Source organism: Rathayibacter sp. VKM Ac-2754 (genome assembly GCF_009807095.1).
Classification (GTDB): Bacteria; Actinomycetota; Actinomycetes; order Actinomycetales; family Microbacteriaceae; genus Rathayibacter.
In genome coordinates this window covers 222,703-279,172 of the sequence record NZ_WUCC01000004.1, presented here as the reverse complement: position 1 = coordinate 279,172, position 56,470 = coordinate 222,703, and the positions used below count along the sequence as shown (strand labels likewise).

Here is a 56,470-nt window from a genome sequence, read left to right as displayed (position 1 = left end):
CGACCCGGCCACCGGCAAGAGCTACCTCTTCTGGGGCAACGGCTCACCGGTCTACGCCGAGCTGTCCGACGACATGCTCTCGATCAAGGCTGGCACGATCAAGCGGATCAGCGGCCTCACCGACTTCCGCGAGGGCGCCTTCGTCAACTTCCGCAAGGGCCTCTACCACCTGACCTACTCGATCGACGACACCGGCAGCGAGAACTACAAGGTCGGCTACGCCACCTCGACGAGCATCGACGGCCCGTGGACCTACCGCGGCGTGATCCTCGAGAAGGACCCCTCGCTCGGTATCCTCGCGACCGGCCACAACTCGATCATCACCGTCCCCGGCACCGACGACTGGTACATCGCCTACCACCGCTTCGCCATCCCCGGTGGCAACGGGACCAACCGCGAGACCACGATCGACAGGGTCACCTTCGACCCCGCGACGGGTCTGATGCAGAAGGTCGTGCCGACCCTCGAGAGCGTCGCTCCGCAGAAGGTCCCGGTGGCCGCTCCCGCGATCGCCGTGACCGCCTCGGCGAGCACCCGCTGCATCTCGGGCAAGGTCGTCCTCTCGGTGCTCGTGACGAACCCGAACGCCTTCCCCGTGAAGGTGGTCATCGGATCGACCTACGGCTCGAAGACGATCGCCGAGGTGGCCGCGGGCAAGTCGGCGACTCACTCCTTCACCACGCGTGAGGCGAGCATCCCCGCCGGCCAGGCGACCGCGACGGCGACCGCGTTCGTCGCGGGGAAGCCGGCCACGGCCTCCGCCACCGCCCCCTACTCCGCTGCCAGCTGCGGCTGACGACGGCCCGCACCCGGAACACCCCACCATCGAGTCGGCGACGCAGCCGACCGGAGAACGGAGAACACCCGCAATGAACACTCGCTCCCTACAGCACCGACCTCTGCCGGTCCGACCCCTTCTGGTCCGCGGAGCCGCAGGCCTCGCCGGAGGACTCCTCCTGCTCGGCGTCGCCGGGACCGCCATGGCCGCCGAGATCGAGGTCGGCAACGATGACGTCGACGTCAATGTCGACATCGCGCCGCTGACCACCCCCGGCTCCCTCTCGATGTCGGTCGCCGGCACCTCCACCGCCCTGACCGAGGAGGGCTCCACCAGCGTCATCCGCCAGTTCACCGGCACCCTGCCCACGGTGACGGTCACCGACACCCGCGACCCCGCCGACATCCCCGCCGGCGCCGGCTGGTACGTGCTCGGCACCGCCAGCGACTTCACCTCCACCGACGGCGGCGTCATCGGCGCCGAGAACTTCGGCTGGGCCCCGAACCTGATCGACGGCGGCGACAGCGGCCTCGTCGCCGAGGGCGATGTCGTCGACACCGCCGTCGACCCCGGGCCGGACAACGTCGGCCTCGTCGACCAGGAGCTCCTCGCGATCACCAACGACTCCGCGGCGATCGCCGAGGAGGGCTCCTGGACCGCGGACGCCGAGCTGTTCCTCCGCACCGAGCCCACCGTCGACGCCGGCCAGTACAGCTCGACGCTCACCCTGTCGCTCTTCGAGTGACCCCCCGGGCGGGAACGCCCCCCTCCGCGCACGATGCGGCCGAGCCCTCCGCCCGGCCGCATCGTGCGTCCTCCGTGAGATCCTGAGGGTGCCATGACCGATCAGCGTCGATCCCCCGTCCGTCCCGTCAGCGCCCTGCTCGCGCTCCTCGTCGGCGTGCTGGCGCTCAGTGCCGCTCCCCCGGCCGCCGCAGCCGACCGGATCTCGTGGGCGGTGAGCCCCGCCACCGACGGCGCTCCCGACAACCGCTCCTGGATCGAGCTCGACCTCGATCCCGGCGCCGTGGCCTCGGAGGAGGCCGCCGTCACCAACCTCAGCGACCAGACCGTCACCTTCCGGATCGACGCCGCCGACGGCTACTTCACCGACAAGGGCCGCTTCAACATGCTCCCCTCGGACCAGGAGTCGGTCGACGCCGGCACCTGGATCCAGGCCCCCGAGACCGTGACCGTCGAGCCGGGAGCGGTCGCCGTCGTCCCGTTCACGGTGACCGTCCCCGACAACGCCGAGCCCGGCGACCACGCGGCCGGTCTCGCCGCCTCCCTCGTCTCGGTCGGCGCCGATGCCGGCGGCTCGTCGGTCGGGGTCGAGAGCCGCATCGGCTTCCGCGTGATGACCCGCGTGACCGGCGACGTCGCCCCCTCCCTCGCCGTCGAGAGCATCGACACCGACTACCGCCTCTCGTGGAACCCCTTCGCGCCGGGATCGCTCTCGGTCGACGCCGAGATCGTCAACACCGGCAACGTGCGCCTGCTGCTCGACGGGGCGGTCACCGCGCAGGGCGCCGACACTCCCCTGGTGGCCGAGGACGCCGCGGCCCAGGAGCTGCTGCCCGGCGACCGCCGCACGATCTCGGTCGCCCTCGACGGCGTCTGGCCGCTGTTCGCGATCGGCACCGACGTGACCGTCTCGCCGACCGTGGTGACGCCCGACGGAGTCGACCCCGCGTCGATCGCGCCGGTGACCGCCTCCGCCACCGTGCTCGCGGTGCCGCTCCCCCAGCTGCTCGTGCTGCTCGGAGTCGCGCTGATCCTGGCCGCCCTGCTCGCCGGCCGCTCGCGCTCGCGCCGCCGCATCGCGCAGCTGGTCGCCCAGGCCCGCGAGGAGGGCCTGCGCGAGGGCGCGGACGCCCGCTGACGGGCGCGGCTCCGCGATCCTGATGTCGAGCGGGACCTCCTGGAGCCGTGACTCGGCGCCGGCTGGTCTCCGTCGCCGACGCCGAGCGGGTCACGATCCTCCAGGCGCGCTACCACTACTGAGCCTCGGCGCACCGCACGGACGGCGCCGGACGAGTTCGCGAATATCACCGGAACTGGGACGCGGGCGCGAGCGGCCGAGGTCTAGTGTCGGCCTCGCTGCCGCTGACCATCGCGCGCTGAACCGGGGATCCACACACATGCAGCTCCTGTGTCCGGGCGAATCCTTCACCGATCCTCCCCTTCTGTGCGCGCGACGTCTGGAGCGACCATGTCAGCTGTCCGAGCGGCTCTCGCCCTCGTCCTCGTCCCCCTCCTGACGGCGGGCACCGTCTCCGCGACCGACTCCGCGGCACCCTCGGCGCTGCCGTCGTCCTCGGCGATCCTGTCGAAGACGTCCCTGGCGGCCGACTACTACCGGCCGATGATCCCGCTCGCACCGCAGCCGTCGCTCAACGGCTGGTCCTGGGCGACCTTCGCCCAGGGCGAGAACGCGCTCTTCGCCGAATCGGGCGACCCCGCCTACCTCGCCGACGGGATGACATGGGGAGGCCTGACCTCGTGGAAGGTCTCGACGTCAGGCCTCGACCCCGACGACCTCAAGGCCGGGCAGGTCTACCACTCGCTGAACGAGTCCGACCCGCGAGCCTCCCTGACATCGATGGACGCCCGGATGGCGCAGGGACTGGCGACCCTCCCGCTCGACCAGTACGACTGGTCGGACGCGCTCTTCATGGGGCTTCCCAACTGGGCCTCGTGGTCGGAGCGCACCGGCGACACCGCCTACCTCGCAAAGATGGACGCCCTGTACGAGTGGTCCCGCGACGAGGGTGCCCTGAGCGACCGGTGCGCGGGAGCGGCGAAGCCCCAGTCCGGTCTCTTCGACGCCGCCGAGGGGCTGTGGTACCGCGACTGCCGCTACGTCGGGACGACGGACGCCGGCGGGAACAAGATCTTCTGGGGGCGCGGCAACGGCTGGGCGATCGCGGCGATGGCCGATGTCGTCACCGCGCTGCCGGCCGGAGACGCGCGCGCCGTCCCTTACCGGGACATGCTGCGGACGATGGCCGCCCGACTGGTCGAGCTGCAGGGCTCCGACGGATTCTGGCGCTCGAGCCTCCTGAACAGCAGCCTCTTCCCCGCGCCCGAGACGAGCGCCACCGCCCTGATCGCGTACGCACTCGCCTCCGGGATCTCGTCGGGCACTCTCGACCGCGCGACCTACCTGCCCTCGGTCAGCCGAGCGTGGGACGGGCTCGCCTCCGTGTCGCTCCAGCCGAGCGGTTTCGTGACCGGATGCCAGGCGGTCGGCTTCCAGCCCGCCAAGAGCTACACCGCCGCGGCTCCCCGGACGGCGCCGACGGCGTCGTCGGCCGGCACGCTGATCGCCGATTCGCCGCCGTTCTGCGTCGGCGCGTTCCTGCTCGCGGGGAGCGCGATCGCGGCGCTGAGCTCGCCCGGGACACCGACGCCGACGCCCACCGCGACACCGACGCCCACGCGCACGCCGACCGCGACTCCCACCGCCACTCCGACACGCACCCCGACGGCCTCCGCCACCCCGACCGTCACCCCGACGCCCACCGTGCCGGACACCGTCAAGCCGAAGGTCGTCCTGCTCACCCCGACCGCGAACGCGAGGGTCTCGGGAACCATCACCTTCGTCGCGACGGCCGCGGACGCCTCGGGCATCTACAGCATGAACTTCTACCTGGGATCCTCGGTGCTGGGACGCGGCGTCCCTGGGCCGGACGACACCTACACGTACGCCTTCGACTCGTCGGCGTACGCCGACGGCGCCTACCAGGTGACCGCGAAGGCGAAGGACCCCGCCCGCAACACCGGAGTCAGCCGGACCTACAGCATCACCATCGACAACTCGGGTCCGGTGACGACCCCGACCGCGACCCCGCGACCCACCGCGACGCCGACGCCGACCCGGACCCCGACTCCCACCGCGACCCCGACTCCCACCAGGACCCCGACCCCCACCGCGACCCCGCGGCCCAGCACCTCGCCGACGCCCGCCGCTGTCGGAGCCGGTCGGTACCAGGACGGCTCCCCCGCCGTCACGCTCTCCGGCACCTGGACCTCCGTGGCGGCCAAGTCCGACGACGGAGGCGGTTCGACCTACAGCTCGAACGCCACCGCCTCCGCGACGCTGACGTTCACCGGCACCTCGGTGGAGTGGATCAGCCGGCTCTCGCCGTCCGGCGGCATCAACGAGGTGTACCTCGACGGCGTCCGGGTCGCCCGGATCGACCGGTACAGCAGCAGCACCCGGTACGCCCAGACGGTGTGGAGCAGCGGCGTGCTGCCCGCCGGAGTGCACACCGTCTCACTCCGGGGCACCGCCGACCGCAACCCCGCGGCGAGAGGGAAGACCCTCCTCCTCGACGCCCTGGTCGTCCGGGGCTGACGACCGCTACTGGTAGGTGATCAGATCCGGCAGCGGTGCGACCTCGGCCATCGTCTCGGCCGGGGTCAGCATCGGCAGGTCCTCGTCGTAGAAGTTCTTCCATCCCCAGGCGATGCCCTCCGGAGCCCCCTCGTGCAGCGCCTCCCACGTCGCCTGCTTGTCGGGCTGCCCGCCCTGCCCGTCGACGTGGATCAGGAACTCGAGCTCCGGCCGGTCGCGGCGGATGCTCGCGCGGTCCTGCAGCATCGACGAGCGGAACTGGTGCAGCACGAACATCTTCGGCGGCAGCCCCTCGGCCTGCACGAGGTCGGCGAGCCACTCCGACACGCTGTCGACCTCGGCGGCCTCGACCCGGCCGATCTGCGCGAGCGGCACCTGGTCGGGCAGCAGTCGCCACTCGGGATCGAGCGCGAGCCCGACGTTCGGCAGCCGCAGCAGCTCCTCGTAGGCCTTCGCCTGGGTCAGGAAGTCGGAGCGACCCGGCTGCAGATCGAGCACCACGTACATCCCGGCCTCGGCCGCGGCGTCGATGTAGGGGCGGATCCCGTCCGCGGACAGCTCGTTGGAGTAGTCGCCGTCGTCGCCCGCGCTGCCCGCCGCCACCGTGGTGATGATCTCGAGGCTCGGCACCACCTGCAGCTCGGTGAGCGACCGGTACGGCTCGGCGACGGCGGCGGCGCGCTCGATCGTCGCGGCGAGTCCCTGCTCACCGAGGACCCCGAGCACCGGAGCGCCCGGGGTGCCGTAGATCGCGACGAACAGGTGGCCGCCGAAGAGGCGCTGACCGCCGCCCGGCAGCTGCCAGCCGGTCGCGGCGGCGCGCACCGACCACTCGGGCGCGGGCTGCGTCGCGAGCCCCGGGCCGAGCAGCAGGGTGCAGGAGGCGCGCGCGCCGGCGATCGCGGTCACCGCGGCTCCCGAGGCGAGCAGGTCGGCGGCCTCGACGAGCGTCACGAGCACGCCCGCGGCCCGCGCAGTGGCGAGAGCGGCGACATCCGAGTCGACGGGCTGCGCGAGAGCCGCCACTCCCACGAGCGCGTCGGCCCGGCCGGGCAGCTCGCCGAACGGCGGCTCGCCGGGCGTTCCCGGCGAGAAGGAGGCGAGGGCGTCGAGGTCGAGATCGGCGACGACGATGCCGGTCGCCTCCTCGAGGGCCGCGGGATCGGCGGCCGAGCGCACGACCTCGACGCCCTCGCCCGGGTCGGCGACGGCCCCGACCGCGACGATGCGGCGCGTTCCGAGCCGCGCGAGCTCATCGGCGAGGGTCGGGCCCGCGGTCTCGACGAGCAGCGGCACGCCCCACGCGATCCCGAGCTGCGCGGCGAGGAGCACCGACGCGGGCACGTCCTCGACGACCACGACGAGCGGCGCCTCGGTGAAGAGCAGTGCGCTCGCGGCGACGGAATCGGCGGCGAGCGCCACGGGCCCGCCCGGCGCGGCGGTGCGGGTGCGCGGCGCGTCCGACGACGCCGCAGGCTCGGGCGCGTCGAAAGTGCAGCCGCTCAGCAGCGGCAGGACCGACAGCCCCACGACGACACTGCGTCGGGACAGGGCCGGGCGTGATGGTGCGCGTCGTGGCGCGGTGGAGCGGGATTCTGAAGCCATGGAGCAGACCTCTCCTCTCGGAGCCGGCGGGCTCGCGGTGTGCGGTGGTCTCCCTCCACTATCGCAGCCGCCTCCGACAGCACCCGGTCACATCGAGAGGTCGGGCGCCCCTGGTCTGGTGATCGCAGCACGCGGTCTCCGGAGGAGCTGGTCGACGAGATCCGACGTCCGCTCCGAGAGATCATCGCCCGGATAGTGGGCCGCGTACAGCTCCTCAGCCTCACTGACGGACGTGACGTCGCAGACGGCGAGCAGCGCGGAGAGATCCTCCGCCTCTCGGTTGCCTCGGTGCTGCGCGGCATGGAGCTTCATCGCGAGGAGGGTCTCGGGCGAGGCGACCTCGACCACCACGTCACCCTCGTCGTGAAGGATCGTCCAGACCGCGGATCGGGTGCCGAGGCCGGAGGGGAGGAAGATCGCCGCGGCATCGTTGATCCAGTCGTCGCGCCATCCGCGGCGTCGTGCGACATCTCGGGCGGCAGCCCGGATGTGCTCGGCGGGGACCATCGGTCCGTCGACGTCCACCGTCGCTCGCCGCTCGGCCGTGATCGTGAGTGCGATGGCTGCGCCCCCGACGATGCTGATGCGCGCCGGGGCGTCGCGCCTGCGAAGCTCCCGAACCAGCTCACGGAGGCCGTCGACGATCGCGTCCCGGTCGAGAAGAACCTGCCTCGCGGTCACACCGACACCAGCTCATCGGCCTCGAGGAGGACGCCGCGACGCAGAAGCGGCGCGGGAACCCGGTCGGTCCGCACGGGGAGGGGGCCGGAGGAGGGCACCCACCGCCATCCGACGTCGCCCGCCGTCTCGACGACCCAGGCGGGAGAGGGCAGCCCGACGGCGGCGAGCCGCCACTCGACGATCCCCGCCACTGCCGCGTCCCACCGAGGCGACACCGCAGCGGGGCGCTCGGCGGCGAGAAGCGCGCGCACGAAGGGCTCGACCGCCGAGAGATCGTCGGCGACCTGGATCAGGACGCGGTAGGCCGTGCTGTCGTCCTGCCCCCTGATCGACTCGACCGCGTCGGCGACAGTGGCGCGTCCTCCGGACTGCACGGGCACGAACACGAGGCCGAGCGATTCGGCGACGCGCTCGAGTGTGCCGACGGTCGCGCCGCGCCGCCCCGTCTCGATCGCCGAGAGGTTGGGGGCGGCCAGCCCGCTCTTCGCGGCGGCCTTCCGTAGACTCCAGCCGTTCTGCACGCGGGCGTTCCTCATGGCGCGGATCAGTGTCATCAGTACCTCCGTGGCCAGAGTACCGAGCTGTTATGCATTCGCATACCGGTGGCGCGACACAGAGAAGGGGCGGCGCCTCCCGGCACCGCCCCCTCCTCGTCGTGCGTCAGACCGTGCGCGGAGCCTTCGCGAGGTTCGCGACGAGCTCGTCGTGGTTCTGGCGCACCCCGTAGGCCGGGCGGTCGCGCTCGACGCGCCACGACTCGTTCAGCGGAGTGATCGCGACGGTGTCGAAGCCGAGGCGGTCGTAGAGGTCGGTCACGAAGTGGATCGCCTCGGGGTAGTCGCTGGAGGTCGCCAGCGCGCGGCGGTCGGGGGTGCGCGCCGGCGTCCCGGTGGTCGTGATGTCGGCCGCCGTGATGTGGTTGAAGGCCTTCACCACCTTCGACTCGGGGAGCCGCTCCTGCAGCATCTCGTTGACGGTGGTCTCGCCCTTGTCGAGCGCCTCGATCCGCCCGTCCCGCTCGAAGTAGTAGTTGTTCGTGTCGAGCACGATCTTGCCGGCGAGCGGCTCGACCGGGATCGCGTCGAGCGCCTTCAGCGGCACCGTCACGACCGCGATCTCGGCGGCCTCCGCCGCCTCCTGCGCCGTCGCCGCGCGCGCCTTCGGGCCGAGCTCCGCGATGAGGTCGGCGAGCGTCTCGGGACCGCGCGAGTTGGCGATCACGACCTCGTCCCCGAGGCCGATGACCGCGCGCGCGATCTGGCTGCCGATGTGTCCTGCTCCGATGATTCCGTACGTCGTCATACCGAGGCCAACGCGTGTGCCGGCGAGGCATTCCGGCTCCCCGCCTTCTCCCACGGCGCGTCCAGGCTCGCCCGCTGCGGCGATCCGGGATAGCGCTTTCTGCGGTAGTTTCGAGCGTTCGACGTCGACAGAGGGCGCGCACCGTCGCCGCCCCGCCAGAAGGAGACCTGATGCCGCAGTTCGACCTCCCGCTCGAGCTCCTCGAGCAGTACGTCCCGGACCTGCCCGTGCCCGAGGGCTTCGCCGAGTTCTGGCGGTCGACGGTCGCCGAGGCGCGCGCGAGCGCGACCGAGCCGCGCTTCGAAGCGGTCGACGCGGGCTACGCACTGCTCGACACCTACGACGTGACCTACTCCGGGTTCGGCGGCCACCCGATCCGCGGCTGGCTGATCCTCCCGCGCGGCATCGAGGGCCCCCTCCCCGCCGTGGTCACCTACATCGGCTACGGCGGCGGGCGCGGCCTCCTCGACGAGTGGACGGCCCTGAGCGCCGCGGGCTACGCGCACCTCGTGATGGACACCCGCGGTCAGGGCTCCGGCCACCGCACCGGAGTCACGCCCGACCCCGTCGGCAGCGGTCCGCGGGCGACCGGGTTCATGACGCAGGGCATCGAGTCGCCCGACGACTACTACTACCGCCGCGTCTTCACCGACGCGGTCCGCGCGCTCGACGTGCTGCGCGCGCACCCGGCCGTCGATCCCTCGCGCGTCGCGATCTCGGGCGGCAGCCAGGGCGGCGGGATCTGCCTCGCCGTCGCCGGCATCCTCGGGCTGCTGGGCGAGTCGTCGTCGGCGCGGGCGGCGATCATCGATGTGCCGTTCCTCAGCCACATGAGCCACGCGGTGCGGATCATCGACACGATGCCCTACGGCGAGGTCGGGCGCTACCTGCGCACCCACCGCGGCTCCGAGTCGTTCGTGTTCGACACCCTCGCCTACTTCGACGGGACCTCGTTCGCCCCGCACGCCGAGGTGCCGGCGATGTTCTCGGTCGGACTGCTCGACGACATCTGCCCGCCGTCGACGGTCTACGCGTCCTACAACCGCTACTCCGGGCCGCGCGAGATCCGCGTCTATCCCTTCAACGGGCACGAGAACGGCGAGGCGTTCCAGTCGGCCGAGCACGTGCGCTTCCTGGCGCGCGCGCTGGCGTAGCCCGCGCCCGGCCGACCTCCGGCTCGCAGAATCGCGTTCGGCTCGCAGGATCGGACGACTTCGACGAGCCGAAGGTGATCCGACGAGCCGGAGGTGCCGGCGTCGGTCTCGGTCAGGCGTCCGATGCCGCGAGCATCGCGGTGCCGATGCGGTCCTCCAGATCGGCCAGCTCGTCCAGAATGTCGGCGGCGACCCAGACCTGGTCCCTCCTCCGCTCGGTCAGAGGAGCGAGCACCTGCGCATCGACCAGCTGGCGCAGAGCCGCACCGACGCTCGAGGGCACGCGTCCGGTGATCTCGAGCGCCCGGGCGGTCGTGAGGATCGGATGGTCGAGGAGGCCCCGGAGCAGGAGGTCCGCGGCACTGCCCGCACGGGGCCGGACCGCAGCCGCCCAGGCGGCCGGGAGCTCCTCGAGCGAGGCGGCCGTCCGCATGGCCTCCGGCGCCGCCACGACGCAGGCGCGGGCGAGCTCGTCGACGAACGGCGCGAGCGCCCCCTCCCGATAGCCGTTCACGAGAGAGAAGTAGCGTTCGCGATCGGCGACCAGCGCCGACGCCACCGGCACCACCGTCGTCGTCGTCAGACCCCGGCGCCGGAGGATCGCATTGATCAGCGCTCGACCGATCCTGCCGTTGCCATCGGTGAAGGGATGGATGGACTCGAACTGCGCGTGCGCGATCGCCGCCTGCACTATCGGGTCGAGGTCGCTCCGGTTCGAGAATGCGATCAGATCGGCCATGAGCGCCGGGACGATCTCTGCTGGGGGCGGGACGTGCACTGCATCGCGTGGCGAGTGGTCGCTTCCCCCGATCCAGTTCTGCATCGACCGGTAGGCCCCGGCATACCGGTCGTCCACCGGGTCGTCGGCCATCAGGACTCGATGGGCAGCGAAGATCGAGACCTCGTCGATCAGGCCCGTGCTGCCGGCTGCGTCGACCATGCCGGTCAGCGCCTCGGCTGCCGCGACCATCGACGTGGCACTCGCATTCGCCCTGATGCCGACCGTGGCGCGGGCGTAGTCGTCGAGGCTCGCGTTCTCGTCCTCGATCTTCGAGGAGGAGACGGCCTCGGTCCGGATGAGGAGCCGGCCGAGTGCTCCGAGCCGGCTTCCGGATCCGGCATCCAGAGTGATGATCGCCCGCGCGGCGGCGTCGAGGGCCGGCCGGGAGGACGGGGGCGCCACCCATGAGGACGCCGCGATCAGGGGAGGCAGCGAGACGACGACCTCGCTGAGCATTCGGTCGGCCCGGGAGCCGGCACGGGACACCTGCCTCCACGGGCGCGTCTCGTACTCGTGCGCCGTCCACTCGAAGGTCATGCGGCTCCTTTCGAGAACCCGAATCAGCGGCATCGTCAATTCGGGTTATGGGCTCAACCCGAATTATCGCACGTCGTGATTCGGGTTGTGCGGTCAGCACGACGGCCGTCGCTTTGTGACGCCGCGAGTCGCGCGTCATCGCCGGCTCGCAGGTGCACTCGCCACCATCGACGCATGACCCGCCAGATCCGCTTCAACGCCTTCGACATGAACTGCGTCGCCCATCAGTCCTCCGGCATGTGGCGCCACCCCCAGGACCAGTCCTGGCGCTACAAGGACCTCTCGTACTGGACCGACCTCGCGAAGCTGCTCGAACGAGGCACCTTCGACGGCGTCTTCATCGCCGACGTGCTGGGCACCTACGACGTCTACGGAGGCTCCAACGAGGCCGCGATCCGCCACGGCGCGCAGGTCCCCGTCAACGACCCGATCCTCCTCGTCTCGGCGATGGCCGCCGCGACCGAGAACCTCGGCTTCGGCATCACCGCCGGCACCGCCTACGAGCACCCGTACCCCTTCGCCCGCCGGATGTCGACGCTCGACCACCTGACGAAGGGGCGCGTCGGCTGGAACGTGGTCACCGGCTACCTGCCGAGCGCCGCCCGCAACATGGGCCACGAGGACCAGCTCGAGCACGACGACCGCTACGACGTCGCCGACGAGTACCTCGAGGTGCTCTACAAGCTGTGGGAGGGGTCGTGGGAGGACGACGCCGTGATCCGCGACCGCGACTCCGGCGTCTTCACCGACCCGGCGAAGGTGCACGAGATCGGCCACAGCGGCAAGAACTTCACGGTGCCCGGCATCCACCTCTCGGAGCCGTCGGTGCAGCGCACGCCCGTGATCTACCAGGCCGGCGCGTCGCCCCGCGGCATCCGCTTCGCGGCGGGCAACGCCGAAGCGATCTTCGTCGCCTCCTCGACGAAGGCGGGCCTCGCGGCCACCGTCTCGCGCATCCGCGACGCCCTGGAGGCCGCGGGCCGCGACCGGCACTCGGCGAAGATCTACACGCTGCTCACGATCATCACCGACGAGACCAGCGAGAAGGCGCACGCCAAGCACCGCGACTACCTCTCGTACGCGAGCGAGGAGGGCGCGCTGGTCTTCATGTCGGGCTGGATGGGCATCGACCTCTCGCAGTACGACCTCGACGAGCCGATCGGCAACGTGAAGAGCAACGCGATCCAGTCGACGGTCGCGAACTTCCAGGAGGCGAACGAGGACGGCTCGGAGTGGAAGGTGCGCGACATCGCCAAGCTCGGCGCCATCGGCGGGCTCGGGCCGTTCATCGTCGGCTCACCGTCGGAGGTGGCCGACCACCTGCAGGAGTGGGTCGAGGACACCGACGTCGACGGCTTCAACCTCGCCTACGCGATCACTCCGGGCACCTTCGAGGACGTGGTCGAGTACATCGTCCCCGAGCTGCGCCGCCGCGGCGCGTACCCCGAGGAGTACGTCGAGGGCAGCCTCCGCCACAAGCTGCACGGCCGCGGCGACAGGCTCCCGGAGGAGCACCTGGGCGCCGGGTTCCGCTACCGCGCGCAGGACTGACCCCGAACACAGAGGCACCCCGCCGCAGTGCGCGACGGGGTGCCTCTGTATGTCCGAGAACCGCAGGGTCAGCTCTCGAAAGTCGCGTCGAGGGTGATCTCGACTCCGGTCAGCGCCTTGCTGACGGGGCAGGTGGCCTTGGCCTCTTCGGCCGCCTTCAGGAAGGCCGCCTCGTCGATGCCGCTGACCTCGCCGCTGACGACGAGCTTGATGCCGGTCAGCTTGAAGCCTCCGGCCGAGTCCGGGCCGAGCGAGACGTCGGCGCGCACGTCGAGCGCCTCGACGGTGCCGCCGGCCTGGCCGAGGACGGCCGAGAACTGCATGGCGTAGCAGGCGGAGTGGGCGGCGCCGAGGAGCTCCTCGGGGCTGGTGGCCCCGTTGGCGTCGTCAGCGGCGCGCTTGGGGAACGAGACGTCGTAGGTGCCGAGCTTCGAGCTCGAGAGCTCGACCTGGCCCTCGCCGGTCTCGAGCGAGCCGTTCCAGGCGGTGCGTGCAGAACGAGTGGGCATGGTTCCTCCTTCGGGACGGAGGACGCGCGTCGTAGAACGAGCGTTCTCTCCGGATGATCCGAGCCTAGGGGAACGAGCGTTCTCTCGCAATGCCGCTCGCGCGGTCAGTGCAGGATCTTCAGCCCGATCACGCAGGCGACGATGCCGAGCACGAGCAGCGTCCGCACCACCGAGAAGCCCTCGCCGCCGAAGAACATGCCGTAGAGCACGGTGAGGGAGGCGCCGATCCCGACCCAGACCGCGTAGGCGGTGCCGGTGGGCAGCTCGCGCATCGAGAAGGCGAGTCCCGCCATGCTCGCGACCACCGCGACGCCGAAGACGATCGAGGGGCCGAGGCGGGTGAAGCCCTCCGACTTGCCGAGGGCGGTGGCCCAGACGGCCTCGAGGACTCCGGACACGACGAGAACGATCCAGGACATGACGATCCACTCCAGCGAGTCAGTCTTGTCGTGTGGCCGGGTACTGCTCCCTCGTCCGGCTCGCCGTCATCGGCTCCCGCCATCGTGCCACGGGGCTCTGTGCACGGCCTGGGCGGACCTGCGGTCAGGAGGCGCGCGAGGCCCGCCGGGTCACGAGGTGCACCACGACGCCGACCGCGAGCAGGATCGCCGCGTACAGCCACACCTCGGGGTCCTGCTGCGTGAGCAGGAGCACGCATGACGCGACTCCGAGCACCGGGATCGCCGTCCAGACGCGGAAGTGGTCGTGCTCGACGCGGTCGCGGCGCAGCACCAGCACCGCGACGTTCGTGCTGATGAAGACGAGCAGGAGGAGCAGCACCACGGTCTCGGCGAGCGTCGCCAGGTCGCCGACCAGCGTCAGCAGCGCCGCGGCGAGCGTCGTCACGGCGATCGCGACCCACGGCGTCCGGCGCTTCGGCAGCACGCGGCCGAGCACGGCGGGCAGGAGCCCCTCCTTCGCCATGCCGTAGGTGACCCGGCTGGCCATGATCATCGTGAGCAGGGCGCCGTTCGCGACGGCGACCAGCGCGATCAGGCTGAACAGCCACGCGGGTACGCCGACTCCGGACGCGGTCACGACGTCGAGCAGCGGCGCGGAGGAGTCGGCCAGCTCGTCGGACGGCAGAGCGATCGAGCTCGCGAGACCGACCAGGAGGTAGACGCCGCCGGCGGTCAGCAGCGCACCGAAGAGCGCGCGCGGGTAGACGCGGCTCGGGTCGCGCACCTCCTCGGCGACGTTGGCCGAGGTCTCGAACCCGACGAACGAGTAGTACGCGATGATCGCCGCGCCGAGGACCGCGAGCGCCGGCGCCTGCTCGGAGCTGAGCTCGACGGTCCGGCCGAGGTCGCCGCCGCCGCCCGCCACGAGCAGCGCGACGCAGGCGATCACGATCAGGAGGCCGCCGACCTCGATGATCGTCATCACCGTGTTGCTGAGCAGCGACTCCGCCACCCCGCGGGCGTTGAGCAGCGCGACCAGCACGAGGAAGACGATCGCGGTCGGCACCGGCGGCACGTCGAGGAAGGTGCCGAGGTAGTCGCCGGCGAAGGCGAGCGAGAGGCCGGCGGCGCTGGTGACTCCCGCCGCGAGCATCGCGAAGCCCACGAGGAACGAGACCAGCGGACGGCGGAAGGCTCGCTGCGCGAAGACGGCCGCGCCTCCCGCATTCGGGTACTTGGTGACCAGCTCGGCGTACGAGCCGGCGGTCAGCAGCGCGAGGCCGAGCGAGAGGAGCAACGGCATCCACACGGCGCCGCCCACCTCGGCCGAGAGCGTGCCCATGAGGGCGTAGATCCCCGCGCCGAGCACGTCGCCGAGGATGAAGAAGTAGAGGAGCGGCCCGGTGATGCGTCGCTTGAGCGAGGGCTGCTCGCCGCTCGCCGCGGGGGTCGTCGTCGTCGCGCGGTCCATGGGCGTCCTCTCCTCGTCGCGCAGGAGTCACGCGACCGGCAACGATAGGCAGCGGCTCCGCTCACCGGGCAGACGGTTGACCGGGCGGCGGCGGGAGCGCTACGGAGCGCTCAGTCGAAGACGATGTGGCCGCCTCCGCGCTGCCACGCCATCTCGGCGCCGAGCTCCTCGGCCTCCTCGCGGGAGTCGCCGTGGTGGGTCAGCGGGACGGCGGCCTCGGCGACGCGGTTGTGCCAGCCGTGCTCGTCCGAGTAGGTCTCGATCGGTGCGATGTGCGGGGTGGTCATCGGGGTGGGGCTTCTCTCGGTAGGGGAGCTTCCAGAGAACGCCGGACGGCGCCGGGCCTCCAGAGGGTTGACGATCGGCGCGCGGCCTGCGCTCGCCGCCCTCCCGATCAGCGGCGCCGCAGCGTCGCGAGAGCCAGCACACCCAGCACAGCCAGCCCCAGGCACACCGCGAACACCGTGCGCACTCCCTCCGAGTACCCCTCCGCCCCCGGCGACACCGCGGACGCCTGCGCGACGAGCAGCCCGAACACCGAGAGGCAGATCACCGTGGCGAGGCTGCGGCCGAAGAGCAGGACCGAGGAGCCGACCTCGAGGTCGCCGGGCGCGAGGAGTCCCTGACCGGTGGCGATGATCTGCTGCGTCACCGCCCCCACTCCGGCGCCGGCGAGGAGGCTGCCGAGCACGACGACCACGAGCGGCGTCTCGAGTCCGATCGTCGCCAGCAGCAGGTAGCCCGCGGCGATCGCGAGCATCCCGGCGACCAGGAGCGGCTTGTCGCGCCCGGTGCGCGAGACGAAGCGCCCCGCCCCGAGCGATGCCGCGAAGGTCGCTGCCGAGATGGGGAGCAGGAGCAGTCCGGCCGCTCCCGCGCTCATCCCCCGCACGTCCTGCAGGTACACCGCCAGGTAGACCGAGGTGCCGAACGCCCCGACCCCCGCGACGACGGAGCCGAGGAGCACCCGCGCGTAGGCGGCGTCGCGGAAGAGGCGCAGCGGCAGCAGCGGGGCCTCGGCCGTGCGCTCGACCACGACCACCGCGGCGGCGAGCGCCACGACGGCCGAGGCCGCGACGATCGACGGCACCGACAGCAGGCCTCCGGGCAGGAGCATCGTCACCCAGATCATCGTCAGCAGCGCCGTGGCGGCGATCAGCAGGGTGCCCGCCAGGTCGTAGGCCCCGCGCACCGTCGCCGGGGGCGGGCTGCGCGGCACGAAGCGCCGGACCATCGCGAGAGCGATCAGCGCGAGCGGCGCGGTCGAGAAGAACGTCCACCGCCAGCCGCCGAGGTCGACGATCACGCCGCCGAGAGCGGGCGCGATGACCGCCGCGACCGACATCACCGCTCCTATCGCCCCGAAGAACCGCGGGCGCTCGGCGGGAGTGGTGATCTGCGTGACGATGAGCTGGACCAGAGTCACGATGCCGCCGGCGCCGGCGCCGATCAGGACGCGGCAGCCGATGATGAGCCACGGCTCCGAGGCGAGGCCTGCGCCGACCGACCCGGCGAAGTAGAGCACCAGCGACAGCGAGAGCAGGCTCTTCGAGTCGAAGCGGTCGCGGAGGCGACCCCAGACCGGCGTCGTCACCGCGAGGGCGAGGAGCGAGGTCATCACGATCCAGGTGTGGTCGGTCGGCGTCCCGTCGAGATCGCGGATGATCTGCGGGAGACCGGTCAGCACCATGGTGTTCGAGGCCATCGCGAAGAACAGGGACAGCAGCAGGGCCGCCATCGAGGTCCTGCGGGCGGAGGGCGGGATCACGTCGGCGAGCGCCGGCGCGCTCATCGCCCCTTCACGTTCTCGCGCATGGTCGCGCCCGTGTACTCGGACTTGTAGAGTCCGCGACGCTGAAGCACCGGCACCACTTCGTCGACGAAGCGCTCGATGCCCCCGGGCACGCCCGAGCGCGGTGCGATCATGAAGCCGCCGTTGCGCCCGCTGGCGTTCCACTGCTCCTCGAACATGTCGGCGAGCCGCTCCGGGGTGCCCACGTACTCGGCCCCTTCGACCAGCCACTGCAGCGCGTACTCGCGGATGGTGGTCGTCGGGGTCGTCGCCTCCATCGCCATGTCCAGGTAGCCCCAGTTGGGCGCGGCGCCGGCCGCACGCACGGCGGCGATGGTCTCGTGCACGTACGCGTCCGGCTCCATCGGCCAGCCGTCGAGGCCCCACCACTGGCTCAGGAACACGTGCGGCATGCCGGGCGGGAACGACTCGCGGTAGAGCCGGGCGTTCTCGTTCGCCTCCGCCGCACCGGAGACGACGTCGAAGGACCCCGCCCAGACGACGCCCAGATCGCGGGGCGACCGGCCCGCCTCCGCCAGCTTCGCGTCGAGGCGTGCCCGGTGCGCGGCCTTGCCCGCGACTCCGCGGCCGCCCGCGAACTGCAGCTCGGCGAACTGCGCAGCGAGGCGCATCCCCGACTCCGACTGACCCGCCATGACCTGCATCGGCCGGCCCTGGGGAGACGGAGCGGTGGGCAGCGGGCCCATCACCTTGAAGAACTCGCCCTCGTGGTCGATGCGGTGCACCTTCGACGGGTCGGCGACCTGACCGGTCTCGCGGTTCCAGACCATCGCATCGGACTCGACCGAGGCGAACAGCTTCGCCAGCACCTGCTGGAACTCGGTGGCCCGCTGATACCGCCACTCGTGGTCGGGTGTGGTGTCGTAACCGTAGTTCTGCGCCTCCTGCGGGAACCCGCTGACGACGGCGTTGAAGGCGACCCGCCCGCGCGTGACGTGGTCGAGGCTCGCCATCATCCGCGCCGTGTGGAAGGGGTGGTTGTACGTCATCGACATCGTCGTGACGAAGCCGAGGTCGGTGGTGACGGCCGACATCGCCGAGACCATCGGGATCGGGTCGTGCCGGGGCCACGCGACTCCGAGCTCGATCGTCGGGTCCATCGACCCGTTGACCATCGGGGTGCCTGCGACGTCGGCGAAGAACGCGCCGTCGAACCGTCCGCGCTCGAGGATCTTCGCGATGTCGAAGTAGATGCCCGGATCGCCGTACATCCCGTAGCCCTGCCACGAGTCGGGGTAGCGCCACTTGGCGTTGGTGTGGATGAGCGAGATGTCGCAGATGAGGTGGATCTGGTCGGCAGCGTCGGGGGTCTGGTCAGCGGTGTCCACTGGTCCTCCAGGAGTCGTCGATGAGGCGCCTGACGGCGCGGGGAAGGGAGGAGGAGCTCAGGGCCGCCGGCCCCGCAGGACCAGTCGCGACGCGAGCTTCACGGCGAGGTCGAAGACCACTCCGAAGAGGGCGAGCAGCGTGATCACTCCGAACAGCCCCGCCATGTCGAACCGCGAGGTATACATCTGCACGAGGGTGCCCAGCCCGACGCTCGTGCCCGAGCCGAGCAGCTCGGCGAGCACTGCGCCCGTCAGGCAGAGCACGAAGCTCGCCTCGAACGCCGCGAAGAGGTAGGGCAGCGAGCGGTAGAGACGGAGGTGGCGGAACCGCTGCCAGCGGGTCGCGTGCGACACCCGCATCAGCTCCTCCTCCTCGCTCGAGGTGCTGCGGAGCCCGCTGTACATGTTGATCATCACTGGGAAGAAGGTGAAGGTCGCGATGAGGATGACCTTCGACCAGATCCCGAAGCCGAACCAGACGATGAACAGCGGTGTGAGCGCCACCTTCGGCACGGCCTGGAACGCGACGATGTAGGGGTTCAGGAGACGGTAGAGCACGTCGAACTCCGCGAGCAGCGCCGCGAGCACGATGCCGACTCCGGCCCCGAGGGCGAAGCCGAAGATCGCCTCCTGGAAGGTGACCCAGATCGCCGACCAGATGACCGGCGACTGGATCTGCGACACGAGGACCTCGAGCACGGGCAGCGGAGCCGGCACGATCAGGGGATCGATCGCGAACACCACGACGGCGGCCTGCCAGAGCAGGAGACCGACCAGGATGTACGCGAGGACCACCCCGACGCGCCTCGCGGCTCCGGTGACGGCGCCCAGGCGAGGAGCGCGGAGGGACTGGGCGGCGAGACGGACGGTGCTCGTCCCGAGTGCGTTGTCGGACACGCGCGGCTCCTAGTGGGTGATCTGCCGGCGGAGCTCTGCCGCCAGGTGCGCGAACTCGGGGAGCTCACGGGTCTGCTCGCCGCGGGGTCGCGGCAGGTCGATGGGGAGGTCGGCGACGACACGACCCGGGCGCGGGGACATCACGAGCACGCGGTCCGAGAGGTAGACGGCCTCGGAGATGTCGTGCGTGATGAAGAAGACCGTCGCGCGCGATTCGGCCCAGATCGCGAGCAGCTCGTCGTGCATGTGCTCGCGGGTGAGGGCGTCGAGAGCGCCGAACGGCTCGTCCATCAGGATGACGTCGGGCCGGTTGACGAGGGACCGCGCGATGGCGACGCGCTGCCGCATACCGCCCGAGAGCTCGCTCGGGTACTTGTCGCCGACGGCCGAGAGCTTCACCATCCCGAGCAGCTCGTCGACCCGGGAGTCGACGGCCGCCCGGTCGCGCCTCCGCCGGCCCATCCTGGCGGGGAGTCCGATGTTCTGGGCGACGGTGTACCAGTCCAGCAGCGACGGGGTCTGGAACGCGATCCCGACCCGCGTGCTGGGCCCGCTGACCGCCTCGTCCCCGATGGCGACGGTGCCGCCGGTCGGCGTGACGAGACCGGCGATGATCCGCAGCAGGGTCGACTTGCCGCATCCGGAGGGCCCGAGCACCGAGACGAACTGCCCGGCGGGGATCTCGATGTCGGTGTCCTCGACGGCGTGGATCACGGAGCCGTTGCGGGTGCGGAAGTCCATCGAGACGTCGCGGAGGTGGATCGAGCCCGCGGTGGTCGGAGCGAGGATCGTCATCACTGCTCCGCGATCGCGTCGTGGTCGAAGTCGTTGGCCGCGTCGATGTGGTCGCTCGAGAAGAAGTCGCTCACGGTGACGTCGGAGTCGGCGGGCAGGAGCCCACCCTCGGTGAAGAACTCGACCGCGTTCTCCCAGCGCTCGGGGGTCTGGACGCCCCAGGTGTAGTCGGCCTCCCTGTCGTCGATGCCCATCGGGCCGGTGGTCGCCGCGAGGATCGCGAGGTCCTTCGTCATCGCCTCCTCCTCGTCGGCCCCGGGCAGCGGGGCTCGCTCGGGGTACGCGTCCCAGAACAGGCGGACGGCGCTCTCCGGGTACTGCTTGAGGTACACGGCCGACTTCGCCAGCGCCCGCGAGACGCTCTCGACGAGCTCCGGCTGGTCGGTGACGACGTCGTCGCGGGTCATCAGCCCGATTCCGTCGAGGTCGGCCGTCCACTCGGTGCCCTCGAGGATGCGGAGGTCGGAGCCGGCGAGCTCCCACGAGGCGTAGATGCCGGGCCAGTACAGCACCGCGTCGACTTCGCCGGACTCGAGAGCCTGCATCGGCGTGGATCCGTAGCCGGTCGTGATCAGGGTGACGTCGTCGAGGCCGAGCCCGAATGCGCCGAGAGTGCGGTTCATGTAGGCGTCGTAGTAGCCGCCGACCTCGGACACTCCGATGGTCTTGCCCGCGAGGTCCTCGGCGCTGTCGAGTTCGGAGTCCGCCGAGACCGCGAGACTGATGTTGAGGTCGGGGATCAGGTTGTAGACGATCTTCCCGCCCATGGCGGCGCCGCCTCCCGAGAGCAGGGCCTCGGACGGCGCCGACATCGAGAAGTCGACCTGGCCGTTGAGCAGCGACTGGAGCCCGCCGTCGGCCGCGGCGTCGATGGTCATGTCGACGCACTCGTCGGCGAAGTAGCCGAGCTCGTTCGCGAGGATGCCGTAGGGGATGTACGACACGTCGAGGTCGCCGGTGCCGATGAGGAGGTGGGCGGGAGTGGTCGTCTCGCAGTCGGCCGAGGCGGCCGGGCCTGCGGAGGCTCCTCCGCTGCACGCGGTGAGGGCCAGCAGGGCCGTCAGGCCGACCACCGCCGTCGCTGCGTGCACGGCGGCACGCGGGCGGATCTTCGTGGGGTTCGGCACAGCAGGTTCCTCTCTCGGGGGCGCAGGCCGCTGAGAGCGGCGCGCCGGTGGGGGTGAGAGAAACCGTACGGAGGTAGCGATCGCGGCGGGTTACGCGGCAGTTGCGGCGGAGTTACGCCGGTCGGGTGGGCGCCGACTCTGCTGTCCGCGCCGCTCTGCGCCCGGTTACGCCTGCGTGTGCAGGAGCTCCCCGCCGCTCACAGCGGCGCTGAGCGAGGCCTTGCGGCTGTCGAGGTAGGTGATGTGGAACTCCGCGGGCGCGTGCTGCGCATCGAAGTACACGGTCTCGCGGACGAGCAGAGGGTGGCCGATGTCGACGCCGAGCACCCGCGCGGTCCGGTCGTCGGCCCCTGTGGCGTCGATCACGACGCGGATGTCTCCGGGCGCCTCGGCGTGGATCCGCCGGTACCAGCTGACATCGGCGGATCCGAGGACCGGGCGGTCGTGCTCGAGCGCCTCCGCCCTCTGGTGCCCGTACCTCGAGAAGATGCCGACGACGACTCCGTCGATCTCGACGAGGAACTCGGACATGTGGACCGTCGGGTTGCGGCCGCCGAGCCGCCGCGCCAGGTAGGGGTTCGTGGTGACCTCGCGCGACTCGACGAGGCGCAGTTCGCCGCTCAGCCCGAGCGACGGGCCGACGCACTCGAACACGGGGAAGGCGAGGATCGGGGCGATGACGACCGTGCCGCGGCCGGGCACCCGCGTGACGAGCCCGTCGACGTCGAGCTGCTGCAGCGCGAGACGCACCGCGTTCCGGGACGTCGCGAACTCGCGGCCGAGGCGCCCCTCGTCGAGCCGACTGTCGGCGGGGAGGTCGCCGTTGCGGATCGCTGCGCGCAGCAGCGTGTAGACCCGTCGCGGGGACGTCTGCGGGAGCGAGCCCTCCGCGGGGCGGGCGCGGCGCATCGCGAGGTAAGCGGCCCGGCGCTGGTCGAGGACCGCGGCGGGGCTGGCGGTGTCGGTGTCCCCCGAGATGGGCTGAGTGGGCATGCGTCAATGAACCCACACCTGCGGTTTCCGCGGTGTTTCGCCGGCGTCACGACTCCGAGTCGCCCCGCGGTTCCTGTCCCGGCGGTACCTCCGGCTCGCAGAAACACGTTCGGCTCGCGGAATCCGGGGGATTCGACGAGCCGAACGTCGTCTCACGAGCCGGAGGTCACTCCGGGGAGACGCAGGTCAGGAGATCGCGGCGCGCAGGGCCTTGGCGGCCTCGCCCACGTCGGGGGCTCCGTAGATGGCGCCGCCGGCGACGGCGACCTGGGCGCCCGAGCGCTGGACGGCCTCGATGGTCGCGGTGCTCACTCCGCCGGCCACCGAGAACGGCACTCCGGAGGACTCGCCGTCGCTGAGCAGGGAGTCGAGCGTGTAGCCGTCCTCGGCCTGCTCGTCGAGACCGGCGTGCATCTCGACGAACTCGGCGCCGAGGGCGACGACCTGCTGGGCACGGGCCGCCTTGTCGGGGACCCCGATGAGGTCGACGACGACGCCCTTGCCGTGCTTCTTCGCCGCGGTGACGGCTCCGGTGATGGTGCTGTCGCCCGCGACGCCGAGGACGGTGACGAGGTCGGCTCCGGCCTTGAAGGCCATGTCGGCCTCGAGCTCGCCGGCGTCCATGGTCTTGAGGTCGGCGAAGACGATCTTGTCGGGGTGCGCCTTCTTGATCGCGGTGATGGCCGAGAGGCCCTCGCTCTTGATGAGCGGGGTGCCGAGCTCGAGGATGTCGACGTGCGGGGCGGCCGCGGCGGCGAGCTCGAGGGCGGCGTCGGTGCTGAGGGTGTCCATGGCGAACTGGAGCTTCATGGGGTTCTGCTTCCTGTAGTGGGGGTGGGAGTCATTCGAGGTTGGAGTGTCGCGGCCAGAGCTCGTCGGCACTCGCGCCGCCGCGCTTCCAGAGCGCGTGGAAGAGCGCGTCGCCCGTGAGCACCACGACCTGCTCGAAGAGCCCGCCGGAGTACTGCGCCGAGGCGGCTCCCGAGCGGTCGAGCTTGTCGGCGGCGGGCACGACGATCACGGCGGAGGCGAGCCCCGCCAGAGGCGAGTCGCGCGCGGTGGTCAGCGCGGCCACACGGGCACCGGCGTCGACCGCCGACTGCGCGGCGCGGACGATGCCGCCGGTGGTCCCCGATCCGCTCGCGGTCAGCAGCACGTCGCCCGGGCCGATCGCCGGAGTCGTCGCGTCGCCGACCACGTGCACGCGCAACCCCAGGTGCATCAGCCGCATCGCGGTCATCTGCAGGGCGAGTCCGGAGCGGCCCGCACCGTGGACGAAGACGCGCTCGGCGTCGCCCAGCAGCGCCGCGACCTGCTCGAGGCCCTCGAGCGCACCGGCGGCCGCGGTGACCTCGGCGACGATCGCGGCGAGCGCGCGGGCCGGATCGGTGGTGGGGTCAGCGGTCGGATCGGCGGGGGTCGCGGTGTCGGGCATCTCCTCAGCGTGCGCCTCCCTCGCCGGCGAGGCCGCCCCCTGACCGAGCAGGAGTGCCTACCCGAACGGGTGGTTCTGCGGCCCGCGGGTAGGAGGGGCGGGTAGGTTCGGACCATGACGTCGACCCCCGCCTCCCGCTCGGTGCTGCTCGAGCACGCCCGCCTCGTCGCCGAGCAGGCCGACCGCCACGCCGTCGCTCTCGAGTCGGTGCTCGCGGCCCTGCGCGCGCCGCGGCTCGACGACCGGACCGCCCGCGCGGAGGCGGTGGAGATCGCGACGAACGCCCTGGTCGAGCTGCGCACCGCGACCGACGAGCAGCGCAGCGCGATGCTCGAGCCCGTCGTGGGAGCCTTCGCGCGACTCCGCAGCGACCTGCGCCCGCTGGTGCGCTTCGGCGACCTCGACGTGCAGTTCGTCGAGCCGCCCGCGACCGGGCGGGCGCTGCCCGGCGAGGTGGCCCACGCGGCGCGGGCGATCGTGCGCAGCGCCGTGCTCGCCTCGGTCGAGTCGGAGGAGACCCGCCGCGTGCGCATCCAGTGGGACTGCGACGGTCTCAACCTGCTGATCGAGATCCGCGACGACGGCCGCGGCGAGCTCACCGCCCGCGACGAGGCGCTGCGCCCGATCGCCGAGCGGGTGAGCGGGCTCGACGGCGAGCTCGAGATCACGTCGACGGCCGGCTGGGGCTCGACGCTGTCGATCCGCCTCCCCCTCGACCCGCCCGCTCAGCCCGACGGCCTCGACGTGGTCGAGCTGAGCGCGCGCGAACGCGAGGTGCTGCACCTGATCACCCTGGGCGCCTCCAACCACCGCATCGCCGACGAGCTCGGGATCAGCGAGAACACGGCGAAGTTCCACGTCTCGAACCTGCTGCGCAAGGCGGGCGCGCGCAACCGGGCCGAGCTGGCGGCGCTGGCGCGCTGAGGTGGATTTCTGGTCGTTCGCGCTTTGTCAACGCCGTGTCGAGTGCTGCCGGGGGACGCCTACGGTGAGGTCCGCGGTCGATCTCGTCGACCGGATGCTGCTCGCCGACCCCACAGCTCGCCCGACGATCGCCGCGGTGCACGCGACGCTGATGGGCGTGCGGCCGCCCGGCGAGACCGCTCCTGCGCCCTCGAGCGGACTGCGCGGGACGCTCGTCGGTCGAGCGCGGACGGAGGCGCCCGCGGCGGCGGCCTCGGCCGGGAGGCTCGTCGGGAAGCTCCTCGGCAGGCTCACCGACAGGCGCCGACCGTGAGCGTCTGGCGGTGCCGCGTCTGCGAGGGCGTCAACCAGGGCGGGCGCGTCTGCGCGACCTGCGGCGCCGAGGTGCCCGTCGGGGAGCCGCTGCGCGCGGCCGTCCGCACCCGGCTGCCGAGCACGACTCCGCCGGCCGTGCCACCGCTGCCGACGCGGCGCGAGCTCTACGGCTACCCGACCCCGGAGGAGTACGCCGAGCTCGACCCGTACGAGAGCGACGAGCCCGAGAGCGGGTACTCGTTCGTTCCGCTGCCGGGCGGGTGCCTGATGACCTTCGCGCCCGGCAGAGGTCGCGGGCTGTAGCGACCGGCGGCCATCGCCGCCCACGTCACGAGAACTCGTCGACCGGAGTCGTGCGGCTGACGCCCATCCGGAACCAGGCGGCGAGAGCCGGGGTGCGGCGGTAGCGGACGAAGTCGCGATCGAGGTCGGCGGCGCTGCGGTAGCCGGCGTGGCGGGCGATGTCCTCGAGCGCGCCGGGGCGGTGCGGCGTCCTCGCCATGAGGATGCTCGCGAGCTCGAGTCGGCGCGATGCGAGATGCTCCTCGAGGGGCAGCGCGTAGAAGCGGCGGAAGCGCAGGCGCAGCACGAGGGCGGAGACACGCAGCTCGCGGCTGAGGCCGGCGATCGTGAAGCGGCGATCGAGGTAGCGCTCGTTGACCAGGGCCGCGGTGGCGATCGCGAGCACGTCGTGCCGACGGCTCGACGGCCCCGAACGGGTGAAGAGCGCGCCGGCCACGCGGGCGTCGAACGCGACGAGGGTGCTGCGGAGGGGAGCCATGCCTGAGAGACAGGGGCGCCGCTCCGCTGTGACGCGGTTGCGCGAAACGCGGGCGCGTGGGCGCGAGCCGGAGGGGCGTCTGCGCCGTGCTGCTGCGCGAGACCCGGAGCCTCGCCGGACGCCCCGGGAAGGCCGGGTCGGGATGCCGATCTGCTGAGGCCGGTGGCCACTGGGGTGACAGGCCGGCTCGGCCGCTGGAGGCGCGAGGGCGCGTCAGAAGGGCGGTGGTGCGTCGTCGAATCGCGGGGTGGGACGAGGATCGGGTGGTCGGCCGGGGAGGGCGGTCGGTCGTGTGGTGACGCGGCGTCCGGGTCGAACGCCCCACGACACGCCATCACGCTCCGACACCCCCGACGCGAGCGCCAGCTCCGCCCGGATCGAGCGCTCCACCAGACCACGGACATCGAACCGGACGACTCGACCCCGAGAGAGCCCTGCGGAGGACTACGACCTCCGTGCCGGCCTCCGCCACGCCTGGGCGCACCTCCGGCTCGCGAAACACTGTTCGGCTCGCAGGATCCGCCCGGTTTGACGAGCCGAACGTGATTCGACGAGCCGGAGGTGGGGCCGGTCGAGCCGAGAGAAGAGACGACGGAGCGGGGGCGCCCTCCGGCACCCCCGCTCCGTCGCTTCCGCTGCGCAGAACCCTCTACTCGAGGGCGAACAGCGTGTACTGCTCCGCGTTCCCGGCGTTGATGACGATGCAGTCGATCGACTGCTTCTCGTCCTCGCCGGTCTCGCCGTTCTGGATGTACGCGTCGGCCTGCTGCACCGCGAGCTGCGAGATCAGCACGGCCGGCTGCAGTCCCGTCGCGACGAGCTTGCCCGCCTTGATCGCCTCGACCGCGTCGGGGCTGCCGTCGAAGCCGACGATCTTGATCTGGTCGAGCAGACCCGCGGCCTCGACCGCGGCGACGGCACCGAGGGCCATCGTGTCGTTGCCGGCGATGATGCCCTGCACGTTCGGGTCGCGCTGGAGCAGGGTCTCGACCTTCGAGAAGGCCTCGTCCTGGCTCCAGTTCGCGGTCTCCTTGGCGGTCTGGACGAGCGCGGGGTACTGCGAGACGACGCTCGCGAAGGCCTCGGAGCGGACGCCGGCGTTGGTGTCCGACTCCTTGCCGGTCAGCTCGATGTAGTTGCCGCCCTCGGGCAGCGCCGCCACGAACTCCTCGGCGACCGCGGCCGCGCCCTGGGCGTTGTTCGCCACGATCTGCGACTTGGCGATGCCGGTCGCGTTGATCTCGCGGTCGACCAGGAACACCGCGACTCCGGCGTCCTCGGCCTTCTGGATGGGACCGATGGAGGCGTCGGCGCCCGCATTGTCGAGGATGATCGCCTTCGCGTTCTGGCTGATCGCGGAGTCGATGAGCTCGCTCTGGCGGTTGGGGTCGTCGTCGTGCGACGCCACGGAGGTCTCGTAGCCGAGCTTCTCCGCCTCTGCCTGGGCGGCATCGGCCTCGGCCTTGAAGAACGGGTTCTCGAGGGGAGGCGTGATGATGGCGATGAGGCCGCCCGCCTCCCCTCCACTGGACTCGCTCGCCGCGCTGCTCGACGTGTCGGAGGCTCCTCCGCCCGAGGAGCAGCCGACGAGCGTCAGGGCGGCGACCGCCACGGTCGCGGTGGCGAGGAAGATCTTGCGTCGCATCATGTGTCCGGTACCTTTCGTTTCTCTTGCCTGACCGACGCCGTTGCCGGTCAGGACCTGCCGGCGGGCGACTGGGCGCCGCTCGCCTCTGATTCGTGGGCCGTCGTCGCGGTCGACTCCGGAGGGGAGGCCTTCGACGACGCGAGCGCCGCGTTCTTGTTGCGCGAGACCTTCTGCTGGGTCTGGTCGAGCATGACCGCCAGGATGATGACGGCGCCCTTGATCGCGATCTGCCAGAAGGTCGAGACGCCGACGATGACGAGGCCGTCGCTGAGGAACCCGATCACGAAGGCGCCGAGGAGCACTCCGCGCACGTTGCCCCGGCCGCCGGTCAGCGCGGCTCCGCCGATGACGACCGCCGCGATCGCGTTGAGCTCGAAGCTCTCGCCCGTCTGCGGGGCGGCCGCGGTCAACTCGGACGAGATGATCAGCCCGGCCGTCGCGGCGCACACGCCGCTGATGACGTAGACGCTCATCTTGACCCGCTTGGTCGGCACTCCGGCGAGCTCGGCAGCCCGCTCGTTGCCTCCGGTGGCGTAGACCCAGCGGCCGAACGGAGTCTTGCGCAGCACGATCAGGGCGATCACCGCGAAGACGATCATGATCCAGATCGCCATCGGGATGCCGAGGATCCGGCCGCCGCCGATCAGGTTGAAGCCGGTGTTGCCGAGGGCCTCCTCGCCCTGGAGTCGCGGGTACGTCGATCCGTTCGAGATCAGGAGCGCCGCGCCCCGGGCGATGTAGAGCATGCCGAGGGTCGCGATGAACGGAGCGACGTTGAAGCGGGTCACGAGCAGCCCGTTGACGAGGCCGACGAGCGAGCCGACGAGCAGCGAGCAGAGGACGACGACCCAGACCGCCGGGTACAGGACCACGTCGAGGCTGTCGATCCGCAGACCCTGGAGCAGGACGCCGGCCACGACTCCCGAGAGGCCCACGGTCGAGCCGACCGAGAGGTCGATCCCGCCCTTGAGGATCACGAACAGCATGCCGAGGGCGAGGATCGCGTTCATCGCCACGTGCCGGGTCATGGTGATCAGGTTCGGGAGGGTCAGATAGGCGTCCGAGATCAGCGAGAAGATGATGATCAGGACGATCAGGGCGATGAACGCCCGGCCCTCGAGCAGCAGGGCGCCGAGGTCGAACTCGCGCTTCGGAGCCGTCGTGGTGCTGGTCATCGCTGTGCCGCCTCTTCGTCGGGGTCGTGGTGGGTCTCGCCGCTCGCGACCATGACGTCGTCGCGCTGGGCGGTACGGGGGTCGAACTCGCGCACGATGCGGCCCTTCGACATGACGACGATGCGGTTGGCGGCGCCGAGCGCCTCGCCGATCTCGCTCGTCGCGAAGAGCACGCCCAGGCCGCGCCGCGCCTCCCGCGCCATCAGCGCGAAGATCTCGGCCTTGGCGCCGACGTCGATGCCGCGGGTCGGCTCGTCGAGCAGCAGCACGTCGGGCTGCGTCATCAGCACCTTGCCGATGACGACCTTCTGCTGGTTGCCTCCGGAGAGCGAGGTGATCGAGGCCTTCGGACCCGCGGTCTTCACACGGACGTCGCGGACACCGGCCTCGACCGACGCCTTCTCGGGTCCGCGGCGGAGGAAGCCGCCGCGCACGAAGTCGAGCAGCGAGGCGAGCGACAGGTTCTCGCCCACCGACATGGTCTGCACCAGCCCGTCGCGCTGCCGATCCTCGGGGACCAGCGCGAGACCGCGCCCGATCCGCCCGCGCACATCGAGCCCCTTCACGGAGACGCCCTTGAGCCGGACGTCTCCGGTGCGGATCGCGAGACGGCCGGCGACGGCCTCGAGCAGCTCGGTGCGACCGGCGCCCATCAGGCCGTAGAGGCAGACGATCTCGCCCGCGCGCACCGTGAGGTCGAGCCGGTCGACGCTCAGGCGGCGAGGGTTCGACGGGTCGGCGACGCTGACTCCGTCGATCTCGAGGACGGGCTCGCCGAACGTCTCGAGCAGGTCGGGGTCGAGGTCGTCGGCACTGCGGCCGACCATGTTCGAGATCACCCAGTTGATGTCGATCTCGTCACGGTCGCCCCGGGCGACGAGGTCGCCGTCGCGGAACACGACCGCGTGATCCGCGATCTCGAGGGCCTCCTCGAGGTGGTGCGAGATGTAGACGATCGCGACACCGCGGGAGGTGAGGTCGTGGATCACGTCGAAGAGCACCTCCACCTCACTGCCGCTCAGGGCGGAGGTCGGCTCGTCCATGATGAGGACTCGCGCGTCGCCCGCCAGGGCGCGCGCGATCTCGACGAGCTGCTGCTGCCCGAGCCTCAGGTCGGCGACCAGCGTCTTGGGGTCGAGCGGCTCCTGGAGGCGCTCGAGCAGCTCTGCGGTCACGGTCGACTGCCTGCGCCGGTCGATGATCAGGCCCCCGCGGGCGATCTCGCGGCCCATGAAGATGTTGTCCTGGATGCTGAGATTCGGCGCGAGGCTCAGCTCCTGGTGGATGATCGCGATGCCCTGCTCGACCGCGTCGACCGTGTTGCGCAGCTGCAGAGGCCGCCCGTCGAGCTCGAGCGTGCCCGACGTGGGGGTCTCGACTCCGCTCAGGATCTTCATCAGCGTCGACTTGCCGGCGCCGTTCTCGCCGAACAGGACGGTCACCGACCCGCTGCGGATCTCGAAGTCGACCCCCTTGAGGGCTCGCGTGGCGCCGTAGGTCTTGGTGATGCCGACCGCGCGCATGACGACGGTGCCGACCTGGGGCTGCGACCCGGTCATCCGACGACCTCGATCGAGACGGGGACGATCGAGACGAGGTTCGGGTTCACCCGGAGGAAGGCCCCGGTGACCTCGATCGTCTGACCCGCGGCCGCCGCGGCATCGAAGTCGGCGAGGACGTCCGAGCGAACGAGGTCGTTCAGCTGGGTCGAGACGTTCTGGTACTCGAGCTGGTTGGTGAACTCGTTGAACGAGATCTCGCCCGTGACGTCGCGGAGCGCCGTGCCGTTCAGCGCCGGCCCGACCTGCACCTGCACGGTCGTCTCGGCGGGGACGCCCTCGACGGTCACCGGGAGGATCGGCGGCGTCGCCGCTCCCGCGACCGCGGTGAAGGTGACCGGGAACGCGTAGGCGCTGCTGGCGCCGGACGTGTTGCCGAAGTCGGCCTCGTCCGCGCCGCCGGCGAGCTGAGTGAGCAGCTCGGGGAGCGGGACGGCCTCCTCCTCGACCTGGGCGACGATGTCGTCGAACCGGTCGGCGGCGTAGGCGGCCGGATCGAGCTGGCCCTGGGTCTCGGCCGCGTCGGCGTCGGACGTGCTGACGACCTTGACGTTGAACGCCGCCCCCACGAGGACGACGAGCGCCAGCGCGGCGATGACCATCCAGGGTCGCAGGGATCGTCGGGAGGATCGGGACATCGTTGTCGCTCCAAAGCGGTGTTCGGCGGTGAACGGGCGGCGGATGCTCGGCCCCCGATCCGGGGCACCGGCGGGGTCCTGTCGCTCGTCACGGTGCCACGCGCCGCGGTAGCGTGTCAACCGGTTCGCCAATTCGCGACCGTTCAGCCGCTCGATGACGAGAAGGACGACCGATGACCGCTCTCCCGCCCCCCGCCCGATCCGCCGGAGCGCGGCGATGCTGAAGGGCATCGACCCCCTCCTCCCGGGCGCGCTGCTGCACCTCCTCGACGACATGGGCCACGGCGACCAGCTGCTGCTCGTCGACCGCAACTTCCCCGCCGTGGCGACCGGCCGGCCGGTGGTGCGCCTGGGCGAGGCGACGATGAGCCGCGCGATGGGCGCCGTGCTCAGCGTGTTCCCGCTCGACGTCTTCGTGCCGACGCCGCTCGAGCGGATGGAGGTGGACGGGGATCCGTCGCGGACGACTCCGGAGCAGGACGCCGTGCTCGAGCTGGCGCGGGCGTCGCATCCCGAGCCGCTGCAGTGGGGCGTGATCCCCCGACTCGAGTTCTACGCCCGGGCCAGGGCGGCGTTCGCGGTGGTGCACGTGCTCGATCCGGCGCCCTGGGGCTGCTTCGTGCTGCAGAAGGGGGTCGTGTTCCCGGAGGGGAGCTGAGGCGGGTCGCGTCAGCCCCGCGCGGGCGGCGGCGCCGAGCTCTCGCGCACGACGAGCTCGGGGCGCTCGGTCGAGAAGATCGCGCCGGTCTCGCCGTCCATCGCCCGCAGCAGCAGGCGGAAGCCGCGGCGACCGAGGCCCGCGAAGTCCTGGCGCACGGTCGTCAGGCCGGGCGTCCACATGCGCGCGAGCGGGTGGTCGTCGAAGCCGACGACGCTGATGTCCTCGGGGACCCGCCTGCCCGCCTCCGTGATGCCCTTGATCACGCCCATCGCGATCTCGTCGTTGCCGCAGAAGACCGCGGTGACGCTCGGGTCCTCGACCAGGAGGTGCGCGAGGCGGCGTCCCGACTCGGGCTCCGTCGCAGGACGAGCCTCCAGTGGACGCGGAGTGGGGTGAGCGCGCGCTCGAGAGACCCGTTCTCGTCCATTCGCGAGTAAGGCAGAGCGCGAGTGGGCGCGGAACGGGGTGCGCGCCAGCGCCAGGGGCCGGTCCGCGTCCGACGGTGTCGTGCCTCCGGACCGCGAGGCAGAGCCCCGAAGGCGCGTAGTTCTACTGGCGGGAGGAGTGCGGGCAGGGCGGCGGACGGCTCGCCATCCCCGCGAGCGCAGTGCGACCCGGGCTGTGTCACCGAGAACGTGACGGTCGGCGCCCCCGAAAGGGTCCTATGCGCCTCCTGTGAAAGGCACCATGCTGAGCTGCCCTCCCCCGATAGGCGCGGAACGTCCCGCGATCGGATTCTGCAGGTGCAGCACCGCCACCCGATCCGTCGCACGCTCCCTGGAGTCCCGCCATGCCGCTGTACCGCCCTGCCCGCTCGCGGGTCCTCGCCCTCGCCACAGCCCTCGCGGTCGGCTTCGGCCTCCTCGTCGCCCCGGCGGCCGCCGCCGTCGCGGCCGAGCCCGTCTCGACGACCGCCGGCGAGTGGCACACCGACGAGCCCGCCGCTCGCCAGGCCGCACCCGAGGCGGCGCCCCAGGGCCTCGCCGCTGTCGCGCCTCCGGCGAACGACCTGCGCGAGAACGCGACGGTCGTCACGAGCCTGCCGTTCTCCACATACGGCGTTCCTTACGAGGGGGCGACCCTCTCGGTGGGCGAGGACTCGACGTGCCGGACGACTGACCCGGACAACACCGAGTACTTCACCGAGGGGTACAGCTCGATCTGGTTCAAGTACGTCTCGACCAAGCGTCAGACTCTGACTTTCAGCGGATCTTCGTCAGGCGGACCGTCACTCGTCAGTGCTTTCGGCGAGGGCCCGGTCACGGATGCGACGCGCATCAGCTGCACAGAGGTCGGCTTCCGCGCTCAGAACTTCGTTCAGGCCGAAGCGGGCCGCACCTACTACTTCCAGGTGAGCTCGGAGTACTACTCGTCGAGCGAACAGCCCGGCGATGCAGAGTTCTACCTCTCCGGCAGCGCCGCGGTCCCCAACACGACCTACTCGTCGGCGTCGGTCGTCTCTACGCTGCCTGCGACCATCCAAGGATCGACTGCCAAAGTCGACAGCAACTGGTACCGGCCTTACGACGGCTGCGACTACAACGCCTTCATGGGCTCCGTCTGGTACAAGTACCGCGCGCCGTCGAACGGAAGCGTGAAGGCCGACCTCGGCGAGAGCTTCTCACCCGTCAACGTCGGTATCTATGACTCCGACGGCGTGACTCCAGGGTCTCTGCTCGAGTGCCCGGAGCAGTGGACGGACTCCAGCGCCCCCTACTCCTTCGAGCGGGCGAACACGAGTTTCGCCGTCCAGGCAGGCAAGACCTACTTCATCCAAGTCTCCAATTACGGGTTCTACGAGGGTGACTTCGTCCTGAAGCTCACGAATGTCGGCACCCTCACCGCTCCGACCCCGACGGTCACAGGTTCCGGTACGGTCGGCGACACGCTGACCGCGGTTCCCGGCACCTGGGGTCCGCAACCCGTCACGCTCGACTACCAGTGGCTCCGCGGCGGAAACCCGATCAGCGGCGCGACGGAGCCGCAGTACGTCGTCGATCCCTACGACCTCGGCAACGGCGCCATCAGCGTGCAGGTCACCGGCACGAAGGCCGGCTACGCCAAGGCGACGCGCACCAGCGCGGCCGTCACCGTCACCGCCGCCTCGCTCACCAACTCCGTCCCGACCGTCACCGGCTCCTCCGCCGTCGGCGGCACCCTCACGGCGAACCCCGGCAACTGGGGCCCGGCGCCCGTCAGCCTCGCCTACCAGTGGAAGCGCAACGGCACCGCGATCGCCGGCGCGACCTCGAACACGTACGTCGTCGCCTCCGCCGACGCGGGCACCTCGCTCACCGTCAGCGTCACCGGCACCAAGACCGGCTACACACCGGCCACCCGCACCAGCTCCGCCGTCCAGGTCGGGCTGCCGCTGCAGACGCTGATGCCGACGCCCACCATCTCGGGGGCGACGACCGTCGGATCGACGCTGACGGCGAATCCCGGCACGTGGGATGCGGGCGTGACGCTGACCTACCAGTGGAAGAAGAACGGCGGCACGTACATCTCCGGCGCGACCGCGAAGACGTACGTCCTGAAGGCGGCCGACGCCGGAGCGACGCTCACCGTCAGCGTCACCGGCACCAAGCCCGGCTACTCGCCCGCCACCAAGACCAGCGCGACGACCGCGGCCGTCACGAGCACTGCCGTCATCACCGGCCCGACGCCGACGATCACCGGGACCGCGACGGTCGGCCAGAAGCTGACCGCCGTGCCCGGCACCTGGACCCCCGCCCCCGTGACGCTCGCGTACCAGTGGAAGCGCGGAGGCGTCGCGATCAGCGGAGCCACCGCCTCCACCTACACGCTGGCCACGGCCGACGCCGGCGCCGCGATCACCGTGAGCGTCACGGGCACCAAGACCGGGTACACCGCGGTCACGAAGACGAGCGCTGCGACGACCGTCAAGGCCGCGCTGCAGACCCTCATGCCCACGCCGACCATCACCGGCACGCTCAAGGTCGGCTCCACCCTCACCGCGAATGCGGGCACCTGGGACGCGGGAACCACGCTCAGCTACCAGTGGAAGAAGAACAACGGCGTCTACATCTCGGGCGCCACGTCGAAGACCTACGTCCTCAAGGGCTCCGACGCCGGCGCGACCCTGACGGTCTCGGTCACCTCGACCAAGCCCGGCTACTCCCCCGCCACCAAGACCAGCGCCACCACCGCGGCCGTCGCCCAGGGCACGCTCGTCGGAGCGACGCCCACGATCTCCGGCACGGCCAGGGTCGGACAGGTCCTCACCGCCACGCCCGGCACGTGGACGCCCGCGCCGGTCACGCTGACCTACCAGTGGTTCCGCGGCACCACGGCGATCTCGGGCGCGACCGCGTCGACCTACAAGCTCGTCACCGCCGACAAGGCGGCGTCGATCACCGTCAAGGTGACCGGCACGAAGACGGGCTACACGACGCTCGTCAAGGCCAGCGCAGCGGTCAAGCCGAGCTAGATCCGCAGTGGGTGCGGCCACCGGTCGCACCCACTGCTCCGGCACGTCCCGTGGCGAGGTGTCGGGCGTGCTGACGGCGGAGGCGGCCACGGCCGAGTCGCGCCGAGGACGCACTGCGTGACCGCTCGCCGGCGGCGGGCCGGGCGGTGCCTCTTCGCGCGAGTCGACGCGGAGCGGGCCGTGGGTGAGGGCGAGGGGCCGTTTCGAGCCCACTCGACGGGACTGCGAAGCGCCAGTGGACGGGTGAGGGGGCGCACGCGAGCTCTAGGGCCCCGTTCGTGGCGAGTCGCAGGTGTCGACTCGCTGTCGGATCGACCACCGCGGGCTCGCGGAACCACGTTCGGCTCGCAGAATCACGTTCGGCTCGCGGAATCCAGTGGTTCTGACGAGCCGAACGTGTTCTCGCGAGCCGAACGCGGCTCCGGCCGCACTCACGGCGAGACCATGCCGCCGTTCACGTTCAGGGTCTCGCCGATCACGTAGCTCGACTCGGCGGAGGCGAGGAACACGTAGGCGGGGGCCTGCTCGGCGGGCTGCGCGGCGCGGCCCATCGGGGCCTCGCTCGAGCCGAAGTCGGGCAGGGACTCGGGGTCGACTCCGCCGGTGACCTGCAGCACGGTCCAGGTCGGGCCCGGAGCGACGACGTTCACGCGGATGCCCTTCGCGGCCAGCTGCTGCGCCATGCCCTTCGAGAGGTTGTTGATCGCGCCCTTGGTCATCGCGTAGTCGAGGCGGTCGGGGGCGGGCGTGTGCGCCTCCGCCGACGCCGTGTTGATGATCGTGGACCCCGCGGGCAGGTGCGGGAGGGCGGCGCGGATGATGCGGAACGGCGCGAACACGTTGACCGCGAAGGTCGTCTCGAACTGCTCGTCGGTGAGCTCGAGCATGTCGTCCTGCCAGATCTGCTTGCCGGCGATGTTGACGACGGCGTCGAGTCCGCCGAGGCCCTCGACGGCCTGCGCGACGAGGTCGGAGCAGTACTGCGCGTCGGTGAGGTCGCCGGGGATCGGGATCGCGGTGCGGCCCGCCGCCCGGATGAGCTCGACGACGTGCTGCGCGTCGGCCTCCTCGTCGGGGAGGTAGGAGAGGGCGATGTCGGCGCCCTCTCGCGCGAAGGCGATGGCGACCGCGGCGCCGATGCCGGAGTCGGCGCCCGTGATCAGAGCACGTCGGCCGGCGAGGCGCCCGGTGCCGCGGTAGCTGTGCTCGCCGAGGTCGGGGACGGGGGTCATCCGCGACTGGAGGCCGGGCTCGGGCTGCTGCTGGACGGGCGGGGTGACGTTCGGGTACTGCGTCGCGGGGTTCGTGAACGTGTACTGATCGGGCGCGGGCTGGTCGGGCGCTGTCTGGTCGGGCACGGGCTGGTCGGGCATGGGCTGGTCGGGCGCTGTCTGGTCGGGCACGGGCTGGTCGGGCATGGGTCCTCCGTCGTGCGGCTGCTGCCGCTCGACTCCAGCGAACGCCTCCCGCGCGGGTCCCGTCACCCGGTTCCTCGACGGTGGCGGAGGTGCTAGCGAGTGGCGGGAGTGAACAGTCGGGGTCGGCCGCGGTCCCGCTCGACGGGAGGCGCCCGTTCGCGGCGCGGGCGTGCGAGGCTTGATGGTCGCTTCCCGCACCCCTTCCTCAGGACACTGTGAACACCCCTCAGAACACCGCCTCGCCGACCGCCACCAACACTCCTCCGTTCCCCTGGATCGGCCTGCTCACCCTGGCCGGCGCCATCTTCGTCTCGGTCACGAGCGAGTTCCTGCCGACCGGGCTGATCCCCGACATGTCGCGCGATCTCGGGGTCAGCATCTCGCTGACCGGCCAGCTCGTGACGATCTTCGCGGCGACCGTCGTGGTCGCGACGACTCCGCTGACGCTCGTGACGCAGCGCTTCTCGCGGAAGGGCCTCGTGCTGGTCGCGCTGTGCACCATCGCGGTGGCCAACGTGCTCGCCGCCCTCGCGCCCACGTTCGAGCTGCTCGTCGGCGCGCGCATCGTCGGCGGACTCGCGCACGGCCTGTTCTGGTCGATGGTCGCCGCCTACTCCGCCCACCTCGTCTCGCCCGAGCAGCTGGGCCGCGCGACCGCGATCACGGCGGGTGGAGGCTCCGCCGCGTTCGTCCTGGGCGTTCCGGTCGGAACGGCGCTCGGTCACGCGTTCGGCTGGCGGCCGACCTTCGCGATCCTCGGCGGGATCGTGCTCGTCCTCGCGCTGGTCGTGGTGAAGTTCCTGCCCGCGGTCGACCACCGCGTGCCGGTGAGGACCGGGGAGATCCGGCTGCCTGCGCGCAAGGACCGCACGCTGCCGCGCATCCTCGGCGTGTGCCTGGTGATCCTCCTGGTGCTGATCGGCCAGAACACGCTCTCGACCTACATCACGCCGTGGCTCGAGAACGCGTCGTTCTCGCCCGACAGCATCCCGCTGGTGCTGTTCGCCTTCGGAGGCGCGGGGGCCGTCGGCCTCGTGCTCGCCGGCTTCGCGACCGACCGTCTCCCCCGCTCGGGCTTCATCATCGCCGCGATCGGTGTGCTGCTCGCGCTGGCGGGGCTGGCCGCCGCCGCCTCGTCCGGAGCGGCGGCCGCGGTGGTCGCCGCCGCCGTGATCTGGAACATCGCGTTCGGCGGGATCCCGGTGATGCTGCAGACGCGCATGCTGCGGACGTCGTCGTTCCAGCTGCGGAGTCTGGCGGCGGCGCTGCAGACGACGGCGTTCAACATCGGCATCGGCGGCGGCGCGATCGTCGGCGGTGTGGCGATCGACGCGGCGGGGCTCGAGGTGCTGCCGTGGGTGGCCATCGTGCTCGTGGCGGTCGGGCTCGTGGTGAGCCTCGTCATCGAGGCGCGGGCGCGGCGGGAGCCGGCAGCGGCTTAGCGGCTGCGGCGCAGGGGGCGGTGCTCGCTCGGCGCGGGTGGCGCGTTGCGGGGCAGCCTCGGCGCGGCCCGGCCCGCTGGGCACCTCCGGCTCGCGGAATGACGTTCGGCTCGCAGGAAAGGCCGGATCCTGCGAGCCGAACTCGATCCTGCGAGCCGGAGGTCTCGCCCGGGCAGGCGCGATCCGCGGAAGCACAGGCGCACCCAAGCCCCCGGAGCATCTACGGCTCGCGGAATGACGTTCGGCTCGCAGGAAAGGCCGGATCCTGCGAGCCGAACTCGATCCTGCGAGCCGGAGGTCTACCCGCGCGGGACCGGCGGCCAGCGCGGGAGCCAGCAGCGCACACGTGAGCGGTAGCGGCGGAAGGAGTCGCCGAAGCGGGCCTCGAGATCGGCCTCCTCGAGGGGGCGGACGGCGTAGTTCCAGAGCAGCGAGCCGAGCAGCGCGTAGACCACGACGAGCCACGACGACAGCAGCAGCCCCACGGCGACGCCCTGGCTGATGCCCGCCACGGCCATCGGGTTGCGCACCCACCGGTACGGGCCGGCGATCACGAGCCGGTTCGGCATCGCGATCGGCAGGGGCGTGCCGTCGCCGAGCAGCGACATCGAGAGCGCCGACCAGAGTCCGAGGGCGCTGGCCAGCACGAGCAGCGCGAGACCGGCCGGCCACGCGACCGGCGGGAACGGGAGCGCGACGGCCCAGCGCGCCTCCAGTGCCGCGATCACGACGGGGACGACCGCGAGCGCGCCACCCCAGAACACGACGATCTGCCCGAGCGTCGCGGCGAGGTGCGCGAGCGGGCGGCGACCGGAGGAGGCGAGCCGGAACGCGAAGGGTCCTGACGCGATCCAGCGGGTCGGGATGCGGCCGAGCGTCAGGAGGCAGAGCGCGGCGACCGAGCCGCCGGACGCCGCGAGCATCGCGAGGACGCCCCAGCCCGCCTGCGCGGTGACGGTCGCGTACACGGCGAGGGAGGAGGCGACGACGAGGGTCCAGGCCGTCGCGAGCACCGCCGCCCAGCGCAGGCCGGCGGCGGCCAGGGCGGAGGCGCCGACGAACAGCGGGAGGTCGAGCGCGGCGATCGGGACGGGGTAGAGCGAGCCGAGGGTCGCGGTGCGGACGAGCGGCGAGAGCGCCACGGCGACCCACCAGACGGCGCCGCCGAGGGCCTGCGCGGCGAAGTACGCGCGTCCCCAGGGCATGGCTGCGACGCTACACGGAGCGCACGCGCCGACGTCGTCGCGAGGGGCGCGACTCCTGACGCACCGGCCGCGGGAGGCCCCCGCGACTCCGCGGAAGTTGCGGTAGTCGCGCGCCGCTACCGCAACTTCTGAGGAGTGGAGGGGCGGATCGGGCACCCGGACGGTCGAGTCCGCACGAGTCGTCGTGTTCGACGCCCGAGTACGACAACTTCTGGAGGGTCGGGGGTGCCGCGCGGGAGGAGGGACCGGCGCGCGCGGCAGGATGAGCGCATGGACGCCACCGGAACTCCCGCGCACCCCCTCCGCGTGAGCATGCGGCCGCGCGCGATCGACGAGCCGCACCGGGTCTCGTCGCCGCTCGAGCTGCTCGTCGACCTCACGTTCGTCGTCGCGATCGCGCAGATCGTCGTCCAGCTCGCGCACGCCGTCGAGGAGGGGCACCTCGGCGAGACCGTCGGCCCGTTCGCGATGGTGTTCTTCGCGATCTGGTGGGCGTGGATGAACTTCACCTGGTTCGCCTCCGGCTACGACACCGACGACGTGCCCTACCGCCTGCTGACGCTGGCGCAGATGGGAGGCGTGCTGGTCCTCGCCGCGGGCGTGCCGACCGCGTTCGAGGAGGGGGACTTCACGGCGATCACGATCGGCTACGCGATCATGCGATTCGCGCTGGTGAGTCAGTGGATCCGCGTCGCGGTGTCGACTCCGGAGCATCGCACCTCGGCCCTGCGCAGCGCCGTCGGCTTCTCGCTCGTGCAGGTCGGCTGGCTGCTGCGGCTCCTGCTGCCGCCCGAGCTCGCCGTCGCGAGCTTCGTCGTGCTCGCCCTGCTCGAGATCTGCGTGCCGCTGTGGTCGGCGCGGGCGGGCGAGCCGAGCTGGCATCCGCACCACATCGCCGAGCGGTACGGGCTGTTCACGATCATCCTGCTCGGCGAGAGCGTGCTCGCCGCGGTCTCGGGGGTGCAGCGCGCGCTGTCGGAGGGAGGCGTCAGCCCCTCGCTCGTCCTCGTCTCGGCGTGCGCGCTGGTGATCGTCTTCGCGCTCTGGTGGCTGTACTACCTGCACCCGTCGGGCGAGCTGCTGGAGCGCCGGCGCACCCTCTCGTACCTCTGGGGCTACGCGCACTTCGTGATCTTCGCGGCGCTGGGCGCGCTGGGCTCGGGGCTCGAGGCGGCGGTCGCGGCGACCGCCGGGCACCTCGAGGCGGCGAACGCGGTGATCGGAGCGGCGGTGGCGGTGCCGGTCGCCGCCTACCTGCTGCTGCTCTGGGCGGTGCACTCCCCGCTCGGCGCGGAGCAGCCGATGCCCGCGCGTCTGGTGCTGCCGGGCGCGGTCGCCGCTCTCGCGACTCCGCTGCTCGCGGGCCCGCTCGGCGTCGGCGGCGTGCTGGTCGCGCTCGCCCTGATCTGCGCGGCGCTGGTGACCCTGACGGTGGCCCGCACCCGCTGATCCGCCTCCGCTGCGCTGTCCGAAAAACGCGACGCGACCCCGTCCGTTCGGATACCCCTACTAGGGTGACGCTACTCACGGCCGGCAGGTCCGCCGTGGACCGGATCCGCGCTGCGATCCCTCGGGAGGTGCCGACCGGCAGACGTCCCGACCGCTCGCGGGACCCCTCGACAAGAGGAGCGCTCCGCACCCACGACTGGAGTCCGCATGGAGCACCCCCTCCCCCTCTCGTCCCGCGCCGCTCAGACCGGGCCCTCCGTCGGTCTCCTCTCGACGTTCCCGCCCACCCGCTGCGGCCTCGCCACTTTCTCGGAGGCGCTCGCCGGCGCCCTCGTCGCCGACCACGGCGCGTCGATCCGCACCGTGCGCGTGATGGACGAGCTCGCCGTCCCCGGCTCCACCCCGCCGATGCCCGGCGTCGAGGTCGTGGCCGAGCTCGTCGCCGGCGACCGGGCGAGCATCGAGCGCGCCGCCGCCGAGCTCAACCGCGCCGAGGTCGCCGTGATCCAGCACGAGTACGGCATCTTCGGCGGTCGCGACGGCGACGAGGTCCTCGCCGTCATGGAGGAGCTCGTGGTCCCGGCGATCGTCGTCCTGCACACCGTCCTCGAGACGCCCAGCGACAACCAGCGCCTCGTCCTCGAGCGCGTCGCCGCCCTCGCCGACGCCGTCGTCGTGATGACCGAGGTCGCCGCCGAGATCCTCGAGCGCTGCTACTCGGTCGAGAGCCGCAAGGTCGGACTGATCGCGCACGGCGTCCCCGTCTGGACCGGCGGCCGCGCCACGGGGACCGGCGCCCCGCAGATCATCACCTGGGGCCTGATCGGCCCGGGCAAGGGCATCGAGTGGGGCATCCGCGCGATGGCCGAGCTGCGCGGGCTCGGAGTGCGCGCCCGCTACACCGTCTACGGCCAGACCCACCCCAAGGTCGTCGCGTCGCAGGGCGAGGCGTACCGCGACTCGCTCGCCGCGCTGATCGCCGAGCTCGGGCTCGAGGACGACGTCGTGCTCGACGGCCGCTACCTCGACGCGGGCCAGCTCGCCGGCGCGGTGTCGGGAGCGGATGCGGTGCTGCTGCCCTACGACTCGCGCAACCAGGTCACCTCGGGCGTGCTCGTGGAGGCGCTCGCGGCGGGTCGCCCGGTCGTCGCGACCTCGTTCCCGCACGCGCTCGAGCTGCTCGGCGGGCCGCAGGGCCGCGCCGTCGCTCATCAGGATCCCGCCGCGATGGCGCTCGCCCTGCGCGACGTGCTGCGCGAGGCCGCCGCGGCCCCCGCCGACATCGCGCCGACCCCCGACTCGTCGGTGCTGTCCTGGCCCGAGGCGGCCGGCCGCTTCCTCGCGCTGGCCGAGCGCCTCCGCCTGGAGCGTGCCGCGTGACCGGCGCCGCGCGCCTCTCCCCCGCGCGCCTGCCCTACGCGCACCTCGACGCGCTCACCGACGAGCTCGGCCTCTTCGAGCACGCGCAGCTCGATGCGCCCCGCCGCGAGCACGGCTACTGCGTCGACGACGCGGCGCGGGCGCTCCTCGTCGTGGCCCAGGAGCCGGAGCAGTCGCACCGCACCCGGCGCCTCACCGAGCAGTACCTCCGCTTCCTCGAGGGCGCGGTGGAGGCGGACGGCACCGTCCACAACCGCATGTCGCCCGAGGGCGAGTGGACCGACGACTCAGGCGTCGGCGACTGGTGGGGCCGCAGCGTCTGGGCCGCCGGAGTCGTCGCCGCGAGCGCCGAGCTCCCGCTGACCCGGCGCCGCGCGATGAAGCTCTTCCTGCACCTCGCCGAGCAGCGCTCGCCGCACCTGCGCTCGGTGGCCTTCGCCGCGCTCGGCGCCGCCGAGGTGATGGCGGTGCGTCCGCACTCCGCATCCGCCGCCCAGCTCCTGCGCGACGCCGCCCCCGCGCTGCTCGGCGGCTCCGACCCGGCCTGGCCGTGGCCCGAGCCGCGCCTGCGCTACGCGAACGGCTGCCTCCCCGAGGCCCTGCTGGCCGCGGGCGAGGCGCTGGAGGACCCGGTGCTGCTCGAGCGCGGCGTCGAGACGCTGGCGTTCCTGCTCGAGATCGAGTCGCTCGACGGCCACCTCTCGGTGACCGGCTGGTCGGGGCGCGACCCCGACGAGCGAGGCAGCCCCCTCTTCGACCAGCAGCCCATCGAGGTCGCGGCCATCGCGGCGGCCTGCGCCCGCGCGCTGACCCTCGAGGAGGATCCGCTCTGGCGCGAGGGCCTGGCCTCGTGCTGGGCCTGGTTCCACGGCGTGAACGACTCCGGGACCGCCATGGTCGACCTCGCCACCGGAGCCGGCTTCGACGGCCTCGAGCGCGACGGCCGCAACGAGAACAGAGGCGCGGAGTCGACCATCGCCGCCCTGCACACCTCGCTCGTCGTGCGTCGCGCGGCGCTCATGCCGACCCGCGCCGGCGACCGGCTCGCGACACTGACGAGCATCGCGGCGGTGTCGGGATGACCCCCGGACTGCGCGTGCACGACGCGACCCTCGACTCCGACGCCTCGCGCGTGCTCTGGCAGCTCTACCTGCCGGGCTCCGCGCCCACCGAGACCCGGTCGCGGGTCAGCGAGATCCTCGAGCGGATCCGCGCGCTCACGGACGCCGAGCTCGCCGACGCCCTCCGCGACGTGCGGGCGATGTCCGCGGCCCGCGCCGCCGACGGCGAGACGACCCTCCGCGAGCACGCCGCGGTCGAGGGAGTCGCGGCCGACGACCCGCGCGTGCTCGTGATCGGAGCGGCGTTCACCGCCGAGTACGCGCTCGAGGGCGCGGCACTCTGCAACCCGAGCGCGATGCCGCACCCCGACCAGTCGGGGCTCGAGGAGGGGCAGCTGCGCGTCGCCCTCTCGGTCCGCCAGATCGGCGAGGGGCACCGCTCGTCGATCGGCTTCGCCTCGGCCGTCATCGGGCCCGGCCGCACCTGGGCCTTCGACGATCGCGGAGGCGCCCCCGCCGCCGCCGAGATCTCCCCCGGCACGTGGACGGTCGCGCACCTGCGTGCCGCCCTCGGCCCGAACCCCGGCGAGGTCGCGCTCGCCGTGCTGCGCGCGCTGCCCGAGACCTTCACGGCCGACGACCTCGACCCCGTGATCGCCGCGCTGCCCGCTCCGCTCACCCGCCGCCACGACGCGCCCGCCGCCTTCGCCGCCCTGCGCGGCACCGCCCGCTCGGCCTACCGCGCGTCGTTCCCGCTCGGCGAGGCGCTCGCCCAGCGCACGCTGATCCCCTCCGCCGCCCAGGAGTCGCACGGCATGGAGGACGCCCGCTTCACCCTCGACGTCTCGGGCGAGTACCGCGCCACCTACACGGCGTACGACGGCTCGACGATCTCGTCGCGCCTCCTGGTCTCGCGCGATCTGCAGACGTTCGACACCCACCAGCTCACGGGCGAGCCCGCCGGCAACAAGGGCATGGCCCTGTTCCCGCGGGCGATCGGAGGCGCGCTCTACGCGCTGAGCCGCACCGACGGCGACACCAACACGCTCGCGCGCTCCGAGGACGGGCGGCACTGGGACGACATCGCCGAGCTCGAGCCCCCGCGCCACCTCTGGGACGCGGTGCAGCGCGGAAATTGCGGACCGCCGATCGAGACGGGGCGCGGCTGGCTGGTCATCACGCACGGAGTCGGACCACTCCGCCGCTACAGTCTGGGCGCGATGCTGCTCGACCTCGAGGATCCCCGCGTCGTCCTCGCGTCGCTGACGACTCCGCTGCTCGAGCCCGACGGCGATCGGCAGGACGGCTACGTGCCCAACGTGGTCTACAGCTGCGGCTCGGTGCTGCACGAGGGCGTGGTGTGGATCCCGTTCGGGATCGGCGACGTGCGGGTCGGGGTCGCCTCGATCGAGGTGGACGACCTGCTGGACGCGATGACTCCCGCGTGACCGGTCTGCGGATCGCGATGCTCGCGCCGATCGCGTGGCGCGCTCCGCCGCGCCACTACGGCCCGTGGGAGCAGGTCGCGAGCCTCCTGGCCGAGGGCCTGGTGCGGCGCGGCGTCGACGTCACGCTGTTCGCCACCGGCGACTCCGTGACCACCGCGACGCTGGAGTCGGTGGCCCCGACGGGCTACGCCGAGTCGGGCCGCGACGGGCGGGTCTGGGAGGCGCTGCACATCGCCGCCGTGCTCGATCGCGCCCGGGACTTCGACCTCGTGCACAACCACCTCGACTGGCTGCCGCTCGCGCTCGCCGCGCAGTGGCCGGTGCCGCTGGTGACGACGGTGCACGGCTTCTCGGGGCCCGAGATCCTGCCCGCCTACCGCGAGGCGCTGCGGCATCCGCTGACCGCCCACCTGGTGTCGATCTCGTCGAGCGACCGCTCGCCCGAGCTCGAGTACGCGGCGACGGTGCACCACGGCATCGACATCGACGAGTTCCCGGCCGGCCCCGGAGGCGACGACCTCGTGATCCTCGGCCGCATCCACCCCGACAAGGGCACCGGGGAGGCGATCCGCATCGCCGCCGAGGCCGGCCGCCGGCTCGTGATCTGCGGCATCGTGCAGGACGAGCGCTACTGGCGCGACGAGGTCGAGCCGCTCGTCGACGGCACGAGCGTCGTGCACCTCGGCTCGGTCGGCCCGGTCGAGCGCGCGCGGGTGCTCGGCTCGGCGCTCGCGCTGCTGCACCCGATCGGCTTCGACGAGCCGTTCGGGCTGTCGGTCGTCGAGGCGATGGCGTGCGGCACCCCGGTGATCGCGTACCGGCGCGGCTCGATGCCCGAGGTCATCGACGAGGGCGTCACCGGCTTCGCGGTCGGGTCCCGCGAGGAGGCGGTCGCCGCGGTGACGCGCGCAGCCCTCCTCGACCGCGCCGTCGTGCGGTCGACGGCGCGCCGGCGCTTCGCCGTCGAGCGGATGGTCGACGACTACCTCGCTGTGTACGCCTCCGTGCTGGAGGGCTGATCCTCCCTCGCGAGCAGCCCGCTGGTCGAACCATCCATGCTGGTCGAGTAGCCCCGCAGGGGCGTATCGAGACCCACCGGCTTCAGCAGATCGGTCCTCAGACCCGGTCTCCTGACGGACGTGGATCTCGATACGCCCGCTGCGCGGGCTGCGGGCTCGATCAGCGAGGACGGGCCTTCCCCTCGGAGAATCGACCGGCGAACCCGCTTCACGCATCGCCACCCCCTGCTGGTCGAGTAGCCGCCGCAGGCGGCGTATCGAGACCCACCGGCTTCAGCAGATCGGTCCTCAGACCCGGTCTCCTGACGGACGTGGATCTCGATACGCCCGCTGCGCGGGCTGCGGGCTCGATCAGCGAGGACGGGCCTTCCCCTCGGAGAATCGACCGGCGAACCCGCTTCACGCATCGCCACCCCCTGCTGGTCGAGTAGCCCCGTAGGGGCGTATCGAGACCGACCACCGTCAGCAGATCGGGCTTCTGCCTCGGCCTTCTGACGCTGGTGGATCTCGATACGCCCGCTCCGCGGGCTACTCGATCAGCGAGGAAGAGGAGGAGCCTCACCGGAACGGGAGCTCGCTGAGGGGCGTCAGGCGCGCGCCGCCTCGACCAGGCCGGCGAGGGACGCGTCGTCGAGGGGGCTGCCGGGGAACACGGCGATGCGGCCGAGCGGCATCGAGCCGAGCATGCGCAGCATCTCGGGGTCCGCGAACATCGACGAGAACGTGCCGTCTCCGGAGGAGAACGCGTCGCGCAGCAGCGATCCGGCGCGCGGGTGGTCGAGCCACTCCGCGACGGTCGACTCCTCGGTCAGCGCGAGGTCGAGCACGTCGCCGGTGACGGAGACGGTCGCCGAGACGCGGAGGTCGCGGCTGGAGGCGCCGACCTCGACCAGGTAGTCGCCGCCCTCGACGGTCCAGGCGCCGGCCGCGGGGTGGAAGTAGGCCAGGTCGTCGCGCGGGACGTCGAGGGTGACCGTCGCCGTCTCTCCGGCCGCGACCTCGACGACCGCGAACGCGGTCAGCGCCCTGACCGCGCGCGGGACCGCCGAGCCCGGCAGGCCCGTGTAGACCTGGACGACCTCGCGCCCGTCGCGCTCGCCCGTGTTCGCGACGTCGACCCGCACCCGGAGTCCGCCGTCGACCTCCTCGACCGAGAACCCGGAGTACGCGAAGTCGGTGTACGAGAGTCCGTGCCCGAACGGGAAGGCGACCTCGGTGCCGCGGGCGTCGAACCCGCGGTAGCCGACGAAGACGTCCTCGCCGTAGCGGACGTGCCCGAAGGCCCCCGGGAAGCCGGGGTGCGACGGGCTGTCCTCGAGCCGCAGCGGGATCGTCTCGGTGAGGCGGCCGGAGGGGTTCACCACGCCGAGCAGGACGTCGGCGATCGCGCCGCCGCCGGCCTGGCCGAGCAGCCAGCCCTCGACGATCGCGGGGACCCGGTCCTGCCAGCCGGAGGTGCGGACGACTCCGCCGTTCGAGAGCACGACGACCGCGTTCGGGTTCGCGGCGAGGACGGCGTCGAGCAGGAGCGTCTGCTCGACGGGCAGCTCGAGGTGCTCGCGGTCGAAGCCCTCCGACTCCTCCGACGCGGGGAGGCCGAGGAACAGCACGGCGACAGCGGCGGCCCGCGCGGCGGCGACGGCCTCGTCGCGCAGCGCCTGCGCGTCGCCGGAGCCGTCGAGCGTGAATCCGGAGGCGAAGCTCGCGTCGACCGTGCGCCGCAGCTCGTCGAGGGCGTTGTCGAGCCGCGTCGGGTTGATCAGCGAGCTGCCCGCGCCCTGGTAGCGCGGAGTCCGGGCGAACTCGCCGATCACGGCGATGTCGACGGAGGAGTCGAGCGGCAGCAGGCCGCCCTCGTTCTGCAGCAGCACGATGCTGCGGGAGGCGGCCTCGCGGGCCAGGGCGTGGTGCGCGTCGGCGTCGTAGGTCGCGTCGGGGTCGGCCTGCTCCGCGATCCGGTCGAGCAGCTCGAGGGAGCGGCGCGCGGCGGTCGTCACGTGCGCCTCGTCGAGCTCGCCCGCGCGGACGGCGGCGACGAGCTGCGCGTCGGTCCGGCCTCCGCTCGAGGGCATCTCGAGGTCGAGGCCCGCGGCGACACCGGCGATCCGGTCGTTCACGGCGCCCCAGTCCGACATCACGAGGCCGTCGAAGCCCCACTCGTCGCGGAGGACCGTGGTGAGCAGCCACGGATCCTCGGAGGTGTAGACCCCGTTCAGCCGGTTGTACGAGCACATGAGCGTCCACGGCTGCTGCTCGGTGACGACCCGCTGGAAAGCGCGAAGGTAGATCTCGCGCAGCGGCCGCTCGTCGACGTCCGCGCTGACGCGGAGGCGGTCGGTCTCCTGGTTGTTGGCGGCGAAGTGCTTGAGCGACGCTCCGACGCCCTGGCTCTGCAGGCCGCCGACGAGGGCCGAGCCCATCACACCGCTGACCAGCGGATCCTCGGAGAAGTACTCGAAGTTGCGGCCGCAGAGCGGGGAGCGCTTGATATTGATGCCGGGGCCGAGCAGCACGCCGACTCCCTCCGCCTTCGCCTCCTCGCCGAGGGCGACGCCGACGCGGCGGACGAGATCGACGTCCCAGCTCGATCCGAGCGCGACGGCCGGAGGGAAGCAGGTCGCGGGCACGCTGTCGGCGAGCCCGAGGTGGTCGCCGCCCTGCCGCTGGAGTCGCACACCGTGCGGGCCGTCGGTCAGCACGACCGAGGGGATCCCGAGGCGGTCGACGGGCTTCGTGGCCCAGAAGCTGCCGCCGCTGGTGAGCGAGGCCTTCTCCTCGAGCGTGAGGGCGTCGAGCTGGTCGGCGTGGGTCATGGGTGCGCTCCGATCTGTCGGGCGTCCCTGCCTCGACTCTGAAAACCATACATCGCTAGGGTTTTTGCGGCTCAAGTATTGCCGACCTCCCAGGGCCGGTGCATACTCGATCCCGAACAGCGATCGGTTTTCAGATCGTGTCTCGAAGCTCAACGACGAGAGGACTCGGCCATGACGACAGCGAGTGGATCAGCCGCGGGAATGCCCTCGGGCATGACGACATCGACGGCGACGGTGCGACGGGACCAGCAGTTCCCCGAACCGACCGAGCCGGCCAAGAAGTCGTACATCTTCTGGCTCCTCGCCGCGCAGCTGGTCTTCTTCATCGCCCTGCTGGGCCCCGCGATCGTCGGCATCGGCATCAAGATCCAGGCCCTGGTCGACGCGGGCGAGATCGCGCAGAACGGCGCCACCGGCGCGGCGGCGGTGCTCGGCGGATTCGGCGCCCTCTTCGCCACGCTGGCCAATGTCGTGTTCGGCCGCCTCTCCGACCGCACCACGAGCCGCCTCGGCCGCCGCCGCATCTGGATCGTCGCCGGCACGGTGATCATGACCGTCGCCTTCGCGATCATGGCGCTCGCCCCGACCCTCATGATCGCCACCGTGGGCTGGTCGCTGGCCCAGCTCGGCGCCAACATGGCGCTCGCGCCGTTCATCGCCACGATCGCCGACCAGGTGCCGAGGTTCCAGCGCGGCAAGATCACCGCCGCCATCGGCATCGCACAGAACGTCGGCATCCTCGGCGGCACCTACGTCGCGGAGGCGTTCGCCGACCAGCTGCTCATCATGTTCGTCGGCCCGGCCGTCCTCGCCATCATCGTCATGGTCGTCTTCGCCATCGTGCTCCCCGACCGCCGCCTGCCCACCCGGCCGCCGCGGGCGACGCTGCGCGAGTGGGCCGAGACCTTCTGGGTGAGCCCGGTCAAGCACCCCGACTACGCGCTCGCCTGGTGGTCGCGCTTCCTCATCACCTTCGCGAGCTTCGGCTTCACCACGTTCCGCTTCTTCTACCTGCTCAACCACATCGAGGTCCCCGAGGCGGACATCCCGGGCGTCATCTCGATGAGCGTGCTGATCTACACGATCGGCCTCGTCGGTGCGAGCTACTTCGCCGGCTGGCTGTCCGACAAGATCGGCCGCCGCAAGGTCTTCGTCTGGAGCTCGACCGCGCTCTTCGCCATCGGCACCTTCGCGCTGATCTTCGTCCAGGACATCGGCGCCTTCTACATCCTCGAGGCGATCCTCGGCATCGCCTACGGCATCTACGTCGGCGTCGACCTCGCGCTCGTCGTCGACGTGCTGCCCGACCCCGAGAACTCGGGCAAGGACCTCGGCGTCTTCAACATCGCCAACGCCCTCCCCCAGACCATCGCTCCGCTCATCGGCGGCATCCTCGTCTACGTCAGCGACCCGACCGGCAACAACTACGCCCTGTGGTTCTCGGTCTGCGCGATAGCCGCGATCGTGGGAGCACTGGTCATCTTCCCCATCAAGAAAGTCCGATAGACCGGGTTCGGTCACGAAAGTCCGGTAGACCAGACAGGTCGGACTCCGGCCCGGGGTCGGCACGTGCGAGGGCACGGGCCGATCCGACTCCCGCTCTCTCCCTCTCTCCACCGATCGAAAGCGACACAGACCATGGCTCTTCCCGCCGCCTCCGTCCAGCTCTACACGCTGGCGAAAGAATTCACCGACGACCCGAACGGGTCGCTCGACAAGCTCGCGGCCATCGGCCTCAAGAACGTCGAGGCGTTCGACTTCGTCCGCCGCCCCGCCGAGATCCGCGCCGCTCTCGACGCGAGCGGTCTGGCCTCGCCGACCGGCCACGCTCCCCTGCTCTCGGACTCGCTCTGGACTCCCGACGGCTCCATCCCGACGCCCGCTCCGGAGGTCGTCTTCGAGGCCGCCGCGCAGATCGGCATCACCCTCGTCATCGATCCCATGGTCCCGGCCGAGCGCTGGCTGACCGAGGACGGGGTCGCCGACATCGCCGACCGACTCAACAAGGCCGCCGAGGTCGCCGCGACCTTCGGCCTCACGGTCGGGTACCACAACCACGCGCAGGAGTTCATCGCCTCCTTCGACGGGCAGACCGCCTACGAGCGCTTCATCGCGCTCACCGACGAGCGCGTCCAGATCGAGCTCGACCTGTTCTGGGCGCTCACCGGCGGCCAGGACGCCACAGCTCTCGTCTCGCGACTCGGCAAGCGCCTCGTCGCCGTGCACGTCAAGGACGGCGTCGCTCCGGCCGAGAACCCCTTCGCCCCGGGCGCCGCCGCGTTCGGCTCCGACACCCTCGACCAGCGCCGCCCCGGCGAGGGCGACGTGCCGCTGGTCGCCGCGCTCCAGGCCGGCGAGGGCGCGATCGAGTACGCCGTCATCGAGTACGACAACGCCCCCGGCGACGTCTTCGAGGACATCCGGGCGAGCTACGACTTCCTCGTGAAGGGCGGGTACGCAGCGTGAGCGGCCCCATCGGAATCGGCGTCATCGGCGTCGGCGTCATCAGCGACACCTACCTCGAGAACCTCAAGTCCTTCCCCGACGTCGAGGTCCTCGTCGTCGGCGACCTGCTGCTCGACCGGGCGAAGAGCCAGGCCGAGAAGCACGGCGTCCCCGCCTGGGGCTCCGCCGAGGACGTCCTCGCCCACCCCGACGTGCAGGTCGTCGTCAACCTGACGATCCCCGCTGCGCACATCGAGGTCTCGGCCGCCGCGATCGCCGCGGGCAAGCACGTCTGGAGCGAGAAGCCGCTCGGCCTCGATCGCGCCGGAGCGGCGAAGCTGCTCGAGGACGCCGCCGCGAAGGGGCTCCGCGTGGGCAACGCGCCCGACACGGTCCTCGGCCCGGGCTTCCAGACCGCCAAGCGCGCCATCGCGGAGGGTGTCATCGGCGAGCCGATGTTCGCGTCCACCACCTTCCAGACCGTCGGCCCCGACCTGTGGCACCCGAGCCCGGCGTTCCTCTTCGCCCAGGGCGCCGGCCCGCTGCTCGACATGGGTCCGTACTACTTCACCGGGCTCGTCAGCCTCTTCGGACCGGTCCAGCGGGTCGCGGCCCTCGGGCGCAAGAAGCTCGAGGAGCGCGTCATCCGCTCCGGGCCGGATGCCGGGACGACGTTCCCGGTGGAGGTCCCCACCTCGCTGCAGGTGCTCACCTCGTTCGCCGCGGGTCAGCAGGCGTCGAGCCTGCTGAGCTTCGACTCCGCCCTCGAGCGCCACGGCGTCTTCGAGATCCACGGCACGGAAGGGTCGATCGTCATCCCCGACCCGAACCAGTTCGAGGGGCGCACCGCGTTCGTGAAGGCGCCCACCGCGATCGCCGACGGCGCCTGGGGCGAGCAGGAGTGGACCGAGATCGAGCAGAAGGGCACGGTCGTCGGCCGCGGCCTCGGCCTGCTCGACATGGTCCGCGCCATCGCGGAGGACCGTCCGCACGTGGCCACGGGCGAGCTCGCCTACCACGTGCTCGACGTCATGCTCTCGGCTCAGGAGTCGGCCGAGAGCGGCGAGTTCGTCGCTCTCGACAGCACGGTGCCGACCGTGCCTGCCGTGCCGGTCGACTTCGACCCGTTCGCGCAGACGCTCTGACCCGCAGCAGAGCCTGACCCGCAGCAGAGTCGAGGAGCGCCCGTCGTCACGATCGTGACGGCGGGCGCTCCTGTCGACGGCCCTCGGCGTGCACGACCGAGGGTGAGACGCCGGAACGTGCTCCTGGAGGGGCCTGTCCGCCGTCTCACCCTCGGTTGTGCACGCTGCGAGGATGAGCCCGTGGAGATCCTGCGCGAGTACCGGGCGTCCGACGCCGCCGCGACGCTCGAGGTGTTCCTCGCGGCGGTGACCGAGACCGCCGCCGCCGACTACTCGCCCGAGCAGATCCGCGCGTGGGCGCGCGCCGACGACCGCGATGTCTCGGCCTGGCACACGGCGATGCAGGCCCGCCGCGCCTTCGTGATCGAGAGCGGAGGCGCCGTCGTCGGCTTCTCGGACGTCGCCCCCTCCGGCTGCATCGACATGATGTTCGTCTCGCCGCGGTTCCTCCGGCGGGGAGTGGCGACCCGCCTCCTCGAGCACGCGGAGTCACTCGCCCGGCAGTCGGACGCCGCCGAGCTGTCGGCCGACGTCAGTATCACGGCGCGCCCGTTCTTCGAGAGCCGCGGGTTCACCGTGGTCGCCGAGCAGCATCCGGTGCGAGCGGGGGTCGCACTGACGAACTTCCGGATGCGGAAGCCGCTGCGCTGACTCGGTCCGGCCGCCCTGCATGCTGGTCGAGCCCGCAGCCCCGGAGGGGCGTATCGAGACCCGCGTCCGCCAGTCGATCAGGCTTCCGACCTGGACTTCTGACATCGGTGGATCTCGATACGCCCGCTGCGCGGGCTACTCGATCAACAGCGTGCCGCCACACCTGCAGGGTGACTTCCGACCTGTTCTTCTGACGCTGGTGGGTCTACTGGGAAGAGACACCCGCAAGCAGGCTGGTCGAGCCCGCAGCCCCGCAGGGGCGTATCGAGACCCGCCTCCCTGCGAACGTCGGCCTCTTCCCCGCTCTGCGCCGGCGCCGGAGGCACCGCGTGTCCGTTCCCGCCCGCTACTCCGCCGTCGGGCGCCTCCGCTGCTGCTTCGTCGCCGAGCGCTGCTGCTTGGCCGCGAGGTGGCGGCGGCCCGAGCCTCGGGTCGGGCGGGTCGGGCGGCGCGTCGGGCCCGGAGGCGCCAGCGCGGCGCTCACGAGCTCCCGGAGACGGTCGAGGGCGATCTCGCGGTTGCGCAGCTGCGACCGCTCCCTCTGCACCGTCACCGTCACCGCACCCGCGACGAGGCGCTGAGCGAGGTGCTGGAGGACGCGCATCCGCTGCTCGTCGGTGAGAGCCGTCGACTCCATGACGTTCCAGGTGAGCTGCACCCGGCTGTCGGAGGTGTTGACGTGCTGCCCGCCCGGGCCGGAGGAGCGCGAGAACCTCCACTGCAGCTCGGGCGCGGGGATGACCAGGTCCGGCCGCACCTCGAGATCCATCCGGCCAGCGTGGCACGCATCCCCCGGGATCCCGCAACGCGTGCGTCAGGATGAGGCCATGACTCGACGCCGATCAGCCCTCCTCCTCTCAGGTGTCGGTCGGTACGCCGATCCGTGGCACCCGTTCGCCGAGACCTCGAGGGCCCTCGCCGGGATCGTCGAGGAGGCGGGCTACGACGTCGAGATCGCGCCCGACGTCGACGACGCTCTCGCCGCGCTCGAGCACCTGCCCGATCTCCTCGTCGTCAACGTCGGGCAGCCCCGCGACGGGGAGCCGTCACCCGCGGCCGGCCTCACCCGCTACCTCCGGAGCGGCCGGCCGCTGCTCGCGCTGCACTCCTCCGCGACGAGCTTCACCGAGTCGGACGAGTGGGAGCGCACCCTCGGCGGGCGGTGGGTCGAGGGCGTCTCGATGCACCCCGAGCAGGGCGACACCGTCGTGACGGTCGAGGAGTATCCGCTCGTCGCCGATCTGGCGGACTTCTCGCTGAACGACGAGCGGTACTCGTTCCTCCGCGTGGCCGCTGATGTGCAGGTGCTGGTCACCCACGAGCACGACGGGGTACGGCATCCGCTCGTCTGGCTGCGCGAGGCCGCCGACGGCCGCGGCCGGGCCGCCTACGACGCTCTGGGCCACGACGCGCGGTCGTTCGACTCGCCCGAGCACCGCGAGATCCTGCGTCGGCTGATCTCGTGGGTCGCCGCGGGGTGACTCTCAGCGCGCCCGCCCGTCGCGCAGCGTGAGCACGCGGTCGGCGCGGTCGGCGAACGCCGGGTCGTGGGTCGCGACGACCGCGGCGAGACGGCCCTCGCGCACGGAGGCGACCAGCAGGGCGATCACGCGCGTCGCCGTGACGCTGTCGAGCTGCGCCGTCGGCTCGTCGGCGATCAGCAGGCGCGGGCGGCCGACGAGCGCGCGGGCGATCGCGACCCGCTGACGCTGCCCGCCCGAGAGCTGGTCGGGCCGCTGGTCGCCCTGCTCGTCGAGCGCGACCGCGGCGAGCGCCTCCGTCACCCGCTCGTCGCGCTCGGCGGGGTCGGTGCGGAGGAGGCGCAGCGGCAGCTCGACGTTCTCGCGCGCGGTGAGGTCCTCGAGCAGTGCGAAGTCCTGGAAGACGATGCCCAGGGCGCTCCGCCGCAGCTCCGCCCGCCGGCGCTCGTCGAGCCCGGCGGCGTCGGCACCGTCGATCAGCACCTGCCCGCTCGTCGGCCGGTCGACCGTCGCCAGCATCGAGAGCAGCGTCGACTTGCCCGCTCCGGAGGCGCCGCGCACCACCACGAGCTCGCCCGCGGCGACCGAGAGCGAGACTCCCGCGCAGCCGACGACGTCGCCGGCCGGTGTGGCGAAGACGCGGTGCAGGTCGACGGCGTCGAGCACGGGGGTCACGAGTCGTCTCCGAGGGAGTGGCGGCCGCGGCGGCGGGGCGGGGTGGGATCGGGGGTGGGACGGGAGGGTCGTAGGGAGGTGGGTCTCGATACGCCGCCTTCGGCGGCTACTCGACCAGCAGGGGTCGGCGGGACCGCTTCAGCGAGCTCGGGCGAGTCCGCTTCAGGGAGAGAGGCAGGGCCGGGCGAGTCCGCTTCGGGGAGAGCGGGAGGAGCCGCAGCGGCAGGCGCCGCGACGCCCGACTGCACGCGGATGTGGTCCGCCTCCAGCCCGAGCCGCACCCGGTCGCGCAGCCCCAGCGCGCCGGTGAACTCCTCCGGCAGCTGGAGCCGCCCGAAGCGGTCGAGCACCGCGAACTCCTCGGCCGAGTGCACCGCGTCGCCCTCCGACACGCGCCGCAGCGTCTCGGTCGAGGTGCGGCCGTCGCGGATCCGCACCGTGCGGCTCACGTGCTCCGACACCCCGGCGTCGTGCGTGACGATCACCGTCGTCACCCCGCGCTGGCGGTTGATGCCGCGCAGCGCCTCCAGCACGTCGACCGTCGACGCCTCGTCGAGCTCGCCGGTCGGCTCGTCGGTTCCCGAGACGTCTTCCCGAAGAGCGGGACTCGCCTGCGCTCTCACGAGGAAGCGTCGATCGCCTCCCCTGGACGGTTGAGACACGATGTCGCTGCTTGTTGCCGGGGTCGGAGCGGGTCACTAGCTTTCGAGCACCGTCCTCTTCCTTCTCTGTTCCCGGCATGCCGGTCCCACCGTGGCGCCTCGCGAGCGACGGCCCCGGCCGACGAGGAGGCCGACGGCCCGATCCGCCCTCTCGAGAAAGCGACACGATGTCGTCATCGCTCCACGTCCCCTGCCCGCTCCCCACTCCGGCGGTGACGCTGTGAAGGCCCCGCGCCGCTCACGGCTCGCCCTGCTCGCCGCCGCGCTCATCGCCGGCACCGCGGGACTCACTCCTGTGCTCAGCGCCGCCGCCGCCGAGGACTTCGCCTCGACCGATGTCACCTGTGTCGACGGCAGCCCGACCACCGCGGTCGTCTCCGGGACCGTCGAGGGCGGCAACGACCTCGACGACCCGGTGATCCTCGGCCTCGTCGTCAACGGCGTCCTCGGCGAGCAGGCGAACCCGACCGACACCGACGGGAACTTCGCCTTCGACCCGGTGCCCGTCAAGACCGGTGACGAGCTCGAGGTCGTCGTCGGCGACCCGCCGGTGGTCGGTTACGCGTACACGGTCTCGGACGCGTCGTGCGACGAGGCGCCCACTCCGACTCCGACTCCGACTCCGACGGAGACCTCCACGCCGACTCCCACGTCGACCCCCACCGCGACTCCGACGTCCACGCCGACGCCGACCGTCAGCCCGACCGCGACGCCCACGCCCACCGCGACGCCCACACCCACCGCGACTCCGACACCCACCGCGACGCCCACGCCCACCGCGACTCCGACGGCCACGCCCACGCCGACCCCGACCCCGACCGCCACCGCGGGGCCCGTGACCGTCTCGCGCATCGCCGGAGTCGACCGTCAGGACACCGCCGCGAAGCTCTCGGCGGCGACGTTCGGCACGAACGTGCCCGTCGTCTTCGTCGCCACCGGCGCCAACTTCCCCGACGCGCTGAGCGCGGGGCCCGCCGCCGCGAAGCAGAGCGGACCGCTGCTGCTGGTCGACCGCGACTCCATGTCGCAGCCGGTCCGCGACGAGCTGATCCGCCTCAAGCCGACCAAGATCATCGTCGTCGGTTCGGAGCTGAGCATCAGCGAGAGCCTCAAGAACGACCTCGCCCAGTACACGAAGAACGGTGACATCCGGCGCATCGGAGGCGTCGACCGCTACGACACCGCCGCGAAGCTCGTCGAGGCCGCCTTCCCGAAGGGCTCCGCTCAGGCGTGGCTCGCCACCGGTGAGAAGTTCCCCGACGCTCTCGCCGCCGCCGCCGCGGCCGGATCCGTCAGGGCGCCCGTCCTCCTGGTGAACGGCGGCCTCGGTACCGCCGACGCCACCACGAACGGCCTCATCTCGGGTCTCGGCGTCAAGAAGCTGACGATCGCCGGCAGCAACCTCTCGGTCAGCGACGGCATCGCCGCGTCGCTCCCCGTGACCGCGACCCGCATCGGAGGCATCGACCGCTACGACACGTCGGTGCAGCTCAACCGCGCCGCGTT

52 protein-coding genes and 1 riboswitch (2 of these 53 running past the window's edge) are annotated in these 56,470 nt (G+C 71.9%); of the genes, 23 read left to right on the top strand and 29 right to left on the bottom strand.

Annotated features, from left to right (window positions below; translation table 11 throughout):
• The 4 genes from GRS92_RS08970 to GRS92_RS19115 all read left to right on the top strand — a co-directional run.
• Positions 1-796, top strand: the 3' end of a protein-coding gene (locus GRS92_RS08970) for a family 43 glycosylhydrolase (RefSeq protein ID WP_159855388.1). It extends 3,521 nt beyond the left edge of the window; 796 of the gene's 4,317 nt are visible here — the last part of the coding sequence; its start codon lies off the left edge, out of view; the stop codon is at positions 794-796.
• A 73-nt stretch (positions 797-869) separates the two neighbouring features.
• Positions 870-1,523, top strand: coding sequence for a hypothetical protein (locus tag GRS92_RS08965; RefSeq protein WP_159855386.1), 654 nt, complete (start codon positions 870-872; stop codon positions 1,521-1,523).
• Positions 1,524-1,616: 93 nt separating this feature from the next.
• Positions 1,617-2,660, top strand: coding sequence for a WxL protein peptidoglycan domain-containing protein (locus tag GRS92_RS08960; protein WP_159855384.1), 1,044 nt, complete (start codon positions 1,617-1,619; stop codon positions 2,658-2,660).
• A 330-nt stretch (positions 2,661-2,990) separates the two neighbouring features.
• Positions 2,991-5,138, top strand: coding sequence for a glycoside hydrolase family 88 protein (locus tag GRS92_RS19115; protein ID WP_159855382.1), 2,148 nt, complete (start codon positions 2,991-2,993; stop codon positions 5,136-5,138).
• Between the two features lie 6 nt (positions 5,139-5,144).
• Here GRS92_RS19115 and GRS92_RS08950 read toward each other — a convergent pair whose 3' ends face one another.
• The 4 genes from GRS92_RS08950 to GRS92_RS08935 form a co-directional block, all read right to left on the bottom strand.
• Positions 5,145-6,668: a hypothetical protein gene (locus GRS92_RS08950; protein ID WP_235021891.1), complete on the bottom strand. Its 1,524-nt coding sequence runs from the start codon at positions 6,666-6,668 to the stop codon at positions 5,145-5,147.
• 162 nt (positions 6,669-6,830) lie between these two features.
• Positions 6,831-7,424, bottom strand: a complete 594-nt coding sequence (locus GRS92_RS08945; RefSeq protein WP_159855379.1) for a hypothetical protein — start codon at positions 7,422-7,424, stop codon at positions 6,831-6,833.
• A complete protein-coding gene (locus tag GRS92_RS08940) occupies positions 7,421-7,978 on the bottom strand; it encodes a helix-turn-helix domain-containing protein (protein ID WP_159855377.1) in 558 nt (185 codons plus the stop codon). The genes GRS92_RS08945 and GRS92_RS08940 overlap by 4 nt, the downstream gene beginning before the upstream one ends.
• 106 nt (positions 7,979-8,084) lie before the next feature.
• Positions 8,085-8,726: an NADPH-dependent F420 reductase gene (locus tag GRS92_RS08935; protein WP_159855375.1), complete on the bottom strand. Its 642-nt coding sequence runs from the start codon at positions 8,724-8,726 to the stop codon at positions 8,085-8,087.
• Positions 8,727-8,896: 170 nt separating this feature from the next.
• On the opposite strand from GRS92_RS08935, the gene GRS92_RS08930 reads away from it, so the two are divergent.
• The gene (locus tag GRS92_RS08930) at positions 8,897-9,880 is read left to right on the top strand and encodes an acetylxylan esterase (protein WP_159855373.1); all 984 of its coding nucleotides are present in this window, start codon (positions 8,897-8,899) and stop codon (positions 9,878-9,880) included.
• A 112-nt stretch (positions 9,881-9,992) separates the two neighbouring features.
• On the opposite strand, the gene GRS92_RS08925 is transcribed toward GRS92_RS08930, so the two are convergent.
• Positions 9,993-11,198 (bottom strand): Fic family protein, encoded by a 1,206-nt coding sequence (locus tag GRS92_RS08925; RefSeq protein ID WP_159855371.1) that lies wholly within the window; start codon positions 11,196-11,198, stop codon positions 9,993-9,995.
• A gap of 174 nt (positions 11,199-11,372) precedes the next feature.
• Here GRS92_RS08925 and GRS92_RS08920 point away from each other — a divergent pair, with 174 nt between their 5' ends.
• On the top strand, positions 11,373-12,749 hold the full coding sequence (locus GRS92_RS08920; RefSeq protein WP_159855369.1) for an LLM class flavin-dependent oxidoreductase: 1,377 nt from the start codon (positions 11,373-11,375) through the stop codon (positions 12,747-12,749).
• A 68-nt stretch (positions 12,750-12,817) separates the two neighbouring features.
• Here GRS92_RS08920 and GRS92_RS08915 read toward each other — a convergent pair whose 3' ends face one another.
• From GRS92_RS08915 to hxlB, 12 genes are all read right to left on the bottom strand, one after another.
• Positions 12,818-13,258, bottom strand: a complete 441-nt coding sequence (locus tag GRS92_RS08915) for an OsmC family peroxiredoxin (protein WP_159855367.1) — start codon at positions 13,256-13,258, stop codon at positions 12,818-12,820.
• A gap of 104 nt (positions 13,259-13,362) precedes the next feature.
• Entirely contained in the window at positions 13,363-13,677 is a 315-nt protein-coding gene (locus GRS92_RS08910) for a DMT family transporter (RefSeq protein ID WP_159855365.1), read from the bottom strand.
• Positions 13,678-13,690: 13 nt separating this feature from the next.
• A riboswitch (guanidine-III (ykkC-III) riboswitch) is annotated at positions 13,691-13,756 on the bottom strand.
• Positions 13,757-13,801: 45 nt separating this feature from the next.
• Complete coding sequence (locus GRS92_RS08905) at positions 13,802-15,130, bottom strand: APC family permease (RefSeq protein ID WP_159855363.1); 1,329 nt, start codon at positions 15,128-15,130, stop codon at positions 13,802-13,804.
• Positions 15,131-15,240: 110 nt separating this feature from the next.
• Complete coding sequence (locus GRS92_RS08900; RefSeq protein WP_159855361.1) at positions 15,241-15,417, bottom strand: hypothetical protein; 177 nt, start codon at positions 15,415-15,417, stop codon at positions 15,241-15,243.
• A gap of 107 nt (positions 15,418-15,524) precedes the next feature.
• Complete coding sequence (locus GRS92_RS08895; RefSeq protein ID WP_159855359.1) at positions 15,525-16,922, bottom strand: MFS transporter; 1,398 nt, start codon at positions 16,920-16,922, stop codon at positions 15,525-15,527.
• Positions 16,919-18,271, bottom strand: a complete 1,353-nt coding sequence (locus tag GRS92_RS08890; protein ID WP_159855357.1) for an NtaA/DmoA family FMN-dependent monooxygenase — start codon at positions 18,269-18,271, stop codon at positions 16,919-16,921. Before GRS92_RS08890 ends, GRS92_RS08895 begins: the two co-directional genes overlap by 4 nt.
• Before the next feature lie 57 nt (positions 18,272-18,328).
• Positions 18,329-19,168, bottom strand: coding sequence for an ABC transporter permease (locus GRS92_RS08885; protein ID WP_159855355.1), 840 nt, complete (start codon positions 19,166-19,168; stop codon positions 18,329-18,331).
• A 9-nt stretch (positions 19,169-19,177) separates the two neighbouring features.
• The gene (locus GRS92_RS08880) at positions 19,178-19,963 is read right to left on the bottom strand and encodes an ABC transporter ATP-binding protein (protein WP_159855353.1); all 786 of its coding nucleotides are present in this window, start codon (positions 19,961-19,963) and stop codon (positions 19,178-19,180) included.
• Entirely contained in the window at positions 19,963-21,090 is a 1,128-nt protein-coding gene (locus tag GRS92_RS08875; RefSeq protein WP_159855350.1) for an ABC transporter substrate-binding protein, read from the bottom strand. The genes GRS92_RS08880 and GRS92_RS08875 overlap by 1 nt, the downstream gene beginning before the upstream one ends.
• 165 nt (positions 21,091-21,255) lie before the next feature.
• Positions 21,256-22,083 (bottom strand): GntR family transcriptional regulator, encoded by an 828-nt coding sequence (locus tag GRS92_RS08870; RefSeq protein WP_159855348.1) that lies wholly within the window; start codon positions 22,081-22,083, stop codon positions 21,256-21,258.
• A 186-nt stretch (positions 22,084-22,269) separates the two neighbouring features.
• Positions 22,270-22,893: a 3-hexulose-6-phosphate synthase gene (gene hxlA, locus GRS92_RS08865; RefSeq protein ID WP_159855346.1), complete on the bottom strand. Its 624-nt coding sequence runs from the start codon at positions 22,891-22,893 to the stop codon at positions 22,270-22,272.
• A 31-nt stretch (positions 22,894-22,924) separates the two neighbouring features.
• Complete coding sequence (hxlB, locus tag GRS92_RS08860) at positions 22,925-23,518, bottom strand: 6-phospho-3-hexuloisomerase (RefSeq protein ID WP_159855344.1); 594 nt, start codon at positions 23,516-23,518, stop codon at positions 22,925-22,927.
• A gap of 114 nt (positions 23,519-23,632) precedes the next feature.
• On the opposite strand from hxlB, the gene GRS92_RS08855 reads away from it, so the two are divergent.
• From GRS92_RS08855 to GRS92_RS08845, 3 genes are all read left to right on the top strand, one after another.
• On the top strand, positions 23,633-24,442 hold the full coding sequence (locus GRS92_RS08855; protein WP_159855342.1) for a LuxR C-terminal-related transcriptional regulator: 810 nt from the start codon (positions 23,633-23,635) through the stop codon (positions 24,440-24,442).
• A gap of 64 nt (positions 24,443-24,506) precedes the next feature.
• Positions 24,507-24,755, top strand: a complete 249-nt coding sequence (locus GRS92_RS08850) for a hypothetical protein (protein ID WP_159855340.1) — start codon at positions 24,507-24,509, stop codon at positions 24,753-24,755.
• Positions 24,752-25,060, top strand: a complete 309-nt coding sequence (locus tag GRS92_RS08845) for a hypothetical protein (protein WP_159855338.1) — start codon at positions 24,752-24,754, stop codon at positions 25,058-25,060. The genes GRS92_RS08850 and GRS92_RS08845 overlap by 4 nt, the downstream gene beginning before the upstream one ends.
• Positions 25,061-25,085: 25 nt before the next feature.
• Here GRS92_RS08845 and GRS92_RS08840 read toward each other — a convergent pair whose 3' ends face one another.
• The 5 genes from GRS92_RS08840 to GRS92_RS08820 all read right to left on the bottom strand — a co-directional run bounded on the left by GRS92_RS08840 (position 25,086) and on the right by GRS92_RS08820 (position 30,558).
• Positions 25,086-25,538, bottom strand: a complete 453-nt coding sequence (locus GRS92_RS08840) for a hypothetical protein (protein ID WP_159855336.1) — start codon at positions 25,536-25,538, stop codon at positions 25,086-25,088.
• A 649-nt stretch (positions 25,539-26,187) separates the two neighbouring features.
• Entirely contained in the window at positions 26,188-27,186 is a 999-nt protein-coding gene (locus GRS92_RS08835; RefSeq protein ID WP_159855334.1) for a D-ribose ABC transporter substrate-binding protein, read from the bottom strand.
• 47 nt (positions 27,187-27,233) lie between these two features.
• Positions 27,234-28,361 (bottom strand): ABC transporter permease, encoded by a 1,128-nt coding sequence (locus GRS92_RS08830; RefSeq protein ID WP_159855332.1) that lies wholly within the window; start codon positions 28,359-28,361, stop codon positions 27,234-27,236.
• Positions 28,358-29,920 carry a sugar ABC transporter ATP-binding protein gene (locus tag GRS92_RS08825; RefSeq protein ID WP_159855330.1) on the bottom strand — a complete coding sequence of 521 codons (1,563 nt, stop codon included), beginning with the start codon at positions 29,918-29,920 and terminating at the stop codon, positions 28,358-28,360. The genes GRS92_RS08830 and GRS92_RS08825 overlap by 4 nt, the downstream gene beginning before the upstream one ends.
• Positions 29,917-30,558, bottom strand: a complete 642-nt coding sequence (locus GRS92_RS08820; protein WP_159855328.1) for a DUF2291 family protein — start codon at positions 30,556-30,558, stop codon at positions 29,917-29,919. Before GRS92_RS08820 ends, GRS92_RS08825 begins: the two co-directional genes overlap by 4 nt.
• Before the next feature lie 217 nt (positions 30,559-30,775).
• Here GRS92_RS08820 and GRS92_RS08815 point away from each other — a divergent pair, with 217 nt between their 5' ends.
• Complete coding sequence (locus GRS92_RS08815; protein WP_159855326.1) at positions 30,776-31,216, top strand: RbsD/FucU family protein; 441 nt, start codon at positions 30,776-30,778, stop codon at positions 31,214-31,216.
• An 11-nt stretch (positions 31,217-31,227) separates the two neighbouring features.
• Here the strand turns inward: GRS92_RS08815 and GRS92_RS19020 are convergent, their stop codons facing one another.
• Positions 31,228-31,695, bottom strand: a complete 468-nt coding sequence (locus GRS92_RS19020) for a substrate-binding domain-containing protein (RefSeq protein ID WP_268817141.1) — start codon at positions 31,693-31,695, stop codon at positions 31,228-31,230.
• A gap of 314 nt (positions 31,696-32,009) precedes the next feature.
• Between GRS92_RS19020 and GRS92_RS08805 the strand changes: the two genes are divergently transcribed.
• The gene (locus GRS92_RS08805) at positions 32,010-34,670 is read left to right on the top strand and encodes a hypothetical protein (protein WP_159855324.1); all 2,661 of its coding nucleotides are present in this window, start codon (positions 32,010-32,012) and stop codon (positions 34,668-34,670) included.
• Between the two features lie 431 nt (positions 34,671-35,101).
• On the opposite strand, the gene GRS92_RS08800 is transcribed toward GRS92_RS08805, so the two are convergent.
• Positions 35,102-36,043 (bottom strand): SDR family oxidoreductase, encoded by a 942-nt coding sequence (locus GRS92_RS08800; RefSeq protein WP_159855601.1) that lies wholly within the window; start codon positions 36,041-36,043, stop codon positions 35,102-35,104.
• A 260-nt stretch (positions 36,044-36,303) separates the two neighbouring features.
• Here GRS92_RS08800 and GRS92_RS08795 point away from each other — a divergent pair, with 260 nt between their 5' ends.
• Entirely contained in the window at positions 36,304-37,530 is a 1,227-nt protein-coding gene (locus GRS92_RS08795; protein ID WP_159855322.1) for an MFS transporter, read from the top strand.
• Positions 37,531-37,829: 299 nt separating this feature from the next.
• On the opposite strand, the gene GRS92_RS08790 is transcribed toward GRS92_RS08795, so the two are convergent.
• Positions 37,830-38,735: a methyltransferase family protein gene (locus tag GRS92_RS08790; protein WP_159855320.1), complete on the bottom strand. Its 906-nt coding sequence runs from the start codon at positions 38,733-38,735 to the stop codon at positions 37,830-37,832.
• 270 nt (positions 38,736-39,005) lie between these two features.
• On the opposite strand from GRS92_RS08790, the gene GRS92_RS08785 reads away from it, so the two are divergent.
• From GRS92_RS08785 to GRS92_RS08765, 5 genes are all read left to right on the top strand, one after another.
• Positions 39,006-40,184 carry a low temperature requirement protein A gene (locus tag GRS92_RS08785; RefSeq protein WP_204162012.1) on the top strand — a complete coding sequence of 393 codons (1,179 nt, stop codon included), beginning with the start codon at positions 39,006-39,008 and terminating at the stop codon, positions 40,182-40,184.
• Positions 40,185-40,391: 207 nt separating this feature from the next.
• The gene (locus GRS92_RS08780) at positions 40,392-41,564 is read left to right on the top strand and encodes a glycosyltransferase (RefSeq protein ID WP_159855318.1); all 1,173 of its coding nucleotides are present in this window, start codon (positions 40,392-40,394) and stop codon (positions 41,562-41,564) included.
• On the top strand, positions 41,561-42,646 hold the full coding sequence (locus GRS92_RS08775) for a glycosyltransferase (RefSeq protein WP_159855316.1): 1,086 nt from the start codon (positions 41,561-41,563) through the stop codon (positions 42,644-42,646). The genes GRS92_RS08780 and GRS92_RS08775 overlap by 4 nt, the downstream gene beginning before the upstream one ends.
• A complete protein-coding gene (locus tag GRS92_RS08770; protein ID WP_159855314.1) occupies positions 42,643-44,073 on the top strand; it encodes a glycosylase in 1,431 nt (476 codons plus the stop codon). The genes GRS92_RS08775 and GRS92_RS08770 overlap by 4 nt, the downstream gene beginning before the upstream one ends.
• Complete coding sequence (locus tag GRS92_RS08765) at positions 44,070-45,092, top strand: glycosyltransferase family 4 protein (RefSeq protein WP_235021890.1); 1,023 nt, start codon at positions 44,070-44,072, stop codon at positions 45,090-45,092. The genes GRS92_RS08770 and GRS92_RS08765 overlap by 4 nt, the downstream gene beginning before the upstream one ends.
• Positions 45,093-45,679: 587 nt before the next feature.
• Here GRS92_RS08765 and GRS92_RS08760 read toward each other — a convergent pair.
• Positions 45,680-47,905: a glycoside hydrolase family 3 C-terminal domain-containing protein gene (locus GRS92_RS08760; RefSeq protein WP_159855312.1), complete on the bottom strand. Its 2,226-nt coding sequence runs from the start codon at positions 47,903-47,905 to the stop codon at positions 45,680-45,682.
• A 171-nt stretch (positions 47,906-48,076) separates the two neighbouring features.
• Here GRS92_RS08760 and GRS92_RS08755 point away from each other — a divergent pair, with 171 nt between their 5' ends.
• The 4 genes from GRS92_RS08755 to GRS92_RS08740 all read left to right on the top strand — a co-directional run bounded on the left by GRS92_RS08755 (position 48,077) and on the right by GRS92_RS08740 (position 52,146).
• Positions 48,077-49,411 (top strand): MFS transporter, encoded by a 1,335-nt coding sequence (locus GRS92_RS08755; RefSeq protein WP_204162013.1) that lies wholly within the window; start codon positions 48,077-48,079, stop codon positions 49,409-49,411.
• A gap of 132 nt (positions 49,412-49,543) precedes the next feature.
• Positions 49,544-50,371 carry a sugar phosphate isomerase/epimerase family protein gene (locus GRS92_RS08750; RefSeq protein ID WP_159855310.1) on the top strand — a complete coding sequence of 276 codons (828 nt, stop codon included), beginning with the start codon at positions 49,544-49,546 and terminating at the stop codon, positions 50,369-50,371.
• Positions 50,368-51,495: a Gfo/Idh/MocA family protein gene (locus GRS92_RS08745; RefSeq protein ID WP_159855308.1), complete on the top strand. Its 1,128-nt coding sequence runs from the start codon at positions 50,368-50,370 to the stop codon at positions 51,493-51,495. Before GRS92_RS08750 ends, GRS92_RS08745 begins: the two co-directional genes overlap by 4 nt.
• A 180-nt stretch (positions 51,496-51,675) precedes the next feature.
• Positions 51,676-52,146 (top strand): GNAT family N-acetyltransferase, encoded by a 471-nt coding sequence (locus tag GRS92_RS08740; protein ID WP_159855306.1) that lies wholly within the window; start codon positions 51,676-51,678, stop codon positions 52,144-52,146.
• Positions 52,147-52,492: 346 nt separating this feature from the next.
• Here GRS92_RS08740 and arfB read toward each other — a convergent pair whose 3' ends face one another.
• Entirely contained in the window at positions 52,493-52,915 is a 423-nt protein-coding gene (gene arfB, locus GRS92_RS08735; protein WP_159855304.1) for an alternative ribosome rescue aminoacyl-tRNA hydrolase ArfB, read from the bottom strand.
• Between the two features lie 58 nt (positions 52,916-52,973).
• Here arfB and GRS92_RS08730 point away from each other — a divergent pair, with 58 nt between their 5' ends.
• Positions 52,974-53,627, top strand: coding sequence for a ThuA domain-containing protein (locus GRS92_RS08730; RefSeq protein WP_159855302.1), 654 nt, complete (start codon positions 52,974-52,976; stop codon positions 53,625-53,627).
• A gap of 3 nt (positions 53,628-53,630) precedes the next feature.
• Here GRS92_RS08730 and GRS92_RS08725 read toward each other — a convergent pair whose 3' ends face one another.
• Both GRS92_RS08725 and GRS92_RS19225 read right to left on the bottom strand, forming a co-directional pair.
• On the bottom strand, positions 53,631-54,302 hold the full coding sequence (locus tag GRS92_RS08725; protein WP_159855300.1) for an ABC transporter ATP-binding protein: 672 nt from the start codon (positions 54,300-54,302) through the stop codon (positions 53,631-53,633).
• On the bottom strand, positions 54,299-54,925 hold the full coding sequence (locus tag GRS92_RS19225; RefSeq protein ID WP_204162370.1) for a hypothetical protein: 627 nt from the start codon (positions 54,923-54,925) through the stop codon (positions 54,299-54,301). The genes GRS92_RS08725 and GRS92_RS19225 overlap by 4 nt, the downstream gene beginning before the upstream one ends.
• A 259-nt stretch (positions 54,926-55,184) precedes the next feature.
• Here GRS92_RS19225 and GRS92_RS08715 point away from each other — a divergent pair, with 259 nt between their 5' ends.
• Positions 55,185-56,470: the 5' portion of a cell wall-binding repeat-containing protein gene (locus GRS92_RS08715; RefSeq protein WP_159855298.1), read on the top strand. The gene runs 229 nt beyond the window's last position; the window shows 1,286 of its 1,515 coding nt (coding positions 1-1,286); its start codon is at positions 55,185-55,187; the stop codon falls past the right edge of the window.

Coding starts and splice junctions, on each gene's coding strand:
- GRS92_RS08965 (WP_159855386.1), top strand. CDS start 870: ATGAACACTCGCTCCCTACAGCACCGACCTCTGCCGGTCCGACCCCTT.
- GRS92_RS08960 (WP_159855384.1), top strand. CDS start 1,617: ATGACCGATCAGCGTCGATCCCCCGTCCGTCCCGTCAGCGCCCTGCTC.
- GRS92_RS19115 (WP_159855382.1), top strand. CDS start 2,991: ATGTCAGCTGTCCGAGCGGCTCTCGCCCTCGTCCTCGTCCCCCTCCTG.
- GRS92_RS08940 (WP_159855377.1), bottom strand. CDS start 7,978: ATGACACTGATCCGCGCCATGAGGAACGCCCGCGTGCAGAACGGCTGG.
- GRS92_RS08935 (WP_159855375.1), bottom strand. CDS start 8,726: ATGACGACGTACGGAATCATCGGAGCAGGACACATCGGCAGCCAGATC.
- GRS92_RS08930 (WP_159855373.1), top strand. CDS start 8,897: ATGCCGCAGTTCGACCTCCCGCTCGAGCTCCTCGAGCAGTACGTCCCG.
- GRS92_RS08925 (WP_159855371.1), bottom strand. CDS start 11,198: ATGACCTTCGAGTGGACGGCGCACGAGTACGAGACGCGCCCGTGGAGG.
- GRS92_RS08920 (WP_159855369.1), top strand. CDS start 11,373: ATGACCCGCCAGATCCGCTTCAACGCCTTCGACATGAACTGCGTCGCC.
- GRS92_RS08915 (WP_159855367.1), bottom strand. CDS start 13,258: ATGCCCACTCGTTCTGCACGCACCGCCTGGAACGGCTCGCTCGAGACC.
- GRS92_RS08910 (WP_159855365.1), bottom strand. CDS start 13,677: ATGTCCTGGATCGTTCTCGTCGTGTCCGGAGTCCTCGAGGCCGTCTGG.
- GRS92_RS08905 (WP_159855363.1), bottom strand. CDS start 15,130: ATGGACCGCGCGACGACGACGACCCCCGCGGCGAGCGGCGAGCAGCCC.
- GRS92_RS08900 (WP_159855361.1), bottom strand. CDS start 15,417: ATGACCACCCCGCACATCGCACCGATCGAGACCTACTCGGACGAGCAC.
- GRS92_RS08895 (WP_159855359.1), bottom strand. CDS start 16,922: ATGAGCGCGCCGGCGCTCGCCGACGTGATCCCGCCCTCCGCCCGCAGG.
- GRS92_RS08880 (WP_159855353.1), bottom strand. CDS start 19,963: ATGACGATCCTCGCTCCGACCACCGCGGGCTCGATCCACCTCCGCGAC.
- GRS92_RS08870 (WP_159855348.1), bottom strand. CDS start 22,083: ATGCCCACTCAGCCCATCTCGGGGGACACCGACACCGCCAGCCCCGCC.
- hxlA (WP_159855346.1), bottom strand. CDS start 22,893: ATGAAGCTCCAGTTCGCCATGGACACCCTCAGCACCGACGCCGCCCTC.
- hxlB (WP_159855344.1), bottom strand. CDS start 23,518: ATGCCCGACACCGCGACCCCCGCCGATCCGACCGCTGACCCCACCACC.
- GRS92_RS08855 (WP_159855342.1), top strand. CDS start 23,633: ATGACGTCGACCCCCGCCTCCCGCTCGGTGCTGCTCGAGCACGCCCGC.
- GRS92_RS08840 (WP_159855336.1), bottom strand. CDS start 25,538: ATGGCTCCCCTCCGCAGCACCCTCGTCGCGTTCGACGCCCGCGTGGCC.
- GRS92_RS08835 (WP_159855334.1), bottom strand. CDS start 27,186: ATGATGCGACGCAAGATCTTCCTCGCCACCGCGACCGTGGCGGTCGCC.
- GRS92_RS08830 (WP_159855332.1), bottom strand. CDS start 28,361: ATGACCAGCACCACGACGGCTCCGAAGCGCGAGTTCGACCTCGGCGCC.
- GRS92_RS08825 (WP_159855330.1), bottom strand. CDS start 29,920: ATGACCGGGTCGCAGCCCCAGGTCGGCACCGTCGTCATGCGCGCGGTC.
- GRS92_RS08820 (WP_159855328.1), bottom strand. CDS start 30,558: ATGTCCCGATCCTCCCGACGATCCCTGCGACCCTGGATGGTCATCGCC.
- GRS92_RS08815 (WP_159855326.1), top strand. CDS start 30,776: ATGCTGAAGGGCATCGACCCCCTCCTCCCGGGCGCGCTGCTGCACCTC.
- GRS92_RS08805 (WP_159855324.1), top strand. CDS start 32,010: ATGCCGCTGTACCGCCCTGCCCGCTCGCGGGTCCTCGCCCTCGCCACA.
- GRS92_RS08800 (WP_159855601.1), bottom strand. CDS start 36,043: ATGCCCGACCAGCCCGTGCCCGACCAGACAGCGCCCGACCAGCCCGCG.
- GRS92_RS08790 (WP_159855320.1), bottom strand. CDS start 38,735: ATGCCCTGGGGACGCGCGTACTTCGCCGCGCAGGCCCTCGGCGGCGCC.
- GRS92_RS08785 (WP_204162012.1), top strand. CDS start 39,006: ATGGACGCCACCGGAACTCCCGCGCACCCCCTCCGCGTGAGCATGCGG.
- GRS92_RS08780 (WP_159855318.1), top strand. CDS start 40,392: ATGGAGCACCCCCTCCCCCTCTCGTCCCGCGCCGCTCAGACCGGGCCC.
- GRS92_RS08770 (WP_159855314.1), top strand. CDS start 42,643: ATGACCCCCGGACTGCGCGTGCACGACGCGACCCTCGACTCCGACGCC.
- GRS92_RS08760 (WP_159855312.1), bottom strand. CDS start 47,905: ATGACCCACGCCGACCAGCTCGACGCCCTCACGCTCGAGGAGAAGGCC.
- GRS92_RS08755 (WP_204162013.1), top strand. CDS start 48,077: ATGACGACAGCGAGTGGATCAGCCGCGGGAATGCCCTCGGGCATGACG.
- GRS92_RS08750 (WP_159855310.1), top strand. CDS start 49,544: ATGGCTCTTCCCGCCGCCTCCGTCCAGCTCTACACGCTGGCGAAAGAA.
- arfB (WP_159855304.1), bottom strand. CDS start 52,915: ATGGATCTCGAGGTGCGGCCGGACCTGGTCATCCCCGCGCCCGAGCTG.
- GRS92_RS08730 (WP_159855302.1), top strand. CDS start 52,974: ATGACTCGACGCCGATCAGCCCTCCTCCTCTCAGGTGTCGGTCGGTAC.